Origin of the sequence: Pelagicoccus albus (genome assembly GCF_014230145.1) — a bacterium.
Lineage (GTDB): Bacteria > Verrucomicrobiota > Verrucomicrobiia > Opitutales > Opitutaceae > Pelagicoccus > Pelagicoccus albus.
The window spans coordinates 122843-180513 of the sequence record NZ_JACHVC010000005.1 but is presented as its reverse complement, the minus strand read 5'-3'; the positions used below and the strand labels follow the sequence as shown (position 1 = coordinate 180513).

The window sequence follows — 57671 nt, the reverse complement described above, 5'->3', positions numbered from 1 at the left end:
GCGCACCAGCATTTGCGTATCGTCTCAAGTAGGCTGTACGGAGAAATGCCGTTTTTGCTCCACGGGCGAACTCGGTTTCTTCCGCAACCTGAAACGAGAAGAGGTCCTCGACCAGGTCGTCCAGGCCGGCCAAATCCTAGCCAGCGAGGGGAGAAGCCTACGAAATATCGTTTTCATGGGGATGGGAGAGCCTTTGCGGAACTACCAAAACCTAGTGGATGCCCTCGACCTCCTGCTCCACCAAAGCGTGTTTAAGTTTATTCCGAAACGCATTACCGTGTCATCCTTGGGCATACCGGAATTGATCCTCAAATTCGCCAAGCGTTTCCCTGAAGTCAGCCTAGCCCTAAGTTTGAATGGCTCCAACGATAAGGGACGCAGCGAGGTCATGCCGATCAACAACCGCTACCCTATGGCCGAACTGCGTTCGATGCTAGAGGAGCTGGAAACCATTCGCGGCAAGGAGGTCATGATCGAATACATCATGTTCAAGGACCTGAATGACAGTCTCGAATCCGCGGAGGAGGTCGCAGCGTTCCTTAAAGGGCTGCAGGTCCACGTTAACCTGATCCCCTACAACCCGGACTACTCGCTCAACAAGTCTTTCCAAGCCTCGTCCACCGAGGTTATCGACGATTTTAAAAAGAGCTTGCAGGAAGCTGGGTACAAGGTGACTCGACGTTTCTCTCTCGGGCAAGACATCGCTGCTGCCTGTGGCCAATTGGCCAACAAGGGCTAGCATCCCCCCCACTCGCTCGGACTTACACTTTAGGGCGAGCCACACATAGCGGGCAGTCAAGTTGACTTGAGTCGGCGCGCTCTCAGGATTTGCGGAGCATAAACCACCATCCCACCCGCAATTCACATGAGCGTCCGAGTATACTCCCTCTCTATCCTAGCGAGCGCCTCGATGGCTTTCGCATCAGCGAACCCAATCGACCTGAGCATCCCTTCCGAGTCCCCTGTCGTTGAGGCAGGCGAAAAATTGGAGGTAGCCATTTCCATAAAGTCGCCGAGCGAGGAGGCCGCCGAGTTTTCCATCAAGCGCTTCATGAACAACGTAAACCTGGAAACGGAAAGCGAAGGAAGCTTGGTTGGAGAAGTCAGCAGCGTCACCGGCTTCCAAAGCGAAGAGCCAGCCTCCTACATCTGGGAAGTGAAAGTCGGCGAGGAAACCGACAGGATCGGAGCAATAGTTTCCCCCGAGGACATAGAGCCTGGCCTGAAACGCCCCAAGGATTTCGACTCCTTCTGGAAAGCCCAAAAGAAGCTGGTCAAAAAGATGCCCTTGGATGCGCAAAGCGAGCCAATTGACCTTTCGTCCGATCACGATGGCTACGCCGCTTTCGAAGTAGAAATAAGCAGCCCGGGCCCCGAGCCGATGCGGGCAATCCTCGCCAAACCGGAGGGAGCCGCCCCGGGATCCCTACCCATAATCATCCAATACCGAGCGGCAGGCGTGAAAGGTATCTGGTGCCGAGCTCAAACGGAAGAAGCGCTTGGCTTTGCAAAGCGCGGCGGAGGAGCGCTCGTTTTGGATACCAACGCCCACGGCATGTTAAACCTCGAAGAAGAGAGCTACTACGAGAACCTGGAAAACGGCCCCCTGCAAAATTATTGGGATAAAGGCGTACAAAGCCGCGACACCTTCTACTTTCGTTTCATGTACCTCCGCGCCCTTAGGGCGATAGAATACATGACTCAACAACCGGAATGGGACGGAAAGCGTATCCTTGTGGTGGGAGAAAGCCAGGGTGGCGGGCAAGCTCTCGCCATGGCCGGACTTGATCCGCGCGTGACAGATGCCGTAGTCACCGTGCCAGCCATGGGTGATTTCGGAGCTCCCCTCGTGGGAAGAAAAGCAGGCTGGCCTCAGCCTCTAGAAATTCACGGAACGGATAATCAGGCAGCCATAGCAACCGTTCCCTATTTCGACACCGCCCATCTTCTGAAAGGAAGCAAAGCCAATATCGTGGCCGAAATCGGGCTCATCGACGATACCTGCCCTTCTACTTCCATTTACGCCGCCCTCAACCAATCGTCCGGGCAGAAAACGATTTATGCCGTGCCTTACCGAGCCCACCCATGGCCCGAAGGGGCGGATCGAGAAGAGTGGGACAAAACGGTTTTGGCAGCGAAAAACGCCTATATCGACGCCTTCGCTCAATAGTTCCGAAGCGGCTAGAGCTCGCTACCTAGAACAACCTCTATCGCGAGCGGCCCTCCGCCAACGTCAGGCATCGCCACAAGATCCAAGCGTTTCAAGTTTGGAATTCGCTTATCCATTTCATGGGGCGGCGGATCCAACTTAGTAACGGAAAACTGGCCGTCAGATGGTTGCGCGATGGATACCTGCAGGGTCTTGCCATCCTGCCTCAAAATGGCCCCGCCTTCCACTAATTTCACTTCCGCGACCGTCATCAGCTGCCAGCGGACTTCATGCCCTTCCTCTGCAAATAGGAGCTGGTCCGAGATCTTAACCGCTGAATCCGATAGCACCTGAAAACTCCGCATCGCTCGCTTCACCTCCGCACCGAACAACTCTTTTAGATTGAAGCTGGCGGTTTTTGATTTCGCATCGAAGCGGGTGAGCAAGGCTCTGCCTCGACTCACATGGAGTTTGGAGTCGACCGTCAGAGTGCTGTGCCCGAAGTTGTTTTTCGTGAGCAGGTCCCATCTCACGCTACTTTGGTGGGTTCCCCAGATGGAACCGCCTCTAGATTTGTAGTATTCTTCGAGCGGATGGTAACTCTGATTGCCCAAATCGATTCCCCATCTCACTCCATCCAACTCGAAGACAAAGGAGCCACCGTCCAAATTCGCGTGGTGGTTGGTGCCCTTGCCGCCTTTGGCCCCGAGAAACAAAGCATTCGGGTCATCAAAGGAGGAACGAAAAACGACCAGTGGGTTGTCACCCCTGCCACGCCAGGACAACGGGAGTTCCACCTCCTTTTTCTCATTGAAATGGCTTAGCCACAAAAGAGAAACAGGCGCCAGTCGTTCATCCGGACCTTCGGCACTCAATCGGAATCCGTCTTCATCCAACAACACCTCGTTTTGAAGATAGTTCGGATTTCCTGTCTGCCGAGCAAACCAGGAGAGAGCTTCCGAGAAGCCTAGCTCCAGCTCTCCGTCATAGTAGTTGTAGTACTTCCCACTCGGCGCCTCCATCAAACGCACAAAGTCGGCGCTTTCCATGAACCCGAAAGCTTTCTCGATCTTGTAAGTACGGCCAAATCCGGTTTTCAGCGCGTCGATCAAAACAACATTGAACAAGGTGCCGTAGGCCCAGTACATGGCTCCTTCTTCGTAAGCTCCGTCTGGAGCGTAGGCAGCCATCGCCTTGGGTAGATTGGCCAGCATCCTGTTCAGTGCCCGGGCCGCCATTTCGGGATCTCGATCCGCCAATTCGATGGCGGCTGCCACCATACCTGCATTGCAAACCTGATTCCAGTTACTGTCCCGGGCAAAGATCTCCTGCAGTCTTGGGTTCTCACCGGCCTTAAGACCAAACTCATAGAGCGAGTCTCTCGCCAAAGAACGCGTTTCAGGGGAAAGGTCGTCCCCGCACCAATCGAGCGTCAAAGCCACGGCGAGGGACATCTCAGCCACATCCAAAAAGTGGGAAGGATTCCAATCGTCGAAACGGCTTACCGCGATCAACAAAGCCTCGGCCCGTTCGAGGTAGCGTCGGTCGCCGGTCATTCGCCACGCCATGGAGAGGTAGCTCCCCCTCTTCAATGCCTTGCGCGACGTGGCTAAAATTCGTCTCCCAACCTGATTCCTCTCCAAAACCGGGACTGACAACATCGCCTCCGCCGCAGTCAGGATTTCATCGCGGAGTATCGCGACTGCAGGATCCCGCGATGCAGCTGCAGCGATTCGCCGCTCGTCGCCCTTCCTCCAAATCAAACGGGGGCGTTCAGATTCCAGCCGCCGCTCTAGCTTCTTAGCCGAAAAAGGTCCGATAGCTCCAACCTGAGCCTTCGCGAAAGGAATTGCCGGACTTATCAGTAAACTCAAAAGCAGCGCTCCGATCAGCTTCATACGGGGGAAGCTTCACGAAAGCGCTGCTTTTCTCAATAGCTTATTCCAGCTCCTGTGCCGTCCTTTTCGAGAAGTGAAAAACCAATGTTCTTCCGCTTTTCACGACGAGCCGTTCCGGAGTGAAACAGGCTGTAACGCAGGCCTTACGAGAACTGGTGTCGAACTGCGGCGCGGCGGCGCTCGCGAGCGCTAGTCTGCATGGCTGCTTTGATGCGGGCGAGCCTAGCTGCCTTTTCCGCAGACATTGGGTCTACGGACGGAACAGCTTGCTGGCTGATTTTCGATTCTCCGGTCTTCTCTCCGGAGCGAGATAGTGTGACTTGCTGGTTCATGTCTCAGATGCTTTCTGTTTCTTTCGCGACCTGTTTCTTGGATCGCCGATCGGGAGCGGAGCCGACGAAGCCGCGACGACTTGAGGTCCATTCCTGACGCTTAAGATTTGTGAAACGCCACGGCGGGCGGTCTAGCCAAGTTTCCAAGGCGAAAAACCCCAAAACTTGGACGGTTATAAAAGCCCCTTCTACAAATGATTAGCCTAACAAGGCGCAGGAGCTCTCACGTCGCGTTAGAGTCGAAAAACGTAACGGAAAAGTTCTATTAGTAAACTGCGAATCTTAAAGAAAGTTGAAAAAAGAAACGGCTGCCCCACTGAGCAGCCGTTTCGATAAAATAAACTGAACTTGGCTTTAAGCAGAAGCGCTAACAGCCTTGCTCTGGTCAGCGATTCCAAGCAGACGATCGGACTTGGTCCGCAATACGCTGTAAAGAGTCTCATCGGTGAAGAGCTTCTTCCCATGGGCTGGCAGCATGGCGGAGAGACGCGTTTTCCACTCGTCAGTCGCCATTTCCTCGGGGAAACATTTCTCTAGAACCTCCACGATGATCGAAACCGAAGTCGAGGCACCCGGGGACGCGCCGAGCAGCGCAGCGATGGTTCCATCCTTCGAAGAGACCACCTCAGTTCCGAACTCGAGCTTACCGGTGCTGTCCTCGTTCTTCTTGATAATCTGAACTCTCTGGCCCGCTGTTACCAGCATCCAGTCCTCCTCCTTCGCGTCCGGGAAGAACTCCCTCAAGCCTTCGACGCGATCGCTATGCGACTTGCGAACCTCGTTGATGAGATACTGGGTGAGGTCCATGTTATCTCGGCCAACAGCCAAAAGCGGCAGGATGTTGTCCAGTTTGACAGACTTGATCAGGTCTAGATTGGAACCTTCCTTAAGAAACTTCGGTGAGAAACCAGCATAAGGACCGAAGAGGAGAGCCTTCTTGCCATCGATAACTCGCGTATCGAGATGAGGTACCGACATTGGGGGAGCCCCAACCGCCGCCTTGCCGTAAACCTTGGCCGCGTGCTGATCAATGACGTCATGATTAGTGCAAACGAGGAATTGCCCACTGACCGGGAAACCGCCGAAGCCCTTCCCTTCTGGGATTCCGGATTTCTGCAGCAGATGTAAAGAACCTCCTCCAGCTCCGATAAAGGCAAACTTGGCAGTCAGCTTTCGCTTACCTTCCTCCTCGCTATCGACCTTCAGCTTCCAACTCCCATCCGCGAGTTGCGTAATGTTCGTGACCTTGGCTTGCATGGCGAGCTCTACACCATCCAGCGAGATCAGGTAGTCGATGAGCTGCTGAGTGAGAGCTCCAAAATTGATATCGGTGCCGCTTTCGACTCTCGTCGCCGCGATCACTTCATTTTCATCACGACCTTGCCCAAGGAGCGGAGCCCAATCCTCCACGACCTGAGGATCATCGGAGAACACCATTTCCTCGAAGAGGTGAACTCCAGAAAGGGCGTCGAAGCGCTTTTTGAGGTAATCCCTATCCTCGCGGCCTCTCACGAAGCTCATGTGCGGGACTCGCTTGATGAAGACGCTCGGGTCGGCAATGACTCCGGACTCCACGAGATGGGCCCAGAAATGCTTGGAGTTCTCGAACTGCTCGTTGATCTTGATGGCCTTCGAAACATCAACCGATCCGTCCTCCTTTTGGGGCGTATAGTTGAGCTCGCAAAGAGCCGCGTGTCCGGTGCCGGCATTGTTCCAGGCATGGGAACTCTCTAGAGCGACCCGTGGAAGGGACTCTACAATCTGCAGAGTCAGGCTGGGGTTCAGCTTCTTGAGCATGATCCCTAGCGTAGCGCTCATAATGCCGCCGCCAATCAAGACGACGTCTGGATTCTCGAGAATAGGACCTGTCGAAGGTCTTACGGTGCGTTGTTTCATAGCGTTGCGACCGCGGCTCGAGAGGAGCCACGGTTTCAATAGCGTTCAATAGTTCTTGGTGCCCGTCCGCCCTCGAAAGGGCTCGAGTTGGTGCGACTCGAAAAACGGGAGGGCTGTTCAGACCCAATAGGCCGCCAGTTGCAACCCTTCACTCAAACTAATGCATCGCTTGCGCCAAATCAGCTCGGGGCTCCTTTTGAATCGAAACTGGATCAGCTTCAAAAAAGCCCTAAGTGGGGCTGCGAAGAATCAAGCGAGACTGCAAGGCATGCGGCCCCATTTTGATGGCATAGCCTCCGGAAACGCTTACTTTTTGGTCTGCAAAGACAGGACCTTCTTGGACGCGTTGATCTTCCCCTTGCTGCTGTAGTCCTCGTGGTAGTCCTCGATGCGATCCAAACGGTACAAGTAGTTGATCATTATCCCGGCCGACTCCTGCAACCCTTTCAACGAAGTATCCCCCATCCAGTTGAGCTGCTCCATGCGAGCTCCGTTGCTGATGTGGAAATGAGCCACAGGATTCGCTGCAGTTTGCATCTTACGTCGCTTAACTTGCAGGAGATAGTGAGCGCAGTTTCTGAGCAAGATGGGCTTAAGCGCTTCACTCAGCTTTTCATCCCGAGACCAACGGGTGCTTTCCAGTGTCTTGGCAACAAACGGGATGGGCTCTTCGTCCCCGATTAACTTTCCAAGAACTTTGAGTTCGGAAGGCAGGAGACGGAATTCCCCGGAGGCCAACTCGGATTGAAACCATTTCAGGAAGCCGGGAATCGGCGAGAGCGTGGCGAACTGCTTCAAATTCGGTAAATCACGACGCAAAAGATTGACCACCTGCTTGATGAGGAAATTGCCAAAGCTGATGCCCACCAGCCCCTTCTGGGCGTTGGAGATGGAATAAAAGATAGCCGTGTCCGCCTCATCCGATTCCAAGACAACCGCTTTCTCATTGAGCAACGCTTGAATCTGGTCGGACAGTCCCTTCACGAGAGCCACCTCGATAAAGATAAGCGGCTCGTCTTTCATGCAGGGATGGAAAAAGGCGAAACAGCGGCGATCCGTATCTAGACGGTTCTTCAAATCTGACCACCCCCTGACCCGATGCACCGCCTCGTAACGGCTTAGCTTCTCCAGCAGGGAGGCGGGCGAATTCCAATTTATGCTCTGCAACTCGAGGAACCCGACGTCGAACCATGACTTGAGGAGCTCCTTCAAATCCATCTCCAAAGGGGCCAGGTGCGGGTGTTCCTTTTTGAGGGAAAGCAATTCACTGCGTAGCTCTACCAAAAACCTTGGCCCAGAGTGCAAAGTGTTGAACTCCCTGAGCAGCTTAACCCGTGCTGGCTCTAACGCTAAACGAAGGTCATGCCGGGCGGTTTCGATATCCGCTTCTTCTTTGGCATTTTTCAATGCCTCAACCGCGCCTTCCACCAGATCCCCATCAGCCCCGTATTCACGACTCAAAATGGTCAAGAATTCCAGACGTTGCTCCGGCGAAAAGCTCAAGTAGGAACGAGCGAGATCCGCAGCTCTCTTACGAGCGGAAACCTCTCCTCCTTGCTTAGAGAGGCAGGCTTCGATCTGGCTTCTCCAGTCGTCCGGATCCAGCTCTACTGAATGTTGCGATTTTTTGGATACACGAAAAATCTCCCACCAGGCAGAGCCCAGCTTGCTCCAGGATCGTTCGAAAATCCCTTCTTTTCCCTTTTCTTCTTCCTCTGTATTTTTCGGCATAATTGATGTCCTAAAATTTATTGAGCCCTAGCGATAAACTCACTCAGCTTCAGCATATCCGCACTCCCTATTCTAGCAGGTCCATTATCCGGAAAACCTCGATTAGAAGGCTCTGTTATAGGCTCTTTCAGCCATAGACTCTGGCCTCGCTGCCATTTTGCAAGCCAAGTCGAACGCATCCAGTCTCCAGCGGGGCTTCGACCTTAGTAAGTATCCCTCGGATACAGGAAATCGTTAAACCACGTCGAGTCTAGCCTTGGTCCCGTTCCCCGATTTCAGAGAGGACCTGGTAAATACGATCAGAAATGGGAAGTTCGCGATCCCCCTTTTCTCCCTTCGATTCGCCCGCAGCGCTCCAAGCTCCTTCCACAATGTCAACCGAGGAACCAGCGGTGGAAACGTTACCACGACCGCCCCGGTCGTTCCCTGTAAACGAGGTGGAGGCCAGAACGGTATTCTCCGACTGACTAGCGTAGACCGATCCCATGCGGACTCCGCCATTGTTACCGGAAATTGTACAGGAAGCGATTTCCAGATCGAAAACGCCGCGCCCCTCTTCGTCATGTCCCAAAAACATGGCCCAACTCCCTGAGTCCGCGATTCGGCTTTCGAAAAATACCAGTCTCTTGGAATTTCGAGCGAAGACACCTACATCTCCGTTGTTGAGCAGTTCGCAACGAACGAAAGCGGAATCCTCGAAACGATTATCAAGACTGATTCCCGCCCCCCGGTTTTCACGCATTTTGCAGTCCACTGTAATAACCGCCGAGCTATCATAGTAAGCTACCCCATCGAAGAAATTGCGATCAAAGACCGAGTTTTTCACCAAGACGTCCCTGCACCGCCAGCTGATTACGAGGCCGCCAGATCGGTTGTTGCTACTGTCGACATTCTCGACGAGCAGCCCAGTCACGACACGGACGTCTATGCCGTTGTTTCTTATCCAAGGCAAGTCGTGGTGGTACTCGCTCTCCTGCCTGTCTCGGTTGCCATCGATAGTCAGGTTAGCAATGCTGACATCCGATATACGCTCCTCTTCGAGAGGATAACTCGACAGCGATCCCACGGAAAGAACAGGGGTTTGCACTCCAGAAGCCAAACGCAGTCGTACGTCGGATTCGCCAATCAATTGAACCCTTGAGCGATTGATATGAAAACTGTCCCGAAGTTTGTAGTCGCCCGTTCGGATGAGAACCTTTACACGCTCTGCCCTACTCGCATTGAGCAAACGCTCCACTCGCTCAAAATCACGGTTGCGGGAAATCTCGAACACCGCCTCTTGCGATCCCAGCGGGTCAGGCCCCTCGGAAGCGACCACATAGTTTCGCTCCGTTACAGTGAAGCAGAACGCGAATATGCAGACGCGCCAAATGAGAAGCTGAGTCGATTTTAGGAACATGGGGGTATACGGGGTTTCGACCCTAAAACCCTACGTGAACTACCACATATTTCCAGTCCTAATAGCGATTATAACAAATCGCAAAACCCCGACGAAACGGCACACGCATCGCACCAAGCTACCGTGCCCGAGAGGACGGCTTTAATCGGATCCTTCGCGTCTGCGAAGGCGAGCTTCCACTCCCTCCATGAGAGCCCTTGCTCCAATAGGCTTGTCGAAAAAACCATCTGCTCCGACTCGCCTGGCTTCCTCCCTCAATTCCGGCTCAACGCACCCCGTTAACATGAAAACAGGAGCTTTGGATCGCGACTTGAGAGCCCGAATCACATCCAAGCCATTCACTCCATCCATTCTCTCGTCGACGATTGCGAAGTCATGCTCGAAGCAAATCTGGGCCTGGAGAACTTGGTCTCCGCTAGCGACCCGTTCGACCAACCATCCGTAATGCTCGAACAGCATGCCCAACGATTCCAAGACCATCGGATCATCGTCCACCAAAAGCACCTTACGTCGATTCGGTCCAGTCATTCGCCCTTCCTCCATTTTCTAATACCCGAGCAGTTTCTTTTCCCAAGCCCGCTCCGCCTCCATCACTCGCGACAAGAAAGCTTCCTCGCCTCCGAGTGAGGGAATTTGGGCAGGCTCGAGCGGGAGCCAAATCTCGAAGCGTACTCCCCCCATTTCAGATTTTTCTGCGATGATGCTTCCGGAATGGTGGTGAACCAAGAAATAGGAAGCCAGCAGGTTCACCCCGTATTGGTCGGGCTTGTTAGAACGGGTGAAAAACGGATCAAACAAACACTGCAGATTAGAAGCAGACAAGCCCGGGCCGTCATCTTGCAGGACAACTTTCACGCCGTCGTAGTTACCATTTCCCTGTTTCTTCTCCACGGAAATGACGAGCCTGCCGCCGTCTTTCGCATTTTCGGCTTCATCCTTTATGATTAGCTCAAACAGACGATCGATCATCGGCCCATCGGCTATCACGTTCGGTACTTGATCCGGTTGAAATTCGACTGATATTGACCTCCTAGCCAGTTCGCTACGGTTCTGGTCTAACGCTCGATTCAAGGCTGCGTTTACATCGACTTCAGTCTCATTCGGAGCAGAAGGAGCTTCCGGAATTTTCTGAACCTCTTTCAGCAATTCCATGACCTTGGCGATCGAATCCTGGGCAGTGGCGTAGAAGTTATTCCAATAATTGGGGTTTCGCAGTCGCTCCAAATCGACATCCTCACTCTGCAGCTTCAAGGGAGCCAGATCGAGGAAGGTCTTAACAGCTGTGAGGCCATTGCGCATGTGGTGGTTCAGGCCTGCGGCGAAAATCCCGAGACTGATGAGGCGATCAGTCATCATCAGCCTCTGCAGAGCGGATAGCTTCTCTTTCATCAAGAGGTCGCGCTCCCTCTGGATGAGATAGAACTCCATGGCCCGCATGATACTGATCTCCAACTCTGGAGTCTCGACTGGCTTGGTAATGTATTTGTAGATCGCCCCCTCGTTAACCGCTGAAATCGCCGCATCGATATCGGCGTAAGCCGTGCAAAGGATACGAATGGTACGGGGCCTAGACTGGCGAATATTCTCAAGCAGTTCGGTACCTTGGGCACCGGGCATTCTCTGGTCAGTCACGACTACTGCAAAAGAATCGGGGGACTCGGAGAACTTGTCCCATGCGGTTTCGGCATCATATGCCGTCACCACATCAAACGTATCCATCAGATACTCACGTACCAAATCAGTAGTCTGCTCCTCGTCGTCGACGAAGAGCACCCGAAAGCTCTTATAATCGTATTGGCCTGTCATTTACTTTCGAATACGCGTTTTCACGTATTGGCGTATCTTGGTAGCGTGATAGTGAAACGACACCAGTCCTCGTACTCGCTGTCCACCAAGATCTTCCCATTGTGTTGATCAATTATTCTGTGACAAATACTTAGACCAAGCCCAACTCCTTTTCCAACCTTCTTGGTGGTAAAAAAAGCGTCGAAAACTTGTCCCAGTTCCTGCCGTTTTATCCCTAATCCGTTATCCTCGAAAACAAGCTTTATCTCATCGCCTTCTTCTACACCGGAAATTTTTAGCCAACGCCCTTCGCCACCTTTTTCGAGCAAACTGTCCACCGAGTTCTGCAGCAGGTTTATGAAAAGGTGAACGAGCTGAGTCTGGTTACCGCGGATGAGCAAGCCACTCGAAACCTCCTTCTCCAGGCTCAGCTTGGCAACAGGGATTTGCACGAAGCGGATAGCGGTATCAATCGTCTCGAGTAAATCGATCCGCTCGAACCGACTGGCATCTGGATGGGTAAATTCCCGCAGACTCGAAACGATCGACGAAACGCGTCGGATCCCTTCGTGCATATCGGCAAGGGGCTTCTCCAAGAGCTCGGGCTCCGGGTGTGGAGATCTGCTAAGCCGCTTTTTGATTAGGTGGATCGAGGTAACCGCGAAGTTCAACGGATTGTTAACCTCATGCAGCAGTCCCGCGCTGAGCTGGCCCAAAGATGCCATTTTCGCCTGTTGCACCATCTGGGTTTCCGTCTGTTTTATCAGGCTTAGTGCCTTCTCGAGACGCTTGGTTCGGTCCTCGATTTGCTGCTGCATGTCGTAGACCGCGGCCAAATTACGGCAGCGAGCCAACAGCTCCATGGAGGAGAAGGGCTTGGTCAAAAAGTCCGTTGCCCCGGCGTCCAGAGCCTCAAACTTGACCTCTTCATCCGCCCTTGCAGTCAACATGATAATGGGAACGCCTTTGTGCTGAGGCATCTCCCGCAGTCGTTTCGTAGCGGCGATCCCATCCATTTCCGGCATCATGTAATCGAGCAGAATCAGATGGAAACGGTGACTCTCGGCCAGCTTCAAAGCCTCCATCCCATTGTGAGCTTCATGGATCCGGTAGGCTCCTTTCAATTGCGAACGGAGAAAGCGCATCATTTCGGGCTCATCATCCGCGACAAGAATACCGGGAAGCTCCTCTTCTTCAGTCGCTACCTCTCCGCTTGGTTTCTCGACGGTAGAGTTAACATCCAACTGAGTTGGAAAAAAGTCCGCTCTCCGATAGAGCGTCTCTAGCCATTTAGTATCCACCTCATCCTTACCTTGAGAAACGACGGAGCTTTCTCCGATGGGCTCAACCGTTACATCTAGGGTCGCCCCCATAACCGTGCCTTTGCCGAGTTCGCTCTTGGCATCTACTTCTCCACCATGCAGACGCACCAGATCTCGAACCAAGGCGAGACCGATCCCGACACCTTGGTAGCGTCGATTCGACGAAGTCTCCGCCTGCCAAAAGCGATCAAAGACACTCTCAAGTTCCTCCGGAGCAATCCCTTTGCCTGTATCTTCGATCTCGATACGAACATGCTTTCCCAACCGCTTTGCTCGGACTGTGATTGCTCCCTTCTCAGGGGTGAATTTGATCGCGTTAAAGAGAAGGTTCAACAGCACCTTTTCGACCTTCTCCCGGTCCAAATTCACCATCGCAATCCCCCCGTCGTCTATCTCCCAGCGAAAATCCAAGCCTCTTTCCTCGGCCAAAGGAAAGAAGGAGCGGCAGATTCCCTCCAGATAGGGCTCTAGCTCTACGGTCGTTGGCCTCAACTTTAGGGAGCCACTGTCCAAGCGGACTAGATTCAGCAAATCATTGATCAAACGCATCAGCCGCATCGCGTTTTGCTGCATTATATCCAAAAGTTCCTTACGCTCAGTATCCGCAACTCCCTCATCGCTTCGTCTCAAGCGATCCAGAGGACCAATCAAAAGAGTCAGAGGAGTCCTTAGCTCGTGACTTATGTTGGCGAAAAAATTGGTCTTGGCCTTGTCCATCTCGAGCAGCTTCAGGTTCGATTCCTTCAACTCTTCCCGCTGCTTCGCCATTTGCTCCCGAAGGAGGAACTCCCTAAAACGTGAGCGATTCAGATAGTAGCTGCCGGTAATCCCTATCAGTCCCGTTAGACCAATGAAATAGTAGTTATTGATCAGACGCGACAGCCCCGTCCCGCCATGGTAATAGCAGGCGGCCGTATAGATGCAGATCATCATCAAAACGGCCAACACCGTCTCCGGCACATACATCTGAGCGACCCAAGTCAGTCCTATCAAAATGAGATTTAACCCCGCGTAATAAGGCGAAGCCACGCCTTCTGTGTAGTAAATCATCAAAGCAATAAAGACCGATGGCAGCGCGAAGATAAACAAGCCGAAAGCCCTATAGAACTTGCGGCCGATAGGTCCTTTGAGAACCCACCAACAGAGCAAAGCGATCAACGAGCAGCCTACTCGCAAAAGTAGAAAAAACCAAAAGCTCTCTGGGTATACAAAGTAGTCGAGCAATGCCCCAAACGGCATCAACAGTACGATGAGCAAGGTCCCGATTCGGGAATTGGCGACACGGGTCGAAATGTTGTATTCAACAAACCGAGACCACTCGTCTTCTCTAAACCCACTAGAATTAGGCATCAGCAGCGGGCTTCCGAATTTCCAGAAACAGATTTACTCCCGAAACGTCTTTTCGAAGCGTGAGACAATCCTTGGGTGCCTGACGGGGGGCGAGACTCATAAAGTCCTCCGCATTTCGGTAGATGAGATGCCACTCCATGACATACTCCATAACCCCTTTTACCGGGTTGCTTTCATCAACATTGGTAGCCACCACTACGCCGCCGGGAGCAACCATCTCATAGAAGATTTCGAGCAATCGTTGGCAAACCCGATCGGATAAATAGTCGAACAAGCCTGCACAGTAAACGACGTCGTATCCAGAATCTCCTGTTCCATCCCTGCCGATGCGTGGCCCTTCTCGCAGTATCTGATTCACCGAACGCTTGATCGTTCTCAACGGCGTCGATCGGCCGTATTGGGATTTTAGATCTTCCAGCAGCCGCCCTGTTCGCTGCAAAGTCTCTTCATTGAAATCAAGTAAGGAAAAGTCCGCCGCATCGCAAAGGCTGCTCCCTTCCAAGAATTTCTGCACCTCCATAGCGGGACCGCAACCTAAGTTGAAAATCCTCGTAGCCCGGCCCGCCGACTTGCCGCGCTCGACTTCAGAGTTCAGCATTTCCACAAGGTAATCTATGCGGTTGCGATGAGCCTCAGCTGGAGGAGAAGCCAGAAATGTCGAATTTACCACCTTCGCAAAAATGGAAGCGCCCTCGGCTGGATTTCTAAGAATCATGTTAACCATCTCATAATCGCCCGCATAGCCCAAAGGCTTGTCGTACGTCCGATGCACGAAAGGAGCGCACATAACAAGCGGGTGGAGCTGGCGGCGGCAGTAGGCCCTGTGGATGGCAGTAGCCTCCTCACTGACAGAAGATGCAACCTCTTCGAAGCGGCCGAATTGCTCCGCGACGAGAGGTGCCATAAGAGCATTGATGCGATTGATCAAATCGAGCTCCCGCCTGCTGCGATCGCTCTCGGGGGCCGACCTAATGGTGACCTCCAACTGCTCCGTCCAACGCTGTAGATCCGCCAAAAGCGACTCGATATCCGCAATCGAAACCTTCAGTTCTGGGGAGACCGCCTCCAACTTTCGCCAGTCTTGGATAAGTCTTTCGAAGTCGTCCGCCAGGCGCTCTAGCTGATTACTCGGCGAGAGCATTTCCATGTCGATCCAGCTCTCCTCGTCCAAGGTCCCCTCGCAAATGAGGACAAGGCCCGTATTGATCATGTTGCTGACGATGGCTCGACCACGATAGACGCAACGAGCGTTAATGATGATTTCGAAATCTCCCAAGACCTCAGAAAGCTGAAGGATGCTGTAGGGATTGTAGACTTCGAAGGAGACCAAGTAGCGGGTCATCCTCATGACCGTAGCCCGTATCAGGGTTCCTTGGCTATTCTTGCAAACTATGAGGCTCTCGTTCTCGAATACGGGATTTTGATTCATCAACTACAACTGGGAAGCTGCACTGTAAAAGTGGCCCCTCGCTTTGGGCGAGAGCAAATCGAAATCGATCCAGCAGCCGCTTCGACTATCTTGCGGGCTATGTACAATCCCAGCCCGGTCCCTTGCGTCTTGGTCGTGTAGTTGGGCAGGAAGATCTTCTGCCGAAGCTCGGGCGAAACCCCGTCTCCGTTGTCTGAAACCGAAAATTCAATCATCCCGTTTCTGACCGAGCCGCAGAAGCAAACGACTCCTCTCTCTTCGGGAGCCGCATCTATGGCGTTCTGAAGCACGTTTACTAAGATCCGCACCACCGCATGCCGGTTCAAAGCGGGCAATGCGGATACATCCTTAAGCTCTACGGAGAGCTCGACCCCCTTTACCTCCGCCCGGCCGCGAACAAAATTCGCCGAAATCTGAGCGATATCTCCCAAGGAAGCATAATCCGCCCCAAGCGACTTAGAACTAGAAAGAGCTTTCCACTGCTCTACCAGCGAACCGAGATACGAAATATTCTGATCCATCATCGCCGCCAGCTTCGCTACCTCAGGATTCGAATTTCGCTCCATCAATACAGAGCTCAAGGCCTGCAGACTCGTCAGAGGATTGCTAATATCGTGCAGAAACGAAGCAGCAACCAAGTCCTCGGACACCTTAGATCCGCTATCCGCCGGCTCTTCAACCTGAGTCGCCGGGTCAATCAGGAGTTCTTTGAGTCTAGACTTTAGGGCCCTCGCATCGCACGGCTTATGGAGGCAATCCGAGGCGCCCAATCGCATAGATTCCTCTACCGACTCAAGGTTAGCGAATCCTGTCAAAATAATCACACGCGCAAAGCGATCCACATTACGGATGCGCCTGAGCGCCGCTAGACCATTCTCGTCAGGCAGATGCAGATCCAATATGACAACATTAGGAAGTAGCTCTTTAAATCGATCTACTCCCTCCGCGGCAGTGCTTGCGGAAAAGGTCTGGTAATCGTCCTCGAGAAGCAACGACAAGGCTTCCCTGACGTACGGATCGTCATCGATCAAAAGGATTTTCTTTTTCGAAATCGTCAAAACAGGCCTCCAAGGATTAGACCGGCCACTTTCTAGGAGCGACGCAAAAACATACAAGGTCCAAAGCCGATACGGTACCAAGCGAGGACCCTACGAGAGTCAGAGAACTCAGAATAAAACTTATTTAACCTCAAGGTTTGCCTTAGGTCAGATACATGAAAATGAGCCCATCCCCCTTTTTCGAGAGATAAGACGTCCCCCTAATTCTAAGTGTTTTCTGCAATTTATAAAAACACACCCTCAGTTATGTACCATCAGTATATCTATCATTAGAATCCTACCCTAAATTGCGGCATCAATTTAGACTGGCTAAAGATTGCAAGAGATTGATCGAGCTAGAAGGTCGCTCTCAACCCTTAACACCCCAGCCTTACGTGCCCTCACGCATACAAGAGGCCCTATTTTTTTTGGGACTTTACCCTTAAGGAACGGTTTTTTTCAAAAAGAAGTCACCTGCCTGTCAAATTAGCACTTGGAGACGGGGCGTCTGATTTGGAATTTTCGAATAATACTTGAATCCGATCCGAGCTTCCACAGCGTCATCGCCTTTCCCTCAGAGCCCAAATGCCAGGTCCATCCAAGCCACAGTCCAAATCAATCCAAAGAGTCAAAGACGGCGTACGACGCTTCCTGGACACGATGGCTGAAGAGCAAGACTGGGATCAGGAGAACGCGTCTGACAGCACAGCCGCTACCGAGCGTTCATCACACACCGAAAACCTGCCTGAGGAGTACGTGCGTCTAGCCAAACAGGAGTCCCAGACTCTAGAAGCGGAACAACGCCAGATCGCGGTTTGGAGAGCGGAGATGGAGGCGATCCTGAAGGATCGCGAAGAGCGACAAAGCTATTTCGCGGACTTGGCTCAGGAGCGGCACTCCCGCTTCCAGATGATGCTAGAGCGAGCGAAAGATCAACTCGCAGGTAAAACAGTACCGGAACAGGCTCCCGAAGCAAGCGAGGCAGAAGAGCCGGACGAACCAGTTTCAGAAGCCAAGTCTCTTTCCCCCGTATCCTCCCAACCCTACTCCGCCCCTACCCTCGATCTTCTCGAGGCCTCGACTCTGGAAACAGATGGGCTGGTATCTCCGGAGAAACTGGAGGAGCAAGAGCGCAAACTTCAAAACACGCTAGACAGCTTCGCAGTGGACGCCACCGTCTACGATGCCGTCGTCGGGCCGCGCGTCACTCAATTTCGAATACGGCCAGGTATCGGCGTAAGAGTCGAAAAGATCAGCGCTCTACAGAAGAACATTGCCTTAAACTTGGCTCAGACAAACGTTCGTATCCAAGCTCCCATACCCGGCGAACCCTACGTTGGAATCGAGCTGGGCAATGGCAATACGATGCCAATCCGGCTTCGCTCCGTCTTCGAATCACGGGCATGGCAACAAGGCAAGGAAACCATCCCGATCACCATCGGCATGGATATCCAAGGCAAGATCATCGTAGCGGACTTGGCCAAAGCCCCCCACCTCTTAATCGCAGGCGCCACCGGAAGCGGTAAATCCGTTTGCATGAGCAATCTGATAGTTTCCCTGCTCTACCGTTTTTCTCCCGAAGAGCTGGAACTTGTGCTCGTAGATCCCAAGCGAGTGGAATTCGGACTGTTTCGCCAAGTCCCTCACCTAATCCACCCTGTAGTGGGTGAAGCCAAGAAGGCAGTTGCTCTTTTAAAATGGGTGGTAAGCGAGATGGAAAACCGCTACGAAATCCTAGCCGAGAAGCAGGTCAGAAATATCGCCGGCTACAACGCCAAAGCAGAGGCTCAAGGTTTCGATAAGATGCCGTTCATGGTCGTGATTATCGACGAGCTAGCAGACTTGATGATGACTTCAAAAGGCGAGGCCGAAGCTTCCCTAGCGCGAATCGCCCAGCTTTCTCGAGCCGTAGGAATCCATACTATCATCGCGACACAACGACCGTCCGTGAACGTGATCACTGGAGTTATTAAGGCAAACTACCCGACCCGTATTGCGTTCCAAGTATCCTCAATTGTCGATTCCCGTACCATCTTAGACTGTAAAGGGGCAGAGTCTCTTCTAGGTCAGGGCGACATGCTATTCAATCCACCTGGCTTCGCTCGGCTCGTCCGTATCCAAAGTCCTATGGTACAAGACGAAGAACTGATGCGAGTGGTAACTCACGTGACCGAAGGGCAAATGGAGAACCACCGAGTCGACCTGAGTTCCTTCGACGGTGCGGTCGCCGGTTCGACCGAAGCGCTAGCAGATGGGGCTGACGATCTTTACATGGAAGCCTTGAAAATCGTGGCCGAAACGCAAAAAGCGAGCACCAGCTACCTGCAAAGGCGATTGAGAATTGGATACAACAGAGCTGCCACTTTGATCGAGGAAATGGAGGATCGATTCCACATCGGCCCACAAAATGGCTCAACGCCTCGCGAGGTATTCGTCACCATGGAGGAGCTTTCTCGCTAAACCATGGATATCCTCTCCATCAATGCCCTCCTCGACGCCCTCGAGGAGTTCGGGCCCGCAAAAGTAATCAAAGGGACGCGTAAACGTCCGATTTCGAGTTTCGCGCTTCGCAGTCTGTATTCAGACTATTCTCACAAATCCACCTACGTTCTCTTTCTCGCCCAATATCCGCTTCTTCCATCCGAGCTGGCCTTGGAGATGACAGAGGGGCTAAAGGAAAATCAGGCCGAGGTGGCCGCAGCGCTGGCAGCCAACCCGAGATCTCCGCAGCAAGCTCTCCAGATACTTTCCAAACACACGGATCCTCTGGTGAGAACGGCAGTCGCCCAAAACCCGAACGCAAGTCCAAAGGAGTGTCAAATCTTAGCGCAGGACAGCGCCCCATTGGTCCGCTCAAGGATTGCCGAAAACCCAAGCCTACCCAATTTTCTACAGTTCATTCTCGCCAACGACGAAGAGGCTGCGGTCAAAGTCGCTCTGGCCGGAAGAGAGAACTTGGATGCCGACGTCGCCTACCAACTCAGTTGCGACAAGTCCATACTGGTAAAAACCGCCCTCCTACAAAACAAGTCTTTGGACCCAGAAATGATCCAGATGTGGGCGGACCAAGACGACGAGGAGTTACAGCAACTTCTTATTCGTCGATTCAAGCATTTCCCCGCTTCGGTTAGGAATTCACTTCGCTATTCTTCGCACAGCTCAGTTCGTTTTCCAGCTTTGGATGCTTCCCCGCTTTCTTTGGCTGAAATGCTTTGGCTAGCTGAGTCTGACAGTATCGAAGATCGAGTCTACCTCGCGCGGCAATCCGACCTGCCCGCCGCAATCCAGCGTATCTTAGCTCAGGATACATCGGAGAAAGCGAGACGCAACCTCGCTGCAAACTCCAATCTCCTGCTCGAAATTGGAGAACGCATAGCGACCTCCCATGACCTGCAAGCCTGCATTGCCTTGGCAAAAAACCCGAAAGCCAGTCCAGAGCTTCTGAACGAACTCTGCCTCCATCCCGACCCTCAAGTTGCCACACTTGTAGCCTACCGAGAGGATCTAAGCGACAAACATTGGAATCTCCTCATCAATCAACGGGAGGACAATCAAGTTGCAGAACACATCGCTTTCCAAGCGGTCGAGTATCCAGAAATCGAGGCAAGCGTAGCCAGTCGCTTTTCCCATAGCCTCAACCCTTCTTTGCGAGCCTTTGCAGCTGCTGCCTTTCAACTTCCTGCTGCCGACCTGGCTAGATTGGCGCAAGACCACTGCGACAAGGTGCGCGAGTCTGTCGCTCAAAATCCAAGCCTCCCTGAAGCCCAGTTGCGAGCGTTGTGTTACGATCAGAATCAGGATATCGCCAATACCGCCGAAAAGGCGGTCGCGATTCGACTCCAATCTCCACATTCATCAACAAACGAGCCCTCCGCTCGCCAAACTCACGCTTCCCGAGCACCAATCGAATCCCGCAAGAAGATTCTCGGGAAGATCCTAAGCTTTTTTAAAGAATAGAAAATGGCCAAAAAAACTCAAAAACTAAGTCCACTCACTTTTGCGGAAATCGTACTCCGCGGCGACAGCGACACTATTCGCCAAGCCCTCGAAGCCCGCACAAAAATTGACACCCTGCTGGAAGAACGCGAAGCCGCCTATCAACGTATCAGCGAACTAGAAAGCCAGGTAGAATCGATCGTAGGAGAAGAAGGTGTATTCCCATTTCCCGAACCGCCCGCTCCGGTATTCGCTTTTCCAGCACAAGCAACACCTAAGAAGGCAGCCAAGAAAGCAGTCGCCAAAGCAGAAAAGCTCGAAGAACCGAAGCAAGAGACCGACGAGCAAAAGCCAGCTGAAGAGGACGAGTAGAATAACCCCGTCCAAACCTGATTCTGCCGGATCCCAACTAAAGCTCCCCAGAGCGAACCGAGGATTCGAATTTATCCATGCCAAATAACATGTCCATAGACGAGCTCGTCGCGGTCAACTCTCTGCTTATCGAGCGAGAGACTTGCCTCGCCGACCTTAGTCATATCGAGACGACCATATCGGATATCCTTGGCCAAGAATATCCATTCGAGCTACCGGCAGCCACGCTGCCATCCACACAAAAGGGGAAACGAGTTAAAGCTCCTAAGAAAAAGAAGGCAAAGGCTGCCCCAAAAATAAGGCGGCTAAAAGAACCAGAGATCGCCTATCGCGTCGTATTGCAGGAGAATGGGGAAAACCTCACCCACGACTTGCTTGATTTCTCCCCCTTCCTGGATTTGATAGCCACTCCATTACCAAACCACCGTATTCAATCAGTGGCTACTCTTGGGCCAACCTTTGAAGTAGTAGAGTCGCTCTTCGAAAGCGAATAAAGAAAGGGCCCCACCTCACAGGAAGGGCCTTTGATTTTCTAAATTTAATTTCACGCAGGCCAATGCTGCGTGCGTTCAGAAGGAACGTCCGACAAAGAGTCGGAGATCACGCGCGTGCTGATCGGGAGACGCCTCGTAGTCACGAGTTCCATACCCTCCTTTGAAGGCGACCCAAATATCGTTTTCGAATTGATATTTCACGACCGCGTTCGCTTCGGTTTCTTCACGATCGTCTTGATGCTGAGCCGCAATAAACGCTCCGTAGAATGTCCACTGCTTGTGCTTGTAAAGCGTCTTGAGATGGGCCGAATCTGTTCCCCTCTCAAATTGATTCGTGTACCAAAGAAGAGTCGCATCGATTGCAAAAGAGGTACGGAACGGGTTCAAAATAGTCGAATCACCACCAACATGGGTCCATCCAAGATCCATCGACAAGGCGTTTTTCTTGTAGTTTAGATTCAATTCAACAACTCGGCCGTCCTGACTAGAAAACGGACCAGAGCGAGTGCCCTCTTGCTGAAAAGCATGAACCGACACATTATACGCACCCGACTCTTCCGACTCGTGAAGCAAGTAGTTCACCTTCAACCCTAAGGTGTCGTAGTAACCGTCCACATGATAACCATAGCTTGAAAAGCTAAACGATTCACCCTGCCCCCATTTGGCCTGTATAAACTGTACCCCGTTATCTCCACCGGTTTGGCCAAGGCGTTCGCTGATACTGGCAAAATCACTAGTCAAAGACGAGGAACCGTCGACCCGACTCGGCCAGGCACTAAAATCGGCGATGTGCCCTAGATCTAGGCTAACCGACCCAAGAACCTTCCCGTGAAAGCTAACTCCCCCAAAAGCCTGTCCCTTATGCCGCGTCTTGTAGGTGGGAAAGAAGTCGTAGCCAGCAACCTGCCGTCCCAGCTTCAAGCTGACCTCACTTATAGAATCTCCTTCAGCATGGTACTCTAGATAAAGCTCATTTAGCAGGCTGGTATAGTCATTGGATAGCCAATACGCAGCGTCTTCCCTTCCATCCTCTTGAAGATTCTCGACATGAACATACTGACCGTGCCAAGAGAGATTTTCGCTTAGATTCGAATCCAAGTTCACAGTCGCGGAAATGCTGGTACTGCTTCCATCGACACCGTTGCCGTAGTCGCGCTCCATGGACAACAGCTGGACACTGCCAGAAGTTTGAACTGATCGATCGAAATGATCATCTGCGTTCAAACCGTTCACCAAGCCTGCAATCAGGCCAAGAATGCTGAGGAGCCGTACCGTGCTGCGGGAGACTGCGTTAAGATTGATATGCATCATAACGTTATAATTTCAGGTTCTAGAAATTTTTATTTACCGCCCCCACGTGCCGCGAAGACTGCTTAGTTCCACATTTCCGACATAACGTCGGCTGAATCGTCGACTCGATCGAAACGGGCTGGGGAGCTCCCGGGCTCTTGTCGTGGACGGGGAGCCAAAGCAGCTTCATTTTCAGCGCTTTGCGTTGCTTTCACTCCGTTCAGTACGCTGTCGAGCATGTCGACAAATTCCTTGAGCTGTCTTGCTTGGACATTTAGTTCTTCCGCAGCAGAGGCACTTTCCTCGGAGTTTGCTACGTTGTCTCGGGTAACCTTATCGATAGCCGCCATGGATGCGCTTATTTCCTGAATACAGGCAGCCTGACCAAGAGAATCTTCAGATATTTCATCCATCTTTTCAGCCACCGAATGAGCGATCTCCAAATTACGCTTCATAGAGTCGGCAATTTTCTCGTTCATCGAGGAGACATGCTGCACAGAATCGTAAGAGGAATTGATCAACTCTCCGGAGGTCTTGGCTGCAGATGCAGCTTTTCCGGCCAATGCCCGAACCTCTTCCGCCACAACTGCGAATCCCTTGCCTGCCTCACCTGCTCTGGCAGCCTCTACTGCCGCATTCAAAGCGAGCAGGTTGGTTTGGAACGCAATTTCGTCGATCGTCTTTACTACCTTCAGAGTTTGCTCCGCAGTCTCTCTCGTTTCAAAAATCGCTCTCTGCGCCTCCTGAATCTGTACATGTACCTCCTCCAAGCTACGAATAGAAGTTTCATTCAAGACCTGTCGAGCCCCTGCCGCCTTTTCCGCGTTACCGTTCGTCTTGCCGGCAATTTCGGTAAGAGAATTTGAGGTCGCTTCCACCGAGGACGCTTGCTCTTCTGAACTTTTCGAAAGATCCATACTCGCAGAGGCGACCTGATTAGACGCTGAAGTAACCTGGAAAGCCGAGCTATCCAAGCCTCCCATAATCTCATGTATCGGTCCCACGATGCTAGTAGTTATCCACACGATGAATACAGCAGCGACCAGGCAAATCCCACCGGTGATAAAAAACGTAAACCAAGCAACCGCCTTCACAGGAGCGTACACGTCTTCGTTGTAGGCAGTGACACAAAGCACCCAATCGGATTCGAAAATAGCCTGTACAGCAGCTATCTTACCCTTGCCCTCGAATTCGTAGGTGATGAATTCACCCGGGCTCTCTAGCGTCTGTTTGCCCCAATCATATGTTCGGATGTCGAGCGTGCCGACGTAATTGGAATTTGGATGAGCGACAATCAGTCCACTCTCCTCTGCGATAAAGGCATACCCCTCTTCTCCTACCTGGATTCTGGACACAAACCTTTCGTATAAGTAGTCGAGCGACATCTCCACCAGCATATGGCCGGATCGGGATCCATTCGATTCCACCAAGGTTGACAAAAAGAAAGACGCCTTTTCCTCATTAGAGTTGTAGCTGATAGGCAAAAAACCTTCCTGCTCTGCATAAGTTCTCGAGATGGTGCCTAGGCGGGAGGCCATTTCCGGAGAAACATGCTCAGAAGCAGCCACTATTAGCCCGCTGTTATCAAGCAAGTAAATCGACTCCGCACATGGGGACTCTGCAACCCTTTCCTCTAGGACCTTAGAAAAGCCATCGGACAGAGCAGTAACGTTGTGCCCCGAAACCCAAGCCTTCATCTCTCGCTCTTTGTCTTCCAGCCAAGTATCTACTTCGTGAGCCGCACTGCTAGCCTGCTGCATGCTTTGGGACTCCACAGCATCCTCGAGGGCCGATTTGAATCGGTAGTGAGTGATCACAGCCAGAGTACCCATTCCCAAGATCACGAAAGCCAGTGAGCTTATTAAAAATTTATCTCTAAGTTTTAGTTTCATTTCCAGTTCTCCCTGGCGCTTATTCCGAGTTGTGAGGGTAGCTAAGTAGCCTGAGTACGGGGGCTGCAGGCTGCAGAGAGAATCGGGAAAACCTACAGCATCTTTACCTATAGGGGATCCAAAAATCCTTTATAATAAAGTTATAACTATAATTTGATTCTCCTATTAAGAAAAGTGTTTCATTCTGTTAAACGCTTATAAAAACGGGTAAACACTCAGCGCTTGAAATCGGGTATTCATTCAAAACGGACCTTAAAAACCATGAATCTCGAGTTTGCGCTTCAGTAGGCACCCTATGTATTCGCGAAATTTTCTAGTAAGGTATTCATCCCAGTTTCATCCATAAAACTTCAAAGTGGTAGCATGCTCATTTCCCACGGTCACAACTTCCTATTCATTCACATCTGTAAGACTGCGGGGAGCAGCATTCAGCGGGCCCTCCAACCCTATGCTGAGCAAATGCCCAAGGACCGCATCACTCGACTACGCAGCAAGATCGGCCTCGTACGTGATCCAAGAAAGACCTACTTCCCCATCCATGCCGACTGGAACTACGCCCGCAAGCGACTGGGGGCAGAAAGATACCACCGCATGTACAAATTCGCCTTCGTACGTAACCCCTTCGATCTGCTCGTTTCGTCCTACCATTACATCCGCAAGAACAAACGGCACCACCGGCACGCAAAAGTAACCGCTCTCGGCTCTTTCTCTGCTTTCGTCGACTACGAAATCCAGCGAGACAAGCTCCACCAGAGCCGTGCCATCTGCGACAAAGACGGAAACCTCATGGTCGACTTCGTGGGGCGTTTCGAGAGCCTGCCAGATGACTTTAAGATGGTCTGTCGTCAACTCGGACTGAAGGCAGAGCTTCCGCACGAAAACGCCAGCTCTCGCTCCGCGTATCAGTCCTATTATGACGAAAAGCTGAGGGACAAAGTTGAAGAATTCTGGTCCGAGGATCTCCAGCGTTTCGGCTACAGCTACCAAGGCTAGCTGGCAGATATCAAAAATTGCCTCTCGCCCAATTCTGCTATCGCACCCAGTCCGCTTAGCTATTGGCTGGAGAAATGAAGTTTCTCCACACCGCGGATTGGCACCTCGGTCGCATATTCCATCAGCTCCATCTCACTGACGATCAAGCCGTCGCCTTAGACCAAATCGTCGACATCGCAGTAGCCGAGAAGGTCGATGCTGTCATCGTAGCTGGAGATCTTTACGACCGGGCCGTTCCCCCACCCGAAGCGGTCGCCCTGCTCGACCGAACTTGGGCGCGGCTGATCTCGGAGACTGGAGCGCCCATCATCGCTATACCGGGAAACCACGATAGCGCCACCCGAGTCGGCTACGGAGCTTCTTTATTGGCCAAATCCGGTCTGCACATAGTCGCCAATTTCGAAGAAGCCATCCAGCCAATCCAAGTGGGTGGAATAGACGTCTTTGCACTCCCCTTCGCCGAGCCCGCGGAAGTCCGAGCCTGGGCGGGCGCATCCGAAGTTCGCGACCACGCCACTGCGATGCAGGTATGCCTGGATCGCATGCGAGAGAATTTCTCTCCTGATCGTCGTCGAATGCTCGTTGCCCACGCGTTCGTAGCGGGCGCTAAAACCGAGTCGGAATCAGAACGACCACTTTCTGTAGGCGGAGCGGGGACCGTGCCTTACGAACTCTTCAAAGACTTCGACTATGTTGCCTTGGGACACCTCCACGCCCCACAGACGATCGCTCCCAACTGCCTTTATTCCGGCTCGCCGCTCAAATATTCCTTCTCCGAGGCCTCCCATAAAAAATCAGTCGTCATCGGGGAAATGGATCCCGTAAGCGGAGACATCAACGTCAGGCTCGTACCATTAAAGCCCAGACGCGACGTAAGAAACTTGGAAGGTGAATTGCTTAAGCTGATTTCCGGTGCCTCTAACGATCCCAAGCGACTGGATTACCTTCGGGTAACTCTGACAGATCAAGGCGCTCTTTTAAACGCCATCAGCCGCTTAAGAGAAGTCTATCCCAACGTACTTCAAATCGAGCGTACCTACCTTCAGAAAACCTCCGCCAGCCAAATCCAAAAACGACGAGAATCGACCGAGACCGAACTCTTCTCAAACTTCTACCGTGAAGCCTTGGATGGAGAGCCAAGCCCCGAAGAACTCTCTCTTTTCCAGCAAGCGATTAATGAGCTGAACCGATCCGAACCTCTAAGCGAGGGAGCCTCTTTGTGAAACCACTGAGACTCACCCTATCAGCCTTCGGACCTTACGCTGAGCCACAAACGCTAGACTTTGCGGAGCTTGGCGGTCGCGAATTCTTTTTGATCCACGGCCCCACTGGCTCGGGAAAAACCACCTTGCTGGATGCCATAACGTACGCCCTGTACGGAGAAACCTCTGGAGCCGGGCGAAACGGGGCACAAATGCGTAGCCAGCAAGCGGATACCAAAACCCTCACCTTCGTACGGTTCGACTTTTGCGTCGGCGAAAACTATTTCCGAGTCGAAAGACAACCCGAACAGGAGGTCGCAAAAAAACGGGGCGAAGGAACGACTAAACGGCCCGCAGAAGCGAACCTCTGGAAAGGCAATTCACCCGGCCGAGATCCAGGACCTTCGGATCTCAACTGGACTCCACTCGCTACCAAAGCGGGGCAGGTTAACAGCGAAGTCGCCCGCATGCTCGGATTCTCCGCAGAGCAGTTCCGACAAGTCATTCTCATTCCGCAAGGCAGATTCAGAGAAGTCTTGGAAGCCGACTCTAAAAAACGGGAAGAAATCCTAGAAACCTTGTTCGGGACACAACGCTTCTCGGCACTCGCAGAGCTACTCAAAACCAAGGCGAAAAATCTTCAGGACCAAGCCAAGATTGGACTCCAACAAAAAGCGGCTTTGCTCGAGGCCCATTTAAGCGAATCCGAACAAGAACTACGCGAAAAACTCAGCCTGACTCGGGTTAAAATCGAGGAACTGGAGGCTCAGCTTAAACCGCTACAGACCAAAAGAGAGCAAGCCAACAAAGCCCTAGAAGCGGCCCGCCTTCTGGATCAACAATTCCTAGAGTTGGAAAAAGCGGATACAGAGCTCTCGGCGATCAAAGCGAGAGAAAGCGAAACCAAAGACGCAAAAGCTCGAGTCGAATTGGCACGAAAAGCAGCGAACCTTCGCTCGGAGTTCGAACTCTATACTCAATCGAAACGGCATCGGGAAAAAGCAGACTCAGAGCTCGAAGGGCTTCGGAAGATTTTGCCCGCTCAAGAAAAAGCCTTACAGCAAGCAATCGAGAAAAAAGCCCTTCTCGACAAGGATTCCGACTCCTTCAAAAAATGGGAAACCGAACTGGCCAAACTCGACGATCTTGAGCCCAAGCTCAACCGTTTGATCCAATTACAGAGCGAAGGAGAAACCGCGAAGAGACAACTCAGCGAAGCTAGCAAGGAATCAGATCGACTCGGCAAGCATAGCACCGAGCTGGCTAAGCGAATTCCTGAATTGGAAAAACGTTGGACCAAATCGCTGCAGGCTCGGTCGCGTATTCCACAGATCGATACCGAACTGAAAAAGGCACAGGAAGCGCTTAAGATTTTAAACCAGCGAAAAGTTCTCTCTGAGAAAATCACGGTTTTAGAGAAAGCTCAAGAACCTCGAAAGACCGCCGGTAAAGTTCTGGCTGAAACGTGGAAGCGACTTTGCTCTGAGCGAGACCAAGAGCAAGATCGTTGGGATAACGGCCAAGCGGCCTTACTGGCCAGCCAACTGGAAACAGAGGCCCCCTGCCCAGTCTGCGGCTCGACCCATCATCCCAAACCCGCCCATAGCTCAGCCGAGTCACTTCCCTCCGAAACTCGGATTAAATCGCTCCGCAAATCCGCAGAGGACGCATTCAAGAAGCTGGAAGCCGCTCGAGAGGTTTACCAAAATGCCGAAAAAGAACTCACCCTCCTTCGCTCCAAACGCGACGCCCTTGCCAAACCAGAATCGAGCGAAGCTCAAATTCTAGAATCGATCGGAAAACTGGATACAGAACTAAAATTGTTGCAGAAGGAAGCGACCAGTTTGACAGAGGATTCGCTGGCAAAATCGCGTAGCGAGGCGGAGGCAGCCGCCCTAGCCGCAAAAAAGGCCGAAGAGGCGGCGAACGAAAGAAAAGGCAGTTTTGAAAAACTACTCTCCGCTTCAAAAGTGATGCAGCAGGATATACCAACGGAGCTCCGATCTTCCATCGCATTGAATAAGCGAAGGTCTCTGATCCGTAATCGTATCCGAGAGTTTGAGACATCAAAGGAGACTACCGAGAAAAGCCTCCAAGCAAGCAGGGAGACACATCAGCAGACGCTAACTCAAATTCGCTCCTTGGAAAAGACTACGAAAGACGCCGCAAAAGCGGAAGCGGAGTTGCAAAGCGTATGGCAAAAAGCTCTTAGCTCGATTGGCTTCGAAAATGAGGAGGCGTGGCACAAGGCTCGGCTCGATTCGGAGGAACTGCTGGTTCTCGAGAAAACGCTAGAGCAGTTCGCAAAAGAGATGGCTGCCGCACAAAGCCGATGTGCCAGAGCAAAAGAGGAGCTCGCAAAGTCAAAGGCTGCCGAACGTCCTCAACTCACCCGTTATAGCGAGGAGCAGCAGGCGGCCGAAAAAGCGTGGCAAGAAACGAGAGATCTGAAAGCAGGGTTTAGCAAAGATCTGGATACGTTGAAACGAGCTTGTCAGCAATTGGACAAAATGGAGAAGGAATTCGGTGAGCTACAAACAGCTTACTCTACCGCGGGGAAAGTGGCCGACGCCGTAAACGGTAAAAACGTCCTTGGTATCACACTACAACGCTTCGTCCTAACCGCCTTTCTGGACGACACCTTGATTGCTGCTAGTTCGCGACTTGTGCGAATGAGCCGCGGCCGCTTTCGCCTGGAGAGACGTCGGGAGCGAAACGACATGCGACGGGCCTCGGGCTTGGATCTAGATGTTTTCGACGAATTCACCGGGCAATCGCGCAGCGTGAACACCCTCTCCGGTGGAGAGTCTTTTCTGGCTTCCCTAGCTCTCGCTCTCGGTCTCGCGGACGTCGTGCAAAGCTACTCGGGCGGCGTTAGAATGGATGCCCTCTTTATCGACGAAGGATTCGGCACTCTAGACCAAGAAGCCTTAGACGAGGCTTTGAAGGCCCTCATGGATCTCAGAGAAAAAGGCCGCCTGGTTGGAATCATATCCCACGTTCCGGAGTTGAAAGAGCGCATTGATGTTCGACTCGAAGTTACCAGCACACGCCAGGGCTCAAAAGCAGCCTTCAAAATTATGGCATAAGCTTACGCCGCCGTGTGAAAGAAGAAATTAATCCCATGAAACAAAGCGACTCTTCCTTCCTGGAGAAATACTTCCAAAGAATTGGATACACGGGCCTAGCAACCCCAACCCTTGAATGCCTGAGGATTCTACATCGCCTGCACGAAGAGAGTATTCCATTCGAGAACCTAAACGTTTTACTCGGTCACGTAATTCGAATCGATAGCGATAGCGTTTTCGAAAAGTTAGTAGAGCAAAGAAGAGGCGGCTATTGCTTCGAGCAAAACACCCTTTTCTCGGACGTTTTGAGGAAGATCGGCTTCCGTGTTACGCCTTATATCGCTCGAGTTCGCTGGCAAGCTCCGGTAGGAACGACCACTCCGCTCACCCACATGATCCTTGGAGTCGAAACCGAAAAGGGTCCCTACCTTGCGGACGTGGGATTCGGGGGCCCCGGCTTGATCGAGCCTATTTCGCTTCAGTCGGAAGCGACTCAACACCTAGACTTCGAACCCAGACGTGTAGTTGATACAGACGGAGGCCATCTTCACCAGATGATGGTTGGCGAGGAATGGCGGGACGTTTATCTATTTGAGGCCAAAGGTGTTGCTCCGGTCGACTTGGAAATTGGCAATTGGTATTCTTGCACCCATCCCAAAGCTCGGTTCCGCAACTCCTTGCTCGTCGCCCAAATCTCTTCGAATGGGCGTATCATGATATCCGATACCGAATTAATCACAAGAGACTGGAACGGACATTCCGTAAGGACGGCGATCGAGGGGAAAGCCCAGCTCAAGGAGCTGCTCAAAACACGCTTTGATCTAGAGCTGGACCATTTCGACCAATTGCCCTTCCCTACTCCTCTAGCCTAAGCGACTTAGCCCGTTTAGATTGACCTTCTGACGATCAGAGTGGGATTTACGATAATCTGAGTTGTGAGAGGCGAAGGACTGCGTTAATTGTACCCCATAACCCACAGCTTATGAACTTTGATTTCCTTCATCCACGCGAACAGTTGCTCAGCATCATGGATCGCATTTACCAGTTCGGCATGACCACCACATCAGGTGGCAACATCTCTATCAAAGAACCGGACGGGACCATTTGGATTACTCCAGCCAGCGTGGACAAAGGATCTCTAACCTGGCACGACATAGTGAAGGTACTGCCGGACGGAACTGTAAGCGGGCGGCATCGCCCTTCATCCGAGTTCCCTTTCCACAAGGCCATCTACGATGCCCGGCCAGACATTAAGGCCATTGTTCATGCCCATCCCTCCGCTCTGGTATCCTACAGCATCGTACGCAAGGCGCCTCCTACTCGGATCATCCCACAGGCTTATGAAGTCTGCCAAAACGTGGACTTCGCCCCCTACGCCCTCCCCGGCAGCGCTAAGCTAGGTGAGAATATCGCCGAGACCTTTGCCCGTGGAAATGATTCCGTGCTCCTAGAAAATCATGGCGTGGTCTGTGGCGGAAAAGACATGCTGGACGCCTTCTCACGTTTCGAGACCTTGGAGTTCTGCGGACGGCTCGCCATCAAGGCTAAACGTCTTGGCAAAGTGAAAGAGCTTTCCCAAGAGCAAGTCGATCTTCGTCACCAGAGAAAGCACCTTCTCCCTGAGTTCGATCCGACTGAACGCACGAGCGAAGAAAAAGCACTGCGTCACCATATTTGCGAGATCATGCATCGCGCCTACCGCCATCAACTCGTCTCCAGCCTAGAAGGCGTCGTTTCCGCCAGGTTGGACGAAAACAGTTTCCTCATCAGCCCAACCGCAGTCGACAGGCAGCTCCTCGATGTCTCGGAAGTCGTATTGATAAAAGACGGACAACGCGAACGCGGAAAGCTCCCTAGCCGAGCGGTCCAACTCCACGAGCGCGTCTACCGCGACCATCCGTGGATCAACTCAATCATCACCGCTCAACCTCCTTCTAGCGCCGCCTTCTGTCTGACCGACACGCCTTTTGCGACTCGGACGATTCCAGAAAGTTACATTTTGCTGCGGGATATTCCGACTCTCCCTTTCGGAGCCCAATACACCGACGAAGCAGCTGTATCAGGGGTTATCGGCGAGGACAGCCCGGTTATCTTGATCGAGAACGAAGCTGTGCTTGTAGTTGGTAAATCCTTACTGGAAGCCTACGATCGCCTGGAAGTAGCAGAGTTCAGCGCCGGCTCCCTCATCGACGCCTACGCCTTGGGAGGCTTGGTCGAAATGGACGATCCTGCCATCGACGAGTTGAAGGTGGCCTTCCTTGGAAGGTAGCATCGTCCGGCCATCTGGCTGGTCGCTACCCGCACCCAAAGTTCAACTACGTCAGTTAAGAGAGAGCTCAGACACTCCAGAGCGATCTTTGACTTGAAAATCGTCAAGGTCCGCGTCTGAGGAGTTGGGGCCGCTCCGGGAGCCTTTCAGCATCAGCTCGAGTTCCGCGATTTGGCCGTCTAGATTTTCGATCTGGCCATTTAAGCTGTTGGACGCATGAGAGGCATTTTGAGACTTTTCTTTCAGCTCGGTCGAGAGCGACTCTACGTCTCTAATCGAAGTACTTAGACTGACCATTCCCTGTAGTTGTTCTGCCGATGCAGAGACTATTGAACCGAAGCTCTCGTGCATAACTCCCATTTTTTCCAGAACACCTTGTAAGCTGGTGGTAGCGATACTGCAGTTGTTTGAACCTTCCTCAGTCAATTTCTGAGTTCGTGAAATCACTTCAGCTGTCTTTTTAGCCGCCTCAGAACTACGGATCGCCAATGCTCTCACTTCATCGGCCACGACCGCAAAACCAGCCCCGGCTTCTCCTGCTCGCGCCGCTTCCACTGCGGCGTTTAGGGCCAGCAAATTCGTTTGGAAGGCGACATCTTCGATGTTGGATAGAATTCCACCTATCTCCGAGCTGGAGGCGCTAATTTCATCCATAGCGCTCTGCAAACGTTCCATCCTCTCAAACATTTCTTCGGTAGAGGCGACCGCCTCGTCGGCGTGGTCTTTCGCTTCTTCCGCTTTTTGAGCGTTCATCTCGCTCATGGAGCGAACCTCAACAACTCCAGCGGATGTCTCCTCACTTACTCTCGCAAGCTGTTCAGAACTCGATGCCAGAGCACCGCTTATACGTGATACTTCGTCGCTCGAAACAATGGTGTCGTCCTTGTTGTGCATGAGCGAATCGAGAAGGGCCGTGAGTCCTTTCACGATACTTCGCCCAATCAAACAGGTTGCGAAAACGAGAACTATTATTGCCGAAACACTAACTGCAATCAGAGCTACTTGGCTCGACTTCGTTGAGGCCTTTAGTTCATTCGCTGTTTTCTTGCTACGAGCTAACACAGAGGATTGGTCTTCAACCGTGGAATGCGTGAGCTTAATAGCGTTGTTAGCTAAAAGACTCGTCTCCTCAGACTGGTCGCTAGCTACTTTGACCATAGCAATTTGCTCATGAGTTATTTGCGATAGCGATGCCATCGCACTAGCGGTGGAGGCTATCTTCTCTCGAAAATCGTCAATGGAGCGGCTTGACCCTTGCAGACTCAAAATGACCTCTTTTTGCAGTAGATCCTGGCTGTCATAAAGCTCGTCACAGACGTCTTCCAAATCGAAGCGAACGTCACCTTCCGGGAGAGCTTCAAACGCCAAAGATAGATCCTCTACCGAATCGCTTATCACCTCATTTAAATCTGAAGCCTTCATCGAAACGATCCGAACTTTGCGACTCGTTTCCTCCATGTCTTGAGCGACTCGATTGAATTCAGCGGAGAGCGCATCGACTCGCTCGCCTAGCAAAAGGATTTGTCTTTCGACTTCCCTTTGCTGAGCAAGGCTCTCTTTTTGAACTTCTACCGTTCGCTGCAAATTGTCTTCAATCTCTTGTACTGAGAGCAAGGAGCGGGAAGCCTGTCCTTCTGTCGCGTTTGCCAGCTCTTGGGATTTGTCAGAAATGCTATGTAGGAAAAAAACGGCCACCACAGCGAGTGCCAGCATGAAGCCGACAGCTACAACCATGTTCAGCTTCTGCTTGTTATAAATAGTCATGGGGCGGGGTATTCGCGAGATTCTGGTCTAGGCTACGAAGCAAGCTCAGCGTACATCCCGACAGCCTTGTTCATTTCCTTAAGAAGGGTCATGTTCAGCTTCTGGATTAGAACCAGCCTTTCAGCACTTATTTCCTCTCCATCAGCAGCAGACTTCACTACAGGTAGATACTTGGCCCAAACCGACTTAACCACCTCAAGTTGCTGCAATATCTCAGGAGTGTTAACCGCAGCGGAAAGCTCTAGTAAATCGTCCCCTCTTTCCAGCCCTGTTAAAGTCCGATCGAAAAGGCTGTAAGTCTCCGTGAGCAGAAGCATGTTGGTTTCAGTATCGAACCCGTAGGTGATCAGCAGCAGCTCTTTAGTCATCTTTTGAGAGAGCATGCGCTGCTTTCCCGAAAGGTTCACTGCGACAGCGAGGGCCGGATTCCCTTGCATTGATGCCCCGCTCGCTTGCCGTTCATAGAGAGTCACACACTTGTTCATCTCCTTGAGAAGCGGGAGATTCAGTTTAGCGATTGCAGCTACATCTGATTCGGCGATAGATCTACTAGCAATGATACCTTCCACTACTGTTCGATACTGTATCCATAATTCGTCTACTTTTCCGATCTGACGCAAAATACGCGGATCAGTGGTTGCAGGGAGACCCAGCTCCGTATTGCCGTCACGCAGACTATATAAGGTATCGTTAAAGAGCTTCACTGTTTGCTCGGCGTGTTCCAGATTCGCGCTGGACTGAGGCATTACCGCTGTGAAAAGGAGCTCTTTCGTCATTTTCTGCGATAACATTCGTTGGCGTCCCGATAGGTTTAGGATGCGTCCGCTCTCAGCAGCTGTCGGTACCTCAGCTCGGAGAGAAGATGAAATTACAAGTGCGATGAGGAGGATGGTAGTAAGTGGATTTTTCATATAGATCGTTGCCCCCTACTACCACGGCCGCCTTAGCTGCCCGTTTAACACGTGATATATCGAACCTACTTTATTTGAGCCCTTTTACAGGTGTGACACCCGATATAGAATTTATTTATACAAAACTGAGGTTTTGAACATAAGAAAGTAAATGAGCACCGAAGGAGAGTCACCTAGGAGATCTGAAAAAATTAGGAGATTCACCCTGCTTCGTTACCACCAAAACGTAATGCCATGCTGATCAGAATTTGACGGAAATGGATGGTTCAGTCATCGACGAAATGAGATTCGTCCCTACACGGCATGCGAGGATCCATAGGAAAGTTTAGTCGCGGGGCACTTTATTCGTGGCGTCTTTTTTCGTGGTGTAATTGTCTGAAAGCGGAGCGTGACAATGAGTTGGGAAACAGGCACCATCGAAAAGCCTTCCAACTCTGAACCTCCCTTTCCATGTCATTTTACCACGGAATAGATGCCCGTAGCGTAAGCGGCCGCAGAACCATAGATCGCCTCCTATTGCTCAAAGAGGCACTAAGAGAAATCCCTGATAAAACTACCGATTCGAATCTCCTCGTAGCCACTTGGAATATTCGGGACTTCGATAAGCCTGCCTACGGGGAACGCTCCGACGAAGCGATCTACTACATCGCCGAGATCATTTCCCGCTTCGACATCGTCGCAATCCAAGAGGTCTATCGCGACCTGAAAGCCTTAAATAGAGTCCTATCCATCCTCGGCCCGTTTTGGAAACCGCTGATCAGCGATACGACCGAAGGTCGCCAAGGAAACAACGAGCGCATGGTCTACCTCTACGACTCCCGAAAGGTCTCATTTGGAGGACTTGCCGGAGAACTGGTGCTGCCGGACGTAAAAGCGGAGGATGGCACGCAACGGCCCGCCAGCCAAATTTGGCGAACCCCTTACATCTGCGGCTTCAAAGCAGGCTGGTCCAACTTCATGCTCTGCTCCGCTCACATTCTCTGGGGCCGCGAGCCGTCCCGCGGAGGAATCGAGCCGGCCGACCGCATCGAAGAAATCCGCAAGATCGCAAAGTTCCTCAAAAAGCGAACGCAGGATCCCACCGCTTGGTCGCGAAACCTCATCCTGCTGGGCGACTTCAACATTTTTTCCAGCAACGAAAACGGAGCCTTTGGAGAGCTCACGAAAACGGGCGGATTCACGATTCCAGATAGCCATCGAGAGTTCGTCACCAATGCAGCCCAAAACCGCTGCTACGACCAAATTGCTTTCCGTATCCAAAAAGACAGACTCGACTGGACCGGGAGAGCCGGTGTCTTCGATTATTTCAAACATATCTACACCGAAGCCGACCAGGCACTCTACATCGAACAAATGGGAGAAGCCTACCTGCGGAACACTCGTGGAAAGATCAGGGATGAGAAAGGGCAAGCTCGCTACTACAAAACCTATTGGCGCACCCATCAAATGTCAGACCATCTCCCTCTATGGGCGGAACTAAAAATTGACTTTTCCAGCCAATACCTGACCCGCAAGCGAGAGGGATCTGTCTAGCAGACTTAGCAACGATTTCACTCACCAGGTTTCAACTACAGTTTCCATGCTTACAAAGAGCCTCCTCTCTCTAGCCCTTATATTAAGTTTAGGACCCGTCACGATCATCTCCGCCGATTCGCTCCTGATCAAAGACGTATCCTTGATAAGCATGGCGGATGAAGTCGCCGAGGCGAAGTTCGGTTACTCCGTTTTGATCGAAAACGGCATGATTGTCCAGGTCGGTCCGAGCCAAGAAATAGTCGCTCCTGAGAACTCTGAAATATTGAAAGGTAATGGACTTTTTCTTTTGCCCGGACTTATCGATATGCACGTACATGTATGGGGTCCCGCCGATTTGAAAGCGTATCCAGCTTTCGGAGTCACCACGGTGAGAAACATGTCCGGCATGCCCTTTCACCTAGAAGCAGCCAAAATGATAGCGGCTGGTGAAATGGTTGGACCTCGATTGATAACCACCGGTCCCATCGTGAACTCACCCGGACCCAACGCCCAATTAAACCACAAGCTGATCCATACCGCGGAGGAAGCTCGAGCAGAGGCACGTGCCCAGAAAGAAAAAGGCTACGATTTGATCAAGGTTTACTCGAATCTGAACCGAGAGGCCTACGAGGCTTTGGTTGAGGAAGCAGAACTTCTCGGCATGAAACTGACGGGACACACACCGGAGGGTTTCAGAGATGAAGGTATCCCCTACGAAAAGCCATTTCGTATCCATTTCGACGAAATTCTCGAAGATCACTTCCAATGTATCGAACATATGGAAAGCATCGTCTGGCACGCCTTACGAGACGATCTCGACGTAGAAAAGCTGGAAGCCTTGGCCGCCAAGATCGCGGATGAAGGAGCGGTGATTACCCCTACCCTCGTAGCCCACGAAAATTTGCTCCGTGTCGCGGCCAGCCAAGGCGAATACCTGAAACGTCCTAACGTCGATTTCCTGAATCCATTCATCAACTCCTTCGAACAAATGGTCTTTCGTCGCTGGTCTAAGCAACCACGCGACACTCGAATCGAATTCTCCGAGTTTTACCTCAAAGCGACCAAAGTTTTCCAAGATCACGAGATCCCTCTGGTAGCCGGCAGCGACGCTGGCATATTCACAAACATCCCCGGTGACGCCCTTTTGCAGGAACTCGAGCTTTTGGACAAAGCAGGGCTGACTCCCGAGCAAATCTTGAAAACCACGACGACCACCGCCGCGGAAGCGCTTGGTTTATCAGATTCTATCGGCAAGATCCTACCCGGCTTCGACGCAGATCTAATCCTCGTAAAGGGCAACCCTCTGGCGAATATCGAGCACCTGCGCGATCTTTCAGCAGTGATTCTTCACGGGGAACTCTACGATGCGGCGGGAATAGAACGGCTAAAATCCGAGGCTCGCGAAGCTTCTTTCGAAGCCACTCAGCAACGCGTGCTCGAAGCCCTGGCTGCTCAAGGTACGCCCATACCTGAAATGTGAATACAAAAAAGGCGCTCCGACTTCAGTCGAAACGCCTTTCGTAAATTCAACCAATCCAAGGATCAGTAAAGCTTCGCCTACAGGCTTTCCAGCAAGCGGGCGATTTCGTCGCGCTTGGCGACTGTCTCTGCCAGCTGCTTGCGAGCCCCTTCGACCACATTGGCCGGAGCCTTGTCCACGAACTTCGGATTCTTGAGCTTTCCTTCGCCCGCAGCGACCTGCTTGTTCAGCTTTTCGAGCTCTTTGCTCAAACGCTCCTTTTCGGCAGCCACGTCGATAGCGCTGGAGAGATCGAGGTAGACAGTGCCGAGCGTGCTTACCGCACCCGGGCATCCATCGACTGAATCCTTGAGCTCGATTGTAGCCGCTCCGGCGAGCTTCTTGATCGTATCCAAGTTTTCGGACACGATTTTTGAGCTGGCTTCATCGGTCGCGCTTACGAACAGGGTCACGTCACGCTTGGAAGCAACATTGTACTCGGACTTAACCGAACGGGCTTTGGTAATAAGTTCCTTAACCTGCTCCACGTCATTAGCGGCGGTCGTATCTACCACGACTCCCGCTTCGGCGAGTTTGGCCGCCAATTCATCTGCACTCAGAAGAACGGTATCCTGAATGTAGGCACCCTCCTCGCAGTAACCCATAGCATGCCAGAGTTCTTCGGTGATGTGCGGCATGACCGGATGAAGCAATTGAAGCGCTTGGCGTATAGCCAAGTCGGATACTGCGAGAGCCATGTCGTGGCGTGGGTCTTCCTTCTTTTGCAGAAGTGCCTTTGCCGCTTCCACGTACCAGTCGCAGAAATCTCCCCAAACGAAGTTGTAGAGCGAATGGGTAAGCTGGTGCATTTCGAACTTGGCGAACTGACCTTCGATCTCACGCATAGTCTCCAGCAAGCGAGACAGGATCCAGTTGCTGTATCCGTCGAGCGGCGACGTTTTGAGGCGACCTAGGATCGCGTCAAGCGAGGCGTTGGAATCGACCGCTCCGTTCATCTGACGGAATCGGCAGGCATTCCAAAGCTTGTTGCAGAAGTTACGACCAATCTCGATACGCTCTTCGGAGAAGAGGATATCCGAACCACTTGGCGCAATATTGATGATGCCAAATCGCAGTCCATCCGCACCGAAGCGCTCGATCAAGTCGAGCGGATCAGGCGAATTGCCCAAGGTCTTGGACATCTTGCGTCCCTTGGAGTCCCGAATGAGGCCGTGGATGAAGATGTCCTTGAATGGGATTCTTGCCGCGATCTCGTCGTCCGTAAGCTCTTTCTTGTCTTCTCCGTAAAGCTCCAGGCCAGCCATGATCATGCGAGCCACCCAGAAGAAAATGATATCGAAGCCAGTGACCAAGGTGCTGGTCGGATAGAAATGAGCGAGCTCCTTGAGCGTCTTCTCGTCTTCGTTTGGCCAGCCGAAAGTAGCGAAAGGCCAGATGTAGGAAGATGCCCAGGTATCGAGCGCGTCCTCATCCTGCTCCCAATTTTCCGGATCGCTTGGTCCATCGACCGAAACGTGCCAGTTCTTGGGGTCGAGACGATCCTCGCCCTTCTTGTACCAGACAGGGATACGTTGCCCCCACCAGAGTTGTCGGCTGATGCACCAGTCCTGGATGTTGTTGAGCCAATGGAGGTAAACCTTTTCCCAACGCTTCGGGTGGAACTTGATGATCCCCTTCTCAACCGCAGCCTTCGCTTCTTCGACCTTCGGGTACTTCAAGTACCATTGCTCGGAGAGACGCGGTTCGATGGGTACGTCGGCGCGCTCGGAGAAGCCTACGTTGTTTTCATAATCTTCCGTATCGACCAGCAAACCGAGCTCTTCGAGCTTCTTGGCGGCAGCCTTGCGAGCCGCGAAACGCTCCATGCCAGCGAACTCCGGTCCGGCCGCATCGCTGAGCGTGCCGTCCGGATTCATGACGTCGATCAAGGGAAGATCGTGACGCTTGCCGATGTCGAAGTCGACCTGGTCGTGAGCAGGAGTTACCTTCAAAGCTCCCGTTCCAAAATCTTTCTCAACCGCGCGATCCGCGACGATGGGAATCTCCGCCCGTGGAAAGGGACGCCAAACATGTTTGCCAACGAGATCCGTGTAACGCTCGTCCTCGGGGTGAACCGCAACCGCGGTATCGCCCATGATTGTTTCCGGACGAGTGGTGGAAATTTCGATGTAGCGGCCTGGCTCCTCGACGATCTCGTAGCGCATCTTCCAGAACTTGCCCTTCTGAGGCTTCATGATGACCTCTTCGTTGGAGAGTGCGGTCTGAGAGCTCGGACACCAATTAACCAAACGCTTGCCGCGGTAGATGTAGCCGCGCTCGAAGAGCTTCACGAAGGCAGCCCGAACGGAGCGTTCGTAGCTTTCGTCCATGGTGAAAGTCGTACGACGCCAATCGCAGGAAGCGCCGAGCTTCTTGAGCTGATTCAGGATCTTGCCGCCATGGTCGTCGCTCCACTGCCACGCCCGCTCGAGGAACTTTTCGCGACCGATTTCGCGGCGGGAGGTACCTTCGTTGCGAAGGGCCTGCTCCACCTTGGTCTGAGTCGCGATAGAGGCGTGGTCGGTGCCGGGAAACCAGAGCGTGCTCTTTCCTTCGAGGCGGGCCCGACGGATAAAGATGTCTTGCAGGGTGTTGTCGAGCACGTGGCCCATGTGCAGGATCCCGGTCACATTGGGAGGCGGGATCATGATGGAATAGGCATCTTTGCCCTCTTCCACTTCACCTTCGAAGCAGCCGTTTTTTTCCCAAGCGGCGTACCACTTGGTTTCAACTTCCTTCGGGTCGTAGCCTTGATTGATTTCCTGTGCCATGAGCTTATAAGCGGTTTTCGAAAAAAAGGGCCTAGCGATAAGGCTGGCCTAGAGGGAGGGCAAGCCCGTTCCGCCGCTTTCAATTGCTCGATCGATTTGGATAATAACGTTGGCGCACGAACAGATTTTCCTACTTTGAAACAGCCTAATCCCACCCCCAAAAACTATGACTCATCCTATCGCCCGCCGATCCGCCCTGAAGAAAGCTGCCGCCGGAGCCCTGGCCATCGCTGCCACACGAGGGCTCGCTAACCACCACCAAGACTCTGAACCCATGGAAAAAAGCGGTCCGCTCAAACGCAATATCCACCACTCCGCCTGCCGCTGGTGCTACGGAAAACTGGAGCTCGAGGAGCTTTGCGTACGCGGCAAAGAAGCCGGATTAGAGGCCATCGATTTGGTCAATTGGGACGAAATCCCGATCCTGAAAAAGCACGGGCTCGCCGCCTCCCTCGTCTGGGGCGTTCCGGGCGGTATCACCAAGGGCCTCAACCGCCTGGAAAACCACGATGAGATTCTAAACTATTTCGAAGACGTCACCCCCAAGGTCGCAGCCGAGGATATGAAGCGAATCATCGTTTTCTCAGGCAACCGCGACGGGCTAGACGACGAGCAAGGTCTAGAAAACTGCCGCATCGGCTTGGAGCGGATCATGCCCATCGTCGAAAAGCACAAGATCCAGGTGGTTATGGAATTGCTCAACTCCAAGCGCAACCACGCCGACTATCAGTGCGACCACACCAGCTGGGGCGTCGAGCTGGTAAAACAGGTAGGTTCGGAAAACTTTAAGATGCTCTACGACATCTACCACATGCAGATCATGGATGGAGATGTCATCGATACGATCCGGGAGAATCACCAGTACTTCGGGCACTACCATACCGGCGGCGTTCCGGGTCGCAATGAGCTCGATGAAACGCAGGAGCTTTATTATCCCGCCATCATGAAGGCGATTCTAGAAACCGGATTCGACGGCTATGTGGCTCAGGAATTTGTCCCGACTTGGGAGGATCCGATCGAAGCCCTCGCCCACGGCATCCGCGTTTGCGACGTGTAAGGCGATTAGGTAGGAGCGAGCTCGCTCGCGAAAATTGCCCTACCGACTAGAGAAGCGGATTGAAATCGCGAGCAAGCTCGACTCCTACCTCCTACACTCGGCCGCCGAGCTTTTGCAGCAGCTTCTTGGTCATCAAAATGCCAGTGGGCTCGTCGAGCGAACTGCCCTCCCATTCGATGCCGATGTGGCCGCGATAGCCAGCCGCTTTCACGATTTCCAATAGACGAGCATAGTCTAAATCCTTTTCGAAGCCTTCGGGATTGAATCCATAGGTTTTGGCGCTCACACCCTTGGCGAATGGCATTAGCTGCTCCGTGCCGAGGTAGCGGTCGTAGGTTTCGCCCTCTTCCCGATTGATGGTGAAATTCCCGAAGTCCGGCAAGGTCCCGCAGGACGGATGATCGACCAATCGCATCACGCTTGAGAGCCAAGCTCCATTGCTGGATAGCCCGCCATGGTTTTCCACGATCACGCTGATCCCAAAAGTATCCGCCAGCTCCGTCAATCGACGCAGTCCGTCCGCCGCCAGCTTTAGTTGCTCGTCAAACTTGCCTTCCGAAGCAGCATTGACGCGGATGGAGTGACACCCGAGAGCTCGAGCCATCTCGATCCAGCGTAAATGGTTTTTCACGGCAGCGGAGCGCTTCGTTTCATCCGGATCTCCCAAACGCCCTTCATTGTCGCACATGATGAGCACGTTGCGAACGCCTTCCCCATTGGAAACGCGTACCAGCTCGTCAACTACAGAGGAGGAGAAATCCTTCATGTAAAACTGGTTCACATATTCGACCGCCTTCACGCCAAACTCGTTTTTCGCGATCTGGGCAAAGCGCATCTGATCCTTTTCACCATTCCAAAAAGCCTTGTTGAGCGACCATTGGGCGAGCGAAATATCGAACCACTTCCCATCCATCGGACTCTTTTTTTCGGGAACATCGGCCGCCAAACTCGGACGGGCGATCAAGGACGCAGCGGCGAGGCTCAAAGCCCCTTTGAGAAAATGACGACGAGTATCCATAATTCGGAGAACAAGGTGGTTAACGGCTAAATGCGGTTAATGATTGGTATATAAGAGTTATCTCCCAGACATGGCAACCCACATCATTGTTGCCTGAACGCATGAGCTTCCCTCTACTGACCGTTACCCCCCTTGTTATTGCCAGCCAAAATCCACCCCCACTATGAAGACCTGTCTCGCCAGCCTAGCGATGGTCAGCTTCGCCGTCTCCTTCGCATCCGCTGCGAAAATGAGCCTCGAGGAGCATGATCGCGTTCCTTACCCAGTAATCGACGATGCCAGCGAAGAGACTGCTCTCGCCGTGCAGCAACTGAAATTGCCCGAGGGAATCGAGGCGAAACTCTGGGCCGCGGAACCGATGTTGGCCAATCCGGTCGCTTTTGATTTCGATGAACAAGGGCGTCTCTTCGTCACTGAAACCTACCGATACCTCACGAGTGTCATCGATATCCGAAACTACATGGATATGGTAGAGGAAGACCTCGCCTTCCGTAGTGTAGAAGACCGACGGGAAGGAATCGAAGAACTCTTCGGCGAGGACGCGAGAGGCTTTGCCATCGAAGGGGAAATCCTCCGCCTGCTGGAGGATCGGGATCGAGACGGAGTGGCGGATCATAGTTCCATTTATGCCGACGGCTTCAACACATCCGTGGATGGGATCGCCTCAGGCGTTTTAGCGAGACAGGGTGACGTCTATTTCACCAACATCCCGAACCTTTGGAAATTCGACGGGATCGACGAGGAAGGCTCCGCCGAGCAAAGGGAAAAGCTGCTGAGCGGCTTCGGCGTCCACTTCGGTTTCACCGGACACGATCTGCACGGACTGATCCTAGGTCCGGATGGAAAACTCTACTTCAGCATCGGAGACCGCGGAGCTAATGTTGAAACCAAAGAGGGCGAAACCATCGCCTATCAAGACACCGGAGCCGTCTACCGCTGCAATCTCGACGGAACCGATTTGGAGATCGTTCACTGGGGACTCCGCAACCCGCAAGAGCTCGCCTTCGACGAGTTTGGAAACCTCTTCACAGGCGACAACGATTGCGACAACGGTGACTACGAACGTCTAGTCCTCATCGCCGAGGGCGGCGATTCAGGCTGGCGGGTCGGCCATCAGCAAGCGCCCCTGGGACGAGGCGGAGTTTGGATTTCCGAAGGTTGGTGGAAGACACGCTTCGAAGGTCGTACCAAGTTTGCCCTCCCCCCGATTTCCTACGTGGACGACGGCCCTTCCGGCATCGCCTTCCACCCCGGAACTGGATTGTCGCCCGAATATGAAGGGCACCTCTTCATGACACATTTTAAGGGCAGCATCGCTTCCAGCGGCATCACCACCTACAAGCTGAAGCCCGATGGAGCCTGGTTTGAGCTAGACGAGAAAAAGGACTTTTTATCCGGCATTCTCCCCACCGACGTTACTTTCGCTCCGGACGGAAAGTTCTACGTTCTTGATTGGGTGAACGGTTGGCCAAAGTCCAAAAAAGGACGCGTCTACGCATTGGCCAATCCTAACTATCTGGAAACGCCCATCGTAAAACAGACCCAAGAACTGATTGCCACCGGCATGAGCGAGCGGCCCGTTAACGAATTGGGAGAACTGCTTTCCCACCCGAATTGGAATGTCCGACTCGAAGCCCAGCTGGAGCTCGCCTCCAGAGGAGAAACCGGTATTCAGATTCTAAGCGCCATCGCAACGGATGAATCGGCCGGTCTCCGCCCACGCCTTCACGCCACCTGGGGATTGGGCATTGCAGCGAGAGAGGAATCCTCGCTCAACGCCACCATCGTCGGACTCGCTTCCTCGTCGGACGCGGAGATCCGAGCCCAAGCCACCAAGCTGATCGGCGACCTGGAAATTGGCGACCAACAGGAGCTTCTCGTCTCACACCTTCAGGACGAATCCCTTCGCGTTCGCTACTTCGCGGCCCAAAGTATCGGAAAACTGGGCATAGAGGAAGCAACGCCCGCTCTTCTCAAAGCGGCCGAAGAGAACGCCGACCAAGACCCTTATCTGAGCCACGCCATCGTCATGGGCTTAGTCGGTAGCAAGAATCTTTACGTCATGGCGGAGAACGTGACCCATGAATCAAATGCTGTCCGCTCAGCGATCCTCCTCACGTATCGGAGACTTGGAGACGTTAACATAGCCCGTTTTCTTCACGATGAGGACGAACACATCGTTCTCGATGCGGCCCGAGCGATCAACGACGCGCCGGTCACTTCCGCTTATGCGTCCTTAGCCGCCATACTGGAATCGCCACTGGCCCAAAACCCGATCCTAGGACTGCGGGCCATCAACGCCCATTTTCGACTTGGCAAAGCTTCCAATGCCGAGGCTTTGGCCAAATTCGCCTCTAACGAGCAAAGTCCCCTTAACCTCCGTCTCGAGGTTTTGCAACAGATGGCGACCTGGGGAAGCCCACTCCAGCGCGACCGGATTATGGGTGTCTATCAACCCCTCGAAAGTCGTCCTGCCTCCGTGGCTGGCGAAGCGCTCACCGCTGTTGCAGACGATATTTTGGCCTCCGATAAGGGCGAAATCGTTGCGAGCTTCATTACAGCAATTGGAGCACTCGGTATCACCGAATTGTCTGACTCGCTCTGCACGCTCGCTTCCGATCCCGAGCGTCCGGGCACTGCCCGAGTCGCCGCATTCAATGCCCTCGTCGCCGCACAAGATCCTCGCCTCGACGAACTGGTGCTGATGGCGAGCGAATCGAACGCTTCGGAACTCCGACTCGCCACTCTGCCGATATTAACCGAAACCGCCCCCGAGCAGGCGGAGGTCACCCTTGAACTGATGAGCAAGGGCAGCGTGGAGGAACAACGAGTCGCCTACAAAACCTTGGCCAAATCCAAGCAAGCCTTCGCGGAAACCTTGCTAATCGACAGCCTCACTCGATTGACCGATGGCAAAGTCCCCTACGGAGCTCAACTCGAGCTACTCGAGGCCACCGAGAGCCATCCGTCAAAGACGATCAAAACCGCTTACCAATCCTACCAGTCCGCTATCGCGGCGGATCCGGATCCGATCGCGCCTTACCGATTCGCTCTGGACGGAGGCGAGAGACGCCCGGGAGGAAGCGATGCTTTTATGGATAATAAAATCATGGCCTGCGTCCGCTGCCACATCGTTTATGGCCCTGGCGAGTCGGCGGGTCCGAACTTGGCAGATATCGGACTACGGCTAGACAAACGCCAACTGCTCGAAGCAATCGTCGCTCCCAACGCCTCAATCGCAGACGGCTGGAACAACGTTATCGTCACCTTAAAGGATCAAAGCTCCAAAGCGGGAATACTGGAATCAGAGGACGACGATCGGATCACTTTGAAACTGGTCAGCGGCGAAACGGAAACCCTCCGCAAAAGCGACATCGCCAACACGCTTTCTATGCCGTCCAGCATGCCTGCCGTCTTTGGCTCCATGCTGAGCAAGCGCGAAATCCGAGACCTGGTCGCCTTCTTGGAAGCCCAAAGATGGCAGCCAGGCGATCGGGCCGCCCACGGGGAAGAATGACACCACGCGAGTCGCGCTAATATTAAGTCGACACAGCATTCACCGTGCTTACAGGTCTCATTCGAGATTCTTCTGTCTTGGGAGCTGAATACGAGGAAAGTTGACGATGCTCCTACATCGATCCACCCAGCTCGCTTCGAAAACGCAAACAGAGCTAAACGAAGATGTCAGAAGGATCGAATACACAAGGAAACCCAGCCGTCGTGGGACTGGCTGGTTTCGGAGTCACAACACTGCTATTGCAGTTCCACAACGTTGGCTGGTGCGCTATGGGCCCTGTCTTGGCCTGTGCCATCATCTTCGGCGGCTTGGCTCAATTGATCGCTGGTTTCCAAGAATTCAAATGCGGCAATAATTTCGGCTACAGCGCCTTCACCGCCTACGGTTCGTTCTGGATAGCGTTTGCAATCATTCTGCTCTGCAAACACTATGGCGTCTACGAATCGAGCGGCGAGGACATCGGGTGGTTCCTAGTTGGATTCGCAGTCTACACTCTGATCATGTTGGTGGCGGCAATGCGGGTACATGGCATGATGGCCCTGACTTTTTTGCTACTGACCATTGGTTTCGTCCTGCTTATCCTAGCCCACTTCGGTTTCCCGCAACTCACCAAAGTCGCCGGTTTTGAGCTGATGGCTTGCGCCCTTTGCGCCCTCTACATGATGGCTGCAGCGATCTATGCCCAAGTCTTCGGCCGCCCCATTTTGCCGGTTGGCAAACCTTGGCTCAGCTAAGCCTGTCCTCGGAAGGGATCGCCTCGGCAATTGGTCGGCCAGTACCTTCTCGTCAGGTCAAAACAAGGCTTAGAGATCATAGGTTCTCTCGGAAGTTCGTAGATAAACGTCGGGGCGATAGCTTGCTGTTGACCCGAAGCGACTCATAGGACTTGCTGCTCACGCTTGCTGTCTCAAGGCCAAAGGATCGCAAGCCTTTCAAGCGATGATTCAAGCCTTCTCAAAACAACTTAAAAGCATCATAGCGAAGCAGCTCTCCTTCGAAGACACGGCAAAACCGTCCGAAAAGCTAGGAGCGCTCAAGAGCTTCCTAAAGGAGGGCACGGAGAGTATTTTGAGCCATCATCGCGCTGGAGCGCCTGGATTGGATGTCGCCAAGGGGCGGACGATGATGATTGACGCGTTGATTTCCAAGCTAGCCGGGCCGGCAATCGAGAGCGTGCAAAACCTAGTGGATGACGCCTCTCTAGCCATCAGCGTTGTTGCTTTAGGCGGATACGGGAGAGAGGAGCTCTGCCCATTGAGCGACATAGACATCATGTTTCTCTACCCCTCCAATACGGATGGCAAACTACTGCAAAAGGCTCAGGAGCTCCTAGTGCAGGAAGTCCTCTATCCGCTTTGGGACGCAGGCCTGAAGGTGGGGCATTCTACCCGCTCTGTCGACGAGGCGTTTAAGGAGGCCAAGTCCGACATACAGACCAAAACCGCCCTCCTCGAAGCGCGTTTGATCTGCGGATCCTCTGCCCTATTTGAAGGGTTCCAATCCTCCTATCATCTCTTCTATCGCAAGGACGACCCCAAGGATTACATCAAGCAACGCCTAGACGACCAAAGAAGCCGCCGAGCAAAATTTGGAGGTTCCATCTACATGCAGGAACCGGACATCAAAAGTGGCGTGGGAGGACTTCGGGACTACCACAATACGCTGTGGATGGCCCAGGTACGGCTAAACCTCAAAAATATAGATGGACTCGTTCCGCTGAGCTACCTCAACAAGCAAGAGCTCGCGGACATCAAAGAAGCCTACGAATTCCTGATCCGAGTCCGAAACGAGCTGCACTTCAGATTGAAGCGGCCCAGCGATCTGCTTTCCTTGGAACTACAGCCGAAAGTCGCCTACCGGATTGGGTACAAGCAGCGCGACATCCTCGGGCGCGTCGAGGTCTTCATGCGCGACTACTACCGCCGAGCGCAGACCATTTTCCGCGTAACCAAGAACATCGAAAAACGACTCGCTCTCAGCGCCAAGCCCTCCAGCAAAACCCCTATGGAATCGGTGAAGAGCTTCCTCCTCGCCCGCAGGGCGGAGAAAGTTCGTCGTATCGATGGCTTTATGATCCGAGGGCAGGAAATCACTTACGAGACCCCGGACGTCTTCAAGGAAGATCCCGTGCGTTTGATCCGCATTTTCCGTCTTTGCCAGCAAAACAAGGTCGAGATAGATTTTGAGCTGAATGCACAAATTCGATCATCGCTCGACCTGATCGACGACAGCATACGCGAATCAGAAGGAGCAAATCTCAGTTTCCGCACCATTCTTCAAGAATCGGGAAATGTGTACCCTACCCTGAATGAAATGCACGAATTGGGCGTACTGGGAGCCTTTATTCCCGAATGGGGAAAGCTTACATGCCTCGTCCAGCATGAGTACTACCATCGCTACACTGCAGATGTGCATACGCTTCATACAATCAGAGAATTGGATGAAATTTTTTCAAACGCTGAGAGGATGTACAGGCCTTACCTTGAAGCGCTTCGCGAACTGAGCCTACCCAACCTCATCTACTTGATTCTTTTCCTGCACGATATCGGAAAAGCTCGCGGGATCCAAAATCATGCGGAGTCAGGGGTCGAAATAGCTGGCCCAATTCTCAAGCGATTCAAGATCGACGAAAAAAATCAGGCATCAGTTCGATTTATTATAAAGAATCACCTGCAGATGGCGCGATTTTGGCAAAGGTACGACATTGATGACCCTGATACAGCCAAAGCATTTGCCGAACAAGTGGGATCGCCAGAGCTCCTGCGACTTCTCTACGTGCACACATTCTGTGACGCAAGAGGCACGGCTAGAGGCCTTTGGAACCAGTACAAGGACACTATGCACCGCACCCTCTACCTTCGCACCTTGGAGGTATTTAAAGCCGAGGACAAACTCGAGCAGCACTACAAGGAGCAAAGAGCGATGACCCAACAGGAACTCATCTCTATCGACATCGAGGGTGTCAGCTCCGAGGAAATAGACGCCCACTTCAAGCTGCTGCCGGATCGCTATTTCATTAACACTTCGCAAGAAGAGATCATCCAGCACATCAAGATGATCAACCAGTTGATCAAGGAAATCTCGGCCGCGGATTCCTTGGGAGCCCTCAAGCCAGTGATTGATTGGCGACACGACGTGAACCGCTCCCTCACGGTGGTAAACGTGGTCACATGGGACCGAGCCGGACTCTTCCACAAACTGGCTGGCGCTCTCAACTTAGCCGGATACTCAATCCTAAGCGCAAAAGCCATTTCCCGCGACGATCACATAGCGATCGACACTTTCTACGTGGCCGAAAATGGGAGAGGCCCTTCCAATGAGAAGCTGGCCATGGAAGCCTTTACGGCGGCCGTTAAGGATGCACTCGTATCCAACGAAGACTTGTATCCTCGAATCCTCGAGAAGGCCAAAAAGGAAGCGAGCGAACTCTTTTCCAAAAAGGACGAAAACCCGCTGGCAGAGTCCTTCGAACCGCAGATCGACGTCTACCACGAACTGTCCCTACAGCGTACGATCCTCGAAGTGCAAGCCCCTGACCACTTGGGATTGCTCTACCAGATCGCGAACCAGATTTCCAAGCACGGCTTCGATATAACCTTCGCCCGCATCAACACAGAGCGAGGCATCGCGATCGACACGCTTTACTTAATCGAGGTAGATAACAGCGAGGAGTCGGACGGCGAGAAGCTGATGAATCTCCGCGAGGGCCTTACCAAGATCCTCAACGAAAACTAATCCTTCCCTTGCTCCGTAATCGCGAGCGAAGAAGAATCACTTTAAAACGAAAAAGAGGACGCCTCCTGAGAGGCGTCCTCTTTTGTCCATACAGAGATTTAAAGTGTCAGTTTGGCTAGCTGGCCTCGACCGTGGCCCCTAGGGCTTCCAGTCGTTTCAGCATGTCCTCCGGCGATTGCGATTTCTCAAACGCTTCACGCGCGGTGATCAGCCCTTGGTTGTAGAGACTCAAGAGATGCGTATCCATGGTTATCATGCCAAGAGCCGCCCCAGTCTGAATGTCAGATGTTACCCGATAAGTCTTATTATCGCGAATGAGGGCTGCAATCGAAGTGGTGGTAACCATGATCTCGAGCCCCGCCACGCGGCCTCCCCCTATCTTCTTGCAGAGTACCTGTGAGATGACTCCGACAATGGAAGACGCGAGCTGGGTTCGGATCATCTCCTTCATGTTGGCCGGAAAAGCGTCCACGATACGGTCGATCGTCTTCGGAGCACTGTTGGTGTGAAGGGTGCCAAAAACCAAGTGACCCGTCTCTGCCGCGCTGATCGCAGCTTCGATTGTCTCAAGGTCTCGCATTTCACCCACCAGAATAACATCCGGGTCTTGACGAAGAGCGGAGCGGATCGCCCCTGAAAAGCTATCTACATCGACCCCTACTTCACGTTGAGTGACGATCGATTTCTTGTGATCATGGTAGTACTCAATCGGATCCTCGATGGTTATGATATGACCGCTACGGCGTTCGTTGATGTAGTTAATCATCGAAGCGAGCGTGGTACTCTTACCAGAACCAGTCGGTCCAGTAACCAAAATGAGGCCTCTTGGACGATACAAGAGATCGCGGATCTTGTCCGGTATTCCGATCTTATCCAAAGGGATGAAATCCGCAGGGATCATACGAAGCACCAATCCATAGGTGCCCTTGGCTCTCATTACGCTTACGCGAAACCGAGCCCGGTCGAGATAGGCGAATCCAAAGTCAGCGCCTCCAGTCGTCTTGACGCTCTGAATGTAGCTGTCCGGCGTAATGGACTGCATCAGCTTTTCGGTGTCGGACGGAGTCAGATCCGGCCCATCCACCGATATCATCTCACCGCCTAGGCGAATCGTCGGCGGACGCCCTACCTGAATATGCAAGTCGGAAGCCCCTTCATCGAAGACCAGCTCCAGCAGCTCGTTCATCTCATAACTCATATAGCAGAGTTATCGTCAAAAACCGGACGCACCTGAGTGATGCAGCTCATTGAATCACCGCCAGAGATATTTCCTGAAAAATGGTGCCTAGCCTCCAGCCGTTTTGGCCGAAATCACCCTAGATATGAGCCGGCTCATCAACCGTCACCGACAGAACTTCCTCTACAGTGGTCAGCCCCGCCATGACCTTACGTATTCCATCCTCTCGCATGGACCGCATGCCTAATTGGCGCGAAAGGGAACGAAGCTGAGCAGAGGTACCATTCGAATAGATAAGTCGCTCCACTTCATCCACCACTTTGAACAATTCGAAAACGCCGATACGCCCCTTAAACCCTAGATCGTGACATTCGTCGCAGCCCTTTCCGCGCAGCAATGTCGTTTGCCCCGATGTCAAAGGGTCGAGCCCGATGGCATTCATCTCCCGAGCGGTTGGCTTGTAACGAGCGCAACAGGCTGGACAAATTTTCCTGACCAAACGTTGCGCCAAGGCCGCCCGCATTGAGGTGGCCACCAAGTACGGCTTTACGCCGATATCTACCAAACGCGTGACCGCGGAAGGAGCATCATTCGTGTGTAGCGTACTAAATACCATGTGCCCAGTGAGGGAGGCGTTGATGGCTATTTCTGCCGTCTCCAGATCGCGAATCTCCCCGATCATGATGATGTTCGGAGCTTGGCGAAGTATCGCCTTCAATGCCGCCGAAAAGCTCATCCCGATCGCCTTGTTTACCGGCACTTGGTTGATTCCTGGCATCTGGTACTCGATCGGATCCTCCACCGTGATGATCTTTCGATCGGACTTATTAAGGAAGTGCAAACAGCTGTAGAGAGTCGTGGTCTTACCTGAACCGGTAGGTCCCGTGACCAGCAGCATCCCATCCGGCATGGTAATAAGCCGCTCGTAAGTCTCTTGATCATCTGGCAGGAAACCGAGTTCGGGCAAACCGAGCATCAAACTGGATTTGTCCAAAATACGCATCACGATCGACTCGCCATAGGCAGTGGGTAAAGAGGATACACGCAAGTCGTACTCAACTCCTTCGACCTTTACTTGGATTCGCCCATCTTGCGGCAATCGCTTTTCCGCGATGCTCATCTTCCCCATCACCTTGATGCGAGAGATGACAGGCAACTGCAGGCGGCGAGGCGGAGGCTTGGGCATCTCTTGCAGCTGCCCGTCTACGCGAAAGCGAACCCTGAACCGGGTTTCCAGCGGCTCGAAGTGGATGTCGGAAGCTCGAATACGAACCGCTTCCGATATGATGACCTGCACCAGACGAATGATAGGAGCGTCATCCTCTCCCGTAAGGTTGGTAGCGATCTCCACTTCACTGTCATCGACACGCACCTCCTCGGCCAGTTTACGCTCCTCAATACTCAGTCGAGCAGAAGCCGTTTGGCGGGCATCCAGATAAGACGCATCGATCGCGATTTCTACATCTTCCTCCGCCGCCAAAACCGGAACGACTTGAACTCCGAGCAAGTGAGACAACGTATCCAACTCTTGGAGAGGATCCGAGATAGCGACTCGAATACGATCAACTCCGGAGGACAGGGGAAATGCCTGAAATCGCCGTGCCAAGGGTTCGTCCAAAAGAGCTCTGGCATCCTGAGGCCAAGGGGCTTCCGATAGATCGATCCATTCCATCGCGAACTCGTTAGCAAGCTCGCGAACGACTGACTTCCGGTCCGCGTAACCTTTCGAATAGAGAGATTCCAAAACCTCATCATCGCTTGCATCAGGCAATGATGTTCGAACGACACGTAGTTGATCGCTGGTGACTAGCCCGCTTGTCTCGATTATCTGCAATGTCAGAGTGGAATCAGCCATCTTCGAGAATGAAACTCATATACTTCTCTCGGAATTGCGATTCTTTCTGCCACAAGTTTTCCGCAAAAAAAGAGTCGGCTACCAAATGGCAACCGACTCTTCAAAAATACGCTTGGACGGATCGCTATTTCAGCGACATCAGGAACTCGATGTTGTTCTTCGTCACCTTGAGGCGCTTGATCAACATCTCCATAGCCTCCACGCCAGGCACACCCTGCATGACTCGACGGAGGCCATAGACCTTTTCCATCTCCTGCGGATGATAGAGCAGCTCTTCCTTTCGGGTACCACTTCTCTCGAAGTTGATAGCGGGGAAGATTCTCTTGTTGATCAATTCGCGATCCAAGTGGATTTCCATATTACCGGTACCCTTGAACTCTTCGAAGATCACTTCATCCATCTTACTCCCGGTATCCACCAAAGCAGTACCCATGATGGTGAGAGTGCCGCCGTCTTCGATATTTCGAGCCGAGCCAAAGAAACGCTTGGGCTTCTGCATCGCAGTCGCCTCGATACCACCTGACATGATCTTACCGCTGTTGCTGGCCAGCGCGTTGTAGGCGCGGGCAAGGCGGGTAATCGAATCGAGCAAGATAACGACATCCTTGCCCTGCTCTACCATGCGGCGAGCCTTTTCGCATACCATCTCCGCACAATGCACGTGGCTAGTCGGCGTCTCGTCAAAAGTGGAACTGACGACTTCGCCCTTCACTCGACGCTTGAAGTCAGTAACTTCTTCCGGTCGCTCGTCGATTAGTAAAACGATCAAATGCGCCTCGGGCCAATTTTGTTGGATCGAGTTGGCCAAGCCTTGCAGCAGGATAGTCTTACCGGTGCGAGGAGGAGCGACGATCAATCCGCGCTGTCCAAATCCGATCGGAGTAAGCAAATCGAAGGCTCGCATGGAAACATCCTTCTTGCTGTTTCCAGGATCGGGAGTCTCTAGAACTAAGCGCTCAGTAGGATAGTAAGGAATCAAATCCTCAAAAGGCGTTATCTTGGCGAGCTCGACAGGATCGCCACCCATAGCGGATACAATTCGCAAGGCCGAGGGACAGCGTTCACCCTCTTCCGGCGCGACCGCTAGGATTTCAACCTCATGTCCTCTCTGCAGTCCGTATTCACGGATCAAAGACGCAGGTACGTAGACGCTTTCGGGCTTGAGTTGGTAATTGCTAACCTGGTGAACCACGTAACCATGGCCATCGTCGCTTGTATCCAAAAAGCCAGCATCCTTTAGGACTCGCTTTCCTTCGCGGGCAAATTTGTAGAGAGCTTCGATCGCTTGCTTGCGGCTACACTTCTCTTCCAGCTCCGCGCCGAGCGCACGGATAGCTGCAGCCATCGGCTCCACCTTCTGCTCGTAAAGAGCGGTCAAATCTATCGGTTCGGAACCATCGAGCTCCTTAAGGATTTCCTCACAGGCATCCTTGTTCGAGAAGCGGGATGCTGCGGGCAAATCTCCCTCGATATGGTCTCGCTCCGCGGGTGGAGGAGGCTGACGCCATCCGCCTTGTTTGCCTCCTTTTTGGTTCCGGTTATTGTTCTTATTCCCTTGGTTGTTATTACGGCCGCCTTGCTGCTTGCCACCCTGCTGCTGATTGTTGCGGCCGCCCTTCTTGTTTTTGGAGAACTTGCCCTTTTGCTGCTGCTGTCGATCGCCCTTCTGAGAGCGGTCTCCACCATCGTGGCGGTTATGGTTACGGTCGTTCTTGTCTTCGCTTTTGGAATCCGAGTCGTCATCGTTCGACGCGGCAGTCACCTTTTTTCGCTCTTGAGGGGTTTCATCGGGATCCTTGACGACTTCCACTGTCTCCTTGCCATCCGCATGGGATCCACGGCCCTTGAAATCGGTAGGCCTAAATTCGTTATCGCCGCTAGGAGACGCCTTCGCGGGAGCCGACACCTCTTTCACGGTTTCCTTCTCCGGAGCAGACGGCGCATCCGCTTTTTCGGACTTAACTTCTCCCTCTACCGCTTTCGCCACCTTTTTGGCCGCTTTTTTCGCGGCTTTCTTGGCTGCCTTTTTGGCCGCTTTTTTCGCCGCCTTTTTGGCTGCCTTCTTCGCTACCTTTTTGGCAGCGGCACGTGGTAGATCGTCAAAACCGTAATCCAACGGCAAGCCGTCGTCGTTGTTGTGTTCAGAGTCGCTAGACATGATTATATAGTTCTGGAAATGCTGGGAAATTTGGGGTTCCCGCTATGCCGACCACGTCGGTCGCGCATGCAATAAATAGGGAGCGTTGATTATTGAGGAGTTCTGATTTTCGAGAGCAGGCTTCGGACTTGCTCGGAGAGAAATGACTGGCTTCCGTCGTTTAGCAAAACGTAGTCGGCGAGCGTTGCCTTTTCCGCCACTGGCATTTGCCGATTCATGCGGGCCAGAGCCTGAGTTCGATTCATTCCTCTCTGCTCCAGTCTCTCGACCTGCGTTTGCGGATCAGAGAACACGCATATGCTAAGATCAACGCTTTTCTGCAGTTTTTTTTCGAAGAGAAGCGGTATCTCAATCAGCCAATCTCCTGAATCCGGAAGGCTCTGCCATCTCTCGCGCACCCGGGGATGCAAAATAGCCTCCAGCTCGCGGAGCTTAGGTTCGTCGCCAAACACTGATTTCCCGACGGCCTCACGATCGATGCCCCCCTCCTCCTTTTCGACTTCAGGCCCAAACAAATCAACCACGGCCGCGATCGTGCCTGGATCACTAGCCAACAGCTCATGGACAACCTTATCCGCGTCGAGGGTGGAAAATCCATTTTCCGCAAACAACTTGGAAACCGTCGACTTTCCGCAGCCAATTCCTCCTGTGAGACCGATTTTCACAAGTTGTCATCCCTAAGCAGCGGCTTAACGCCGTCTAGCTCAAAAGTCTCGATCTGCAGATGCCACAGAGGTACTCACTCTATGGATTTCTTACCCAATCTCAAAACCGCTTGCCTAAGATGCTTTGATAAAACAGCTTAGCCCACTGTTACCCTCATAAACCCCAAGCCCCGTTTATCGCATGCTAGCCACCGTTTCTAGCGCCGCCTTGCAAGGAATCCAGGCGGTGCCCGTCTTGGTCGAAGTGAATTCTGGCGAATCTGGAGACCCCAGACTCATCATGGTCGGTCTTCCCGATGCCGCCGTGAAAGAATCCGACGACCGCGTCTTTTCAGCCCTCGCCAACTCCGGCTTCCGCAAGCCGCAAACTCGCACCACCATAAATCTCGCGCCCGGGGATCTTCGCAAAGAGGGCCCCATGTACGATCTGCCAATAGCCCTTGGAATCCTAGCCGCTACCAACCAGCTAAGCGGAGACCAGCGCCTGAAGGACTTCCTTATCGGCGGAGAACTTTCCCTCTCTGGGGCAACTCGACCGATCCGTGGCGGTTTGGCATTCGCACTGGAAGCCAAAGCGGCAGGCAAACGCGGAGTCATCCTTCCCCTCGATTCAGCTCGCGAAGCCTCGCTCGTAACCGGTATCGAGGTTTACGGCGTCGAATCCCTCACCCAAGCTCTCCGTTTCGTGGAGGGGAAGCTAGAGCTGCAAAACCTTTCAGGGGCCTCGATTTTCGACGCGCGAGAACAAGCCTCAGAAGACAATTTTTCCGAAGTTAAAGGGCAAGCTACCGTCAAGCGAGCAGTCGAAGTAGCGGTGGCGGGCAACCATAATCTCCTGCTCATCGGCCCTCCTGGTTCCGGAAAATCAATGATCGCCAAACGGATCCCGGGGATAATGCCGGAGCCGACTTTAGACGAGTTTCTTGAAATCCTGCAGATCGAATCCGCGGCAGGAGTCTCTCACAAAAACCAACTACGGAAGCGCCGCCCGTTCCGGTCCCCTCACCACACCATCTCGGACGTCGGCCTTTTGGGAGGAGGCAGCATCCCCGGTCCCGGTGAAATTTCCCTCGCTCACAACGGGGTACTTTTCATGGACGAATTGCCTGAATTCAAACGCTCCGCCCTGGAGGTTATGCGCCAGCCGCTGGAAGACGGAAAAGTGACTATCTCTCGTTCCGCTGGAAAAGTCACCCTCCCCTGCAATTTCATGCTCGTGGCCGCCATGAACCCCTGCCCCTGCGGTTACTTGGGCTCTCAACAGAAAGAATGCAGTTGCTCTCCCCATCAGGTACAAAAATACCGCAACCGCATCAGCGGACCGCTACTAGATCGGATAGATCTTCATGTGGAAGCCCCTGCCCTATCGATCTCCCAACTCCGCGAGGCTAGCAAAGGAGAAAGCTCCGAGGAGATTCGCGATAGGATTGAAACCGCTAGATCTATACAGCGTAGTCGATTTTCCGCTACAGCGGTTCGCTCCAATGCGGATATGGGTCACCAAGCAATCCAAAGCCATTGCAAGATCTCGTCCGAACTGGGCGATCTCCTTCAGTCCGCCATGGAGCGCCTGTCTCTTTCGGCCCGAGCCTACGACCGAATCCTAAAAGTGAGCCGTACGATAGCAGACCTAGCTGGATCGATAGAAATCGAAGCGCCCCACCTTCTGGAAGCGATCCAATTCCGCTCTCTCGACCGAATGGCAAGCACTTGAAACTCCGCACAGAATTAACTTAAAGCTTTGTTCGCAAGAAGGGTTGAACTAAGCTCTCGATACGATGGTCAAAACCTACCAAAGCAAAGCTCCCGGAATCCGAAATGTCTCATCCGTCTTGGCCATTCTGGGAGTGCTGGCCTCTTTGGGAGCGCTTGTATTCATTCGCTTCTACATGAACCGAACGGTCGATTCTTACACCGAAAAAAGCCTCAGCGAGTTTTCAAGCTATGCGAGTGCCATTGAGCGCTCAGATGAAACGGTGCTTTTTGAGGGCTTGCCAAGCCCTAGCAGCGAACCGGACCTATACATGGTTGAATCCGTGCGTCCCGACTTTCGAGCTTATGCAGACCTCTCGAAAGGTGAAGAGCTCAGCCTTTACGCCCAACCAATGGGGATTGGAGATTTGGAAAAGATGCAGCTTTCCAATTTATTGACCAACCCTAGGTAT

General features: G+C 52.8%; 39 protein-coding genes (2 of these 39 running past the window's edge). 19 read left to right on the top strand and 20 right to left on the bottom strand.

Annotated elements, in window-relative coordinates; all coding sequences use genetic code 11:
- Both rlmN and H5P27_RS02735 read left to right on the top strand, forming a co-directional pair.
- Window positions 1-739: the 3' portion of a 23S rRNA (adenine(2503)-C(2))-methyltransferase RlmN gene (gene rlmN / locus H5P27_RS02740; protein ID WP_185658842.1), read on the top strand. The gene continues 290 nt to the left of window position 1, outside the view; 739 of the gene's 1029 nt are visible here — the last part of the coding sequence; the start codon falls outside the window, past its left edge; the stop codon is at window positions 737-739.
- 126 nt (window positions 740-865) lie between these two features.
- On the top strand, window positions 866-2170 hold the full coding sequence (locus H5P27_RS02735) for an acetylxylan esterase (protein ID WP_185658841.1): 1305 nt from the start codon (window positions 866-868) through the stop codon (window positions 2168-2170).
- 11 nt (window positions 2171-2181) lie between these two features.
- On the opposite strand, the gene H5P27_RS02730 is transcribed toward H5P27_RS02735, so the two are convergent.
- From H5P27_RS02730 to H5P27_RS02685, 10 genes are all read right to left on the bottom strand, one after another.
- The gene (locus H5P27_RS02730) at window positions 2182-4047 is read right to left on the bottom strand and encodes a heparinase II/III family protein (protein ID WP_185658840.1); all 1866 of its coding nucleotides are present in this window, start codon (window positions 4045-4047) and stop codon (window positions 2182-2184) included.
- A gap of 143 nt (window positions 4048-4190) precedes the next feature.
- The gene (locus H5P27_RS02725) at window positions 4191-4379 is read right to left on the bottom strand and encodes a hypothetical protein (protein WP_185658839.1); all 189 of its coding nucleotides are present in this window, start codon (window positions 4377-4379) and stop codon (window positions 4191-4193) included.
- Window positions 4380-4733: 354 nt separating this feature from the next.
- Complete coding sequence (mqo, locus tag H5P27_RS02720; RefSeq protein WP_185658838.1) at window positions 4734-6275, bottom strand: malate dehydrogenase (quinone); 1542 nt, start codon at window positions 6273-6275, stop codon at window positions 4734-4736.
- Between the two features lie 306 nt (window positions 6276-6581).
- Window positions 6582-8006 (bottom strand): malonyl-CoA decarboxylase, encoded by a 1425-nt coding sequence (locus H5P27_RS02715; RefSeq protein WP_185658837.1) that lies wholly within the window; start codon window positions 8004-8006, stop codon window positions 6582-6584.
- A gap of 250 nt (window positions 8007-8256) precedes the next feature.
- Window positions 8257-9405 (bottom strand): right-handed parallel beta-helix repeat-containing protein, encoded by a 1149-nt coding sequence (locus H5P27_RS02710; RefSeq protein WP_185658836.1) that lies wholly within the window; start codon window positions 9403-9405, stop codon window positions 8257-8259.
- 141 nt (window positions 9406-9546) lie between these two features.
- Window positions 9547-9933, bottom strand: a complete 387-nt coding sequence (locus H5P27_RS02705) for a response regulator (protein ID WP_185658835.1) — start codon at window positions 9931-9933, stop codon at window positions 9547-9549.
- Between the two features lie 18 nt (window positions 9934-9951).
- Complete coding sequence (locus H5P27_RS02700; protein WP_185658834.1) at window positions 9952-11211, bottom strand: hybrid sensor histidine kinase/response regulator; 1260 nt, start codon at window positions 11209-11211, stop codon at window positions 9952-9954.
- Window positions 11212-11231: 20 nt separating this feature from the next.
- Window positions 11232-13862: an ATP-binding protein gene (locus H5P27_RS02695; RefSeq protein ID WP_185658833.1), complete on the bottom strand. Its 2631-nt coding sequence runs from the start codon at window positions 13860-13862 to the stop codon at window positions 11232-11234.
- On the bottom strand, window positions 13855-15291 hold the full coding sequence (locus H5P27_RS02690; protein WP_185658832.1) for a class I SAM-dependent methyltransferase: 1437 nt from the start codon (window positions 15289-15291) through the stop codon (window positions 13855-13857). The genes H5P27_RS02695 and H5P27_RS02690 overlap by 8 nt, the downstream gene beginning before the upstream one ends.
- Complete coding sequence (locus H5P27_RS02685) at window positions 15291-16349, bottom strand: hybrid sensor histidine kinase/response regulator (RefSeq protein ID WP_185658831.1); 1059 nt, start codon at window positions 16347-16349, stop codon at window positions 15291-15293. The genes H5P27_RS02690 and H5P27_RS02685 overlap by 1 nt, the downstream gene beginning before the upstream one ends.
- 564 nt (window positions 16350-16913) lie before the next feature.
- Here H5P27_RS02685 and H5P27_RS02680 point away from each other — a divergent pair.
- The 4 genes from H5P27_RS02680 to H5P27_RS02665 all read left to right on the top strand — a co-directional run bounded on the left by H5P27_RS02680 (window position 16914) and on the right by H5P27_RS02665 (window position 21130).
- Entirely contained in the window at window positions 16914-18788 is a 1875-nt protein-coding gene (locus H5P27_RS02680; RefSeq protein ID WP_185658830.1) for a DNA translocase FtsK, read from the top strand.
- A gap of 3 nt (window positions 18789-18791) precedes the next feature.
- On the top strand, window positions 18792-20285 hold the full coding sequence (locus H5P27_RS02675) for a hypothetical protein (RefSeq protein WP_185658829.1): 1494 nt from the start codon (window positions 18792-18794) through the stop codon (window positions 20283-20285).
- 3 nt (window positions 20286-20288) lie between these two features.
- A complete protein-coding gene (locus H5P27_RS02670; RefSeq protein ID WP_185658828.1) occupies window positions 20289-20636 on the top strand; it encodes a hypothetical protein in 348 nt (115 codons plus the stop codon).
- An 89-nt stretch (window positions 20637-20725) separates the two neighbouring features.
- Window positions 20726-21130 (top strand): hypothetical protein, encoded by a 405-nt coding sequence (locus H5P27_RS02665; RefSeq protein ID WP_185658827.1) that lies wholly within the window; start codon window positions 20726-20728, stop codon window positions 21128-21130.
- A gap of 75 nt (window positions 21131-21205) precedes the next feature.
- Here H5P27_RS02665 and H5P27_RS02660 read toward each other — a convergent pair whose 3' ends face one another.
- Both H5P27_RS02660 and H5P27_RS02655 read right to left on the bottom strand, forming a co-directional pair.
- Window positions 21206-22441, bottom strand: coding sequence for a hypothetical protein (locus H5P27_RS02660; protein ID WP_185658826.1), 1236 nt, complete (start codon window positions 22439-22441; stop codon window positions 21206-21208).
- 62 nt (window positions 22442-22503) lie between these two features.
- The gene (locus tag H5P27_RS02655; protein ID WP_185658825.1) at window positions 22504-24312 is read right to left on the bottom strand and encodes a methyl-accepting chemotaxis protein; all 1809 of its coding nucleotides are present in this window, start codon (window positions 24310-24312) and stop codon (window positions 22504-22506) included.
- A 363-nt stretch (window positions 24313-24675) separates the two neighbouring features.
- Here H5P27_RS02655 and H5P27_RS02650 point away from each other — a divergent pair, with 363 nt between their 5' ends.
- From H5P27_RS02650 to H5P27_RS02630, 5 genes are all read left to right on the top strand, one after another.
- Window positions 24676-25305 carry a sulfotransferase family 2 domain-containing protein gene (locus H5P27_RS02650; RefSeq protein ID WP_185658824.1) on the top strand — a complete coding sequence of 210 codons (630 nt, stop codon included), beginning with the start codon at window positions 24676-24678 and terminating at the stop codon, window positions 25303-25305.
- Between the two features lie 74 nt (window positions 25306-25379).
- Entirely contained in the window at window positions 25380-26528 is a 1149-nt protein-coding gene (locus tag H5P27_RS02645; protein ID WP_185658823.1) for an exonuclease SbcCD subunit D, read from the top strand.
- Window positions 26525-29596, top strand: coding sequence for an AAA family ATPase (locus tag H5P27_RS02640; protein ID WP_185658822.1), 3072 nt, complete (start codon window positions 26525-26527; stop codon window positions 29594-29596). Before H5P27_RS02645 ends, H5P27_RS02640 begins: the two co-directional genes overlap by 4 nt.
- Window positions 29597-29631: 35 nt before the next feature.
- A complete protein-coding gene (locus tag H5P27_RS02635; RefSeq protein WP_185658821.1) occupies window positions 29632-30447 on the top strand; it encodes an arylamine N-acetyltransferase family protein in 816 nt (271 codons plus the stop codon).
- A gap of 110 nt (window positions 30448-30557) precedes the next feature.
- Window positions 30558-31844, top strand: a complete 1287-nt coding sequence (locus H5P27_RS02630) for a class II aldolase/adducin family protein (protein ID WP_185658820.1) — start codon at window positions 30558-30560, stop codon at window positions 31842-31844.
- A gap of 51 nt (window positions 31845-31895) precedes the next feature.
- On the opposite strand, the gene H5P27_RS02625 is transcribed toward H5P27_RS02630, so the two are convergent.
- Both H5P27_RS02625 and H5P27_RS02620 read right to left on the bottom strand, forming a co-directional pair.
- Entirely contained in the window at window positions 31896-33608 is a 1713-nt protein-coding gene (locus H5P27_RS02625; RefSeq protein ID WP_185658819.1) for a methyl-accepting chemotaxis protein, read from the bottom strand.
- A gap of 32 nt (window positions 33609-33640) precedes the next feature.
- Window positions 33641-34519 (bottom strand): type IV pili methyl-accepting chemotaxis transducer N-terminal domain-containing protein, encoded by an 879-nt coding sequence (locus H5P27_RS02620; RefSeq protein ID WP_185658818.1) that lies wholly within the window; start codon window positions 34517-34519, stop codon window positions 33641-33643.
- Between the two features lie 450 nt (window positions 34520-34969).
- Here H5P27_RS02620 and H5P27_RS02615 point away from each other — a divergent pair, with 450 nt between their 5' ends.
- Both H5P27_RS02615 and H5P27_RS02610 read left to right on the top strand, forming a co-directional pair.
- Window positions 34970-36052 carry an endonuclease/exonuclease/phosphatase family protein gene (locus H5P27_RS02615; protein WP_185658817.1) on the top strand — a complete coding sequence of 361 codons (1083 nt, stop codon included), beginning with the start codon at window positions 34970-34972 and terminating at the stop codon, window positions 36050-36052.
- A gap of 46 nt (window positions 36053-36098) precedes the next feature.
- Entirely contained in the window at window positions 36099-37514 is a 1416-nt protein-coding gene (locus H5P27_RS02610) for an amidohydrolase family protein (RefSeq protein ID WP_185658816.1), read from the top strand.
- Window positions 37515-37591: 77 nt separating this feature from the next.
- On the opposite strand, the gene H5P27_RS02605 is transcribed toward H5P27_RS02610, so the two are convergent.
- Window positions 37592-40324: a valine--tRNA ligase gene (locus tag H5P27_RS02605; protein WP_185658815.1), complete on the bottom strand. Its 2733-nt coding sequence runs from the start codon at window positions 40322-40324 to the stop codon at window positions 37592-37594.
- Between the two features lie 166 nt (window positions 40325-40490).
- Between H5P27_RS02605 and H5P27_RS02600 the strand changes: the two genes are divergently transcribed.
- Window positions 40491-41381, top strand: a complete 891-nt coding sequence (locus tag H5P27_RS02600) for a hydroxypyruvate isomerase family protein (protein ID WP_185658814.1) — start codon at window positions 40491-40493, stop codon at window positions 41379-41381.
- 91 nt (window positions 41382-41472) lie between these two features.
- On the opposite strand, the gene H5P27_RS02595 is transcribed toward H5P27_RS02600, so the two are convergent.
- Window positions 41473-42399 (bottom strand): sugar phosphate isomerase/epimerase family protein, encoded by a 927-nt coding sequence (locus tag H5P27_RS02595; RefSeq protein ID WP_185658813.1) that lies wholly within the window; start codon window positions 42397-42399, stop codon window positions 41473-41475.
- 163 nt (window positions 42400-42562) lie between these two features.
- On the opposite strand from H5P27_RS02595, the gene H5P27_RS02590 reads away from it, so the two are divergent.
- From H5P27_RS02590 to glnD, 3 genes are all read left to right on the top strand, one after another.
- Window positions 42563-45916, top strand: coding sequence for a DUF7133 domain-containing protein (locus H5P27_RS02590; RefSeq protein WP_185658812.1), 3354 nt, complete (start codon window positions 42563-42565; stop codon window positions 45914-45916).
- A 164-nt stretch (window positions 45917-46080) separates the two neighbouring features.
- Window positions 46081-46650: an acetate uptake transporter gene (locus H5P27_RS02585; protein WP_185658811.1), complete on the top strand. Its 570-nt coding sequence runs from the start codon at window positions 46081-46083 to the stop codon at window positions 46648-46650.
- Between the two features lie 205 nt (window positions 46651-46855).
- Window positions 46856-49651, top strand: a complete 2796-nt coding sequence (gene glnD / locus H5P27_RS02580; protein ID WP_185658810.1) for a [protein-PII] uridylyltransferase — start codon at window positions 46856-46858, stop codon at window positions 49649-49651.
- Window positions 49652-49766: 115 nt separating this feature from the next.
- Here the strand turns inward: glnD and H5P27_RS02575 are convergent, their stop codons facing one another.
- The 4 genes from H5P27_RS02575 to coaE all read right to left on the bottom strand — a co-directional run bounded on the left by H5P27_RS02575 (window position 49767) and on the right by coaE (window position 55506).
- Entirely contained in the window at window positions 49767-50849 is a 1083-nt protein-coding gene (locus tag H5P27_RS02575) for a type IV pilus twitching motility protein PilT (RefSeq protein WP_185658809.1), read from the bottom strand.
- 118 nt (window positions 50850-50967) lie between these two features.
- Window positions 50968-52683 (bottom strand): GspE/PulE family protein, encoded by a 1716-nt coding sequence (locus H5P27_RS02570; RefSeq protein WP_185658808.1) that lies wholly within the window; start codon window positions 52681-52683, stop codon window positions 50968-50970.
- Window positions 52684-52807: 124 nt separating this feature from the next.
- Window positions 52808-54154 (bottom strand): transcription termination factor Rho, encoded by a 1347-nt coding sequence (gene rho, locus H5P27_RS02565; protein WP_425511336.1) that lies wholly within the window; start codon window positions 54152-54154, stop codon window positions 52808-52810.
- Window positions 54155-54930: 776 nt separating this feature from the next.
- A complete protein-coding gene (gene coaE, locus H5P27_RS02560; RefSeq protein ID WP_185658806.1) occupies window positions 54931-55506 on the bottom strand; it encodes a dephospho-CoA kinase in 576 nt (191 codons plus the stop codon).
- Window positions 55507-55687: 181 nt separating this feature from the next.
- Here coaE and H5P27_RS02555 point away from each other — a divergent pair, with 181 nt between their 5' ends.
- Both H5P27_RS02555 and H5P27_RS02550 read left to right on the top strand, forming a co-directional pair.
- Window positions 55688-57220 (top strand): YifB family Mg chelatase-like AAA ATPase, encoded by a 1533-nt coding sequence (locus tag H5P27_RS02555; RefSeq protein ID WP_185658805.1) that lies wholly within the window; start codon window positions 55688-55690, stop codon window positions 57218-57220.
- A 64-nt stretch (window positions 57221-57284) separates the two neighbouring features.
- On the top strand, window positions 57285-57671 hold the 5' portion of the coding sequence (locus tag H5P27_RS02550) for a hypothetical protein (RefSeq protein ID WP_185658804.1). Its footprint extends 291 nt past the window's final position; 387 of the gene's 678 nt are visible here — the first part of the coding sequence; the start codon lies at window positions 57285-57287; the stop codon falls past the right edge of the window.

Excerpts from the sequence above, each read along its gene's own strand:
- H5P27_RS02705 (WP_185658835.1), bottom strand. The coding sequence starts at position 9,933 with ATGACTGGACCGAATCGACGTAAGGTGCTTTTGGTGGACGATGATCCG.
- H5P27_RS02690 (WP_185658832.1), bottom strand. The coding sequence starts at position 15,291 with ATGAATCAAAATCCCGTATTCGAGAACGAGAGCCTCATAGTTTGCAAG.
- H5P27_RS02660 (WP_185658826.1), bottom strand. The coding sequence starts at position 22,441 with ATGATGCATATCAATCTTAACGCAGTCTCCCGCAGCACGGTACGGCTC.
- H5P27_RS02630 (WP_185658820.1), top strand. The coding sequence starts at position 30,558 with ATGAACTTTGATTTCCTTCATCCACGCGAACAGTTGCTCAGCATCATG.
- H5P27_RS02575 (WP_185658809.1), bottom strand. The coding sequence starts at position 50,849 with ATGAGTTATGAGATGAACGAGCTGCTGGAGCTGGTCTTCGATGAAGGG.
- H5P27_RS02730 (WP_185658840.1), bottom strand. The coding sequence starts at position 4,047 with ATGAAGCTGATCGGAGCGCTGCTTTTGAGTTTACTGATAAGTCCGGCA.
- H5P27_RS02710 (WP_185658836.1), bottom strand. The coding sequence starts at position 9,405 with ATGTTCCTAAAATCGACTCAGCTTCTCATTTGGCGCGTCTGCATATTC.
- H5P27_RS02655 (WP_185658825.1), bottom strand. The coding sequence starts at position 24,312 with ATGAAACTAAAACTTAGAGATAAATTTTTAATAAGCTCACTGGCTTTC.
- H5P27_RS02635 (WP_185658821.1), top strand. The coding sequence starts at position 29,632 with ATGAAACAAAGCGACTCTTCCTTCCTGGAGAAATACTTCCAAAGAATT.
- H5P27_RS02670 (WP_185658828.1), top strand. The coding sequence starts at position 20,289 with ATGGCCAAAAAAACTCAAAAACTAAGTCCACTCACTTTTGCGGAAATC.
- H5P27_RS02665 (WP_185658827.1), top strand. The coding sequence starts at position 20,726 with ATGTCCATAGACGAGCTCGTCGCGGTCAACTCTCTGCTTATCGAGCGA.
- H5P27_RS02675 (WP_185658829.1), top strand. The coding sequence starts at position 18,792 with ATGGATATCCTCTCCATCAATGCCCTCCTCGACGCCCTCGAGGAGTTC.
- H5P27_RS02570 (WP_185658808.1), bottom strand. The coding sequence starts at position 52,683 with ATGGCTGATTCCACTCTGACATTGCAGATAATCGAGACAAGCGGGCTA.
- H5P27_RS02555 (WP_185658805.1), top strand. The coding sequence starts at position 55,688 with ATGCTAGCCACCGTTTCTAGCGCCGCCTTGCAAGGAATCCAGGCGGTG.
- H5P27_RS02645 (WP_185658823.1), top strand. The coding sequence starts at position 25,380 with ATGAAGTTTCTCCACACCGCGGATTGGCACCTCGGTCGCATATTCCAT.
- H5P27_RS02585 (WP_185658811.1), top strand. The coding sequence starts at position 46,081 with ATGTCAGAAGGATCGAATACACAAGGAAACCCAGCCGTCGTGGGACTG.
- H5P27_RS02735 (WP_185658841.1), top strand. The coding sequence starts at position 866 with ATGAGCGTCCGAGTATACTCCCTCTCTATCCTAGCGAGCGCCTCGATG.
- H5P27_RS02725 (WP_185658839.1), bottom strand. The coding sequence starts at position 4,379 with ATGAACCAGCAAGTCACACTATCTCGCTCCGGAGAGAAGACCGGAGAA.
- H5P27_RS02650 (WP_185658824.1), top strand. The coding sequence starts at position 24,676 with ATGCTCATTTCCCACGGTCACAACTTCCTATTCATTCACATCTGTAAG.
- H5P27_RS02620 (WP_185658818.1), bottom strand. The coding sequence starts at position 34,519 with ATGAAAAATCCACTTACTACCATCCTCCTCATCGCACTTGTAATTTCA.
- H5P27_RS02625 (WP_185658819.1), bottom strand. The coding sequence starts at position 33,608 with ATGACTATTTATAACAAGCAGAAGCTGAACATGGTTGTAGCTGTCGGC.
- H5P27_RS02715 (WP_185658837.1), bottom strand. The coding sequence starts at position 8,006 with ATGCCGAAAAATACAGAGGAAGAAGAAAAGGGAAAAGAAGGGATTTTC.
- H5P27_RS02590 (WP_185658812.1), top strand. The coding sequence starts at position 42,563 with ATGAAGACCTGTCTCGCCAGCCTAGCGATGGTCAGCTTCGCCGTCTCC.
- H5P27_RS02680 (WP_185658830.1), top strand. The coding sequence starts at position 16,914 with ATGCCAGGTCCATCCAAGCCACAGTCCAAATCAATCCAAAGAGTCAAA.
- H5P27_RS02600 (WP_185658814.1), top strand. The coding sequence starts at position 40,491 with ATGACTCATCCTATCGCCCGCCGATCCGCCCTGAAGAAAGCTGCCGCC.
- H5P27_RS02605 (WP_185658815.1), bottom strand. The coding sequence starts at position 40,324 with ATGGCACAGGAAATCAATCAAGGCTACGACCCGAAGGAAGTTGAAACC.
- glnD (WP_185658810.1), top strand. The coding sequence starts at position 46,856 with ATGATTCAAGCCTTCTCAAAACAACTTAAAAGCATCATAGCGAAGCAG.
- H5P27_RS02610 (WP_185658816.1), top strand. The coding sequence starts at position 36,099 with ATGCTTACAAAGAGCCTCCTCTCTCTAGCCCTTATATTAAGTTTAGGA.
- H5P27_RS02700 (WP_185658834.1), bottom strand. The coding sequence starts at position 11,211 with ATGACAGGCCAATACGATTATAAGAGCTTTCGGGTGCTCTTCGTCGAC.
- mqo (WP_185658838.1), bottom strand. The coding sequence starts at position 6,275 with ATGAAACAACGCACCGTAAGACCTTCGACAGGTCCTATTCTCGAGAAT.
- H5P27_RS02695 (WP_185658833.1), bottom strand. The coding sequence starts at position 13,862 with ATGCCTAATTCTAGTGGGTTTAGAGAAGACGAGTGGTCTCGGTTTGTT.
- H5P27_RS02615 (WP_185658817.1), top strand. The coding sequence starts at position 34,970 with ATGTCATTTTACCACGGAATAGATGCCCGTAGCGTAAGCGGCCGCAGA.
- H5P27_RS02595 (WP_185658813.1), bottom strand. The coding sequence starts at position 42,399 with ATGGATACTCGTCGTCATTTTCTCAAAGGGGCTTTGAGCCTCGCCGCT.